The 57,671-nt window shown below is 47.0% G+C and carries 50 protein-coding genes (2 of these 50 running past the window's edge); 21 read left to right on the top strand and 29 right to left on the bottom strand.

Features of this window, described 5'->3' with window-relative positions; translation table 11 throughout:
• Window positions 1-280, top strand: partial view of a recombinase family protein gene (locus HGD79_RS12650; protein WP_000964075.1) — the 3' portion only. The gene continues 278 nt to the left of window position 1, outside the view; 280 of the gene's 558 nt are visible here — the last part of the coding sequence; the start codon falls outside the window, past its left edge; its stop codon occupies window positions 278-280.
• Window positions 281-802: 522 nt separating this feature from the next.
• The gene (locus HGD79_RS12645) at window positions 803-3,319 is read left to right on the top strand and encodes an AAA family ATPase (protein WP_247653378.1); all 2,517 of its coding nucleotides are present in this window, start codon (window positions 803-805) and stop codon (window positions 3,317-3,319) included.
• Window positions 3,320-3,359: 40 nt separating this feature from the next.
• Here HGD79_RS12645 and HGD79_RS12640 read toward each other — a convergent pair whose 3' ends face one another.
• Window positions 3,360-3,857, bottom strand: coding sequence for a hypothetical protein (locus HGD79_RS12640; RefSeq protein ID WP_001371465.1), 498 nt, complete (start codon window positions 3,855-3,857; stop codon window positions 3,360-3,362).
• Between the two features lie 240 nt (window positions 3,858-4,097).
• Between HGD79_RS12640 and HGD79_RS12635 the strand changes: the two genes are divergently transcribed.
• Complete coding sequence (locus HGD79_RS12635; protein ID WP_024175294.1) at window positions 4,098-4,562, top strand: helix-turn-helix transcriptional regulator; 465 nt, start codon at window positions 4,098-4,100, stop codon at window positions 4,560-4,562.
• Between the two features lie 712 nt (window positions 4,563-5,274).
• The gene (locus HGD79_RS12630; protein WP_001218329.1) at window positions 5,275-6,540 is read left to right on the top strand and encodes an integrase arm-type DNA-binding domain-containing protein; all 1,266 of its coding nucleotides are present in this window, start codon (window positions 5,275-5,277) and stop codon (window positions 6,538-6,540) included.
• A 199-nt stretch (window positions 6,541-6,739) separates the two neighbouring features.
• Here HGD79_RS12630 and HGD79_RS12625 read toward each other — a convergent pair whose 3' ends face one another.
• From HGD79_RS12625 to HGD79_RS12565, 13 genes are all read right to left on the bottom strand, one after another.
• On the bottom strand, window positions 6,740-8,209 hold the full coding sequence (locus tag HGD79_RS12625) for a serine/threonine-protein kinase (RefSeq protein ID WP_001022619.1): 1,470 nt from the start codon (window positions 8,207-8,209) through the stop codon (window positions 6,740-6,742).
• Window positions 8,206-8,748: a hypothetical protein gene (locus HGD79_RS12620; protein ID WP_001115385.1), complete on the bottom strand. Its 543-nt coding sequence runs from the start codon at window positions 8,746-8,748 to the stop codon at window positions 8,206-8,208. The genes HGD79_RS12625 and HGD79_RS12620 overlap by 4 nt, the downstream gene beginning before the upstream one ends.
• 7 nt (window positions 8,749-8,755) lie before the next feature.
• Window positions 8,756-10,441 carry an ATP-binding protein gene (locus HGD79_RS12615; protein WP_000323666.1) on the bottom strand — a complete coding sequence of 562 codons (1,686 nt, stop codon included), beginning with the start codon at window positions 10,439-10,441 and terminating at the stop codon, window positions 8,756-8,758.
• Window positions 10,431-11,588, bottom strand: coding sequence for a hypothetical protein (locus HGD79_RS12610; RefSeq protein ID WP_001004904.1), 1,158 nt, complete (start codon window positions 11,586-11,588; stop codon window positions 10,431-10,433). Before HGD79_RS12610 ends, HGD79_RS12615 begins: the two co-directional genes overlap by 11 nt.
• Window positions 11,589-11,590: 2 nt before the next feature.
• Window positions 11,591-12,439 carry a hypothetical protein gene (locus HGD79_RS12605; protein WP_000092642.1) on the bottom strand — a complete coding sequence of 283 codons (849 nt, stop codon included), beginning with the start codon at window positions 12,437-12,439 and terminating at the stop codon, window positions 11,591-11,593.
• A gap of 10 nt (window positions 12,440-12,449) precedes the next feature.
• The gene (locus HGD79_RS12600) at window positions 12,450-16,736 is read right to left on the bottom strand and encodes a hypothetical protein (protein WP_168848410.1); all 4,287 of its coding nucleotides are present in this window, start codon (window positions 16,734-16,736) and stop codon (window positions 12,450-12,452) included.
• Window positions 16,733-18,034, bottom strand: coding sequence for a hypothetical protein (locus HGD79_RS12595; RefSeq protein WP_000450024.1), 1,302 nt, complete (start codon window positions 18,032-18,034; stop codon window positions 16,733-16,735). The genes HGD79_RS12600 and HGD79_RS12595 overlap by 4 nt, the downstream gene beginning before the upstream one ends.
• 2 nt (window positions 18,035-18,036) lie before the next feature.
• Window positions 18,037-19,512, bottom strand: a complete 1,476-nt coding sequence (locus HGD79_RS12590) for a restriction endonuclease subunit S (RefSeq protein ID WP_000190890.1) — start codon at window positions 19,510-19,512, stop codon at window positions 18,037-18,039.
• Entirely contained in the window at window positions 19,512-21,659 is a 2,148-nt protein-coding gene (locus HGD79_RS12585; RefSeq protein WP_001040180.1) for an N-6 DNA methylase, read from the bottom strand. The genes HGD79_RS12590 and HGD79_RS12585 overlap by 1 nt, the downstream gene beginning before the upstream one ends.
• A gap of 50 nt (window positions 21,660-21,709) precedes the next feature.
• Window positions 21,710-22,096 (bottom strand): hypothetical protein, encoded by a 387-nt coding sequence (locus tag HGD79_RS12580; protein ID WP_139496513.1) that lies wholly within the window; start codon window positions 22,094-22,096, stop codon window positions 21,710-21,712.
• Entirely contained in the window at window positions 22,093-23,436 is a 1,344-nt protein-coding gene (locus tag HGD79_RS12575) for an McrC family protein (RefSeq protein ID WP_000504876.1), read from the bottom strand. The genes HGD79_RS12580 and HGD79_RS12575 overlap by 4 nt, the downstream gene beginning before the upstream one ends.
• Window positions 23,429-25,504 (bottom strand): AAA family ATPase, encoded by a 2,076-nt coding sequence (locus tag HGD79_RS12570; protein WP_000177023.1) that lies wholly within the window; start codon window positions 25,502-25,504, stop codon window positions 23,429-23,431. Before HGD79_RS12570 ends, HGD79_RS12575 begins: the two co-directional genes overlap by 8 nt.
• 169 nt (window positions 25,505-25,673) lie before the next feature.
• Window positions 25,674-26,546 carry a phosphorothioated DNA-binding restriction endonuclease gene (locus HGD79_RS12565; RefSeq protein WP_000168569.1) on the bottom strand — a complete coding sequence of 291 codons (873 nt, stop codon included), beginning with the start codon at window positions 26,544-26,546 and terminating at the stop codon, window positions 25,674-25,676.
• A gap of 136 nt (window positions 26,547-26,682) precedes the next feature.
• On the opposite strand from HGD79_RS12565, the gene HGD79_RS12560 reads away from it, so the two are divergent.
• Window positions 26,683-27,333, top strand: coding sequence for an HNH endonuclease (locus HGD79_RS12560; protein ID WP_001037977.1), 651 nt, complete (start codon window positions 26,683-26,685; stop codon window positions 27,331-27,333).
• A gap of 7 nt (window positions 27,334-27,340) precedes the next feature.
• Here the strand turns inward: HGD79_RS12560 and HGD79_RS12555 are convergent, their stop codons facing one another.
• The 3 genes from HGD79_RS12555 to nanC all read right to left on the bottom strand — a co-directional run bounded on the left by HGD79_RS12555 (window position 27,341) and on the right by nanC (window position 30,228).
• Window positions 27,341-28,321: a sialate O-acetylesterase gene (locus HGD79_RS12555; RefSeq protein ID WP_001585302.1), complete on the bottom strand. Its 981-nt coding sequence runs from the start codon at window positions 28,319-28,321 to the stop codon at window positions 27,341-27,343.
• A gap of 64 nt (window positions 28,322-28,385) precedes the next feature.
• On the bottom strand, window positions 28,386-29,492 hold the full coding sequence (nanM, locus tag HGD79_RS12550; RefSeq protein WP_001298927.1) for an N-acetylneuraminate epimerase: 1,107 nt from the start codon (window positions 29,490-29,492) through the stop codon (window positions 28,386-28,388).
• Window positions 29,493-29,511: 19 nt separating this feature from the next.
• A complete protein-coding gene (gene nanC, locus HGD79_RS12545) occupies window positions 29,512-30,228 on the bottom strand; it encodes an N-acetylneuraminic acid outer membrane channel NanC (RefSeq protein WP_001585304.1) in 717 nt (238 codons plus the stop codon).
• 1,454 nt (window positions 30,229-31,682) lie between these two features.
• On the opposite strand from nanC, the gene fimB reads away from it, so the two are divergent.
• The 9 genes from fimB to fimH all read left to right on the top strand — a co-directional run bounded on the left by fimB (window position 31,683) and on the right by fimH (window position 40,435).
• Window positions 31,683-32,285 carry a type 1 fimbria switch DNA invertase FimB gene (gene fimB, locus HGD79_RS12540; RefSeq protein ID WP_000790583.1) on the top strand — a complete coding sequence of 201 codons (603 nt, stop codon included), beginning with the start codon at window positions 31,683-31,685 and terminating at the stop codon, window positions 32,283-32,285.
• 477 nt (window positions 32,286-32,762) lie between these two features.
• Window positions 32,763-33,359 carry a type 1 fimbria switch DNA invertase FimE gene (gene fimE, locus HGD79_RS12535; protein WP_000044711.1) on the top strand — a complete coding sequence of 199 codons (597 nt, stop codon included), beginning with the start codon at window positions 32,763-32,765 and terminating at the stop codon, window positions 33,357-33,359.
• A gap of 479 nt (window positions 33,360-33,838) precedes the next feature.
• On the top strand, window positions 33,839-34,387 hold the full coding sequence (gene fimA / locus HGD79_RS12530) for a type 1 fimbrial major subunit FimA (protein ID WP_000695535.1): 549 nt from the start codon (window positions 33,839-33,841) through the stop codon (window positions 34,385-34,387).
• A 64-nt stretch (window positions 34,388-34,451) separates the two neighbouring features.
• Window positions 34,452-34,991, top strand: a complete 540-nt coding sequence (locus tag HGD79_RS12525; protein WP_000824092.1) for a fimbrial protein — start codon at window positions 34,452-34,454, stop codon at window positions 34,989-34,991.
• A gap of 36 nt (window positions 34,992-35,027) precedes the next feature.
• On the top strand, window positions 35,028-35,753 hold the full coding sequence (gene fimC / locus HGD79_RS12520; RefSeq protein WP_168848409.1) for a type 1 fimbria chaperone FimC: 726 nt from the start codon (window positions 35,028-35,030) through the stop codon (window positions 35,751-35,753).
• A gap of 66 nt (window positions 35,754-35,819) precedes the next feature.
• A complete protein-coding gene (gene fimD / locus HGD79_RS12515; protein WP_137465036.1) occupies window positions 35,820-38,456 on the top strand; it encodes a fimbrial usher FimD in 2,637 nt (878 codons plus the stop codon).
• A gap of 10 nt (window positions 38,457-38,466) precedes the next feature.
• A complete protein-coding gene (gene fimF, locus HGD79_RS12510; protein ID WP_001244838.1) occupies window positions 38,467-38,997 on the top strand; it encodes a type 1 fimbria minor subunit FimF in 531 nt (176 codons plus the stop codon).
• Window positions 38,998-39,009: 12 nt separating this feature from the next.
• Window positions 39,010-39,513, top strand: coding sequence for a type 1 fimbria minor subunit FimG (gene fimG / locus HGD79_RS12505; RefSeq protein WP_000872005.1), 504 nt, complete (start codon window positions 39,010-39,012; stop codon window positions 39,511-39,513).
• A gap of 19 nt (window positions 39,514-39,532) precedes the next feature.
• The gene (fimH, locus tag HGD79_RS12500; RefSeq protein ID WP_000832227.1) at window positions 39,533-40,435 is read left to right on the top strand and encodes a type 1 fimbria D-mannose specific adhesin FimH; all 903 of its coding nucleotides are present in this window, start codon (window positions 39,533-39,535) and stop codon (window positions 40,433-40,435) included.
• A 242-nt stretch (window positions 40,436-40,677) separates the two neighbouring features.
• Here the strand turns inward: fimH and gntP are convergent, their stop codons facing one another.
• A complete protein-coding gene (gntP, locus tag HGD79_RS12495; protein ID WP_114401000.1) occupies window positions 40,678-42,021 on the bottom strand; it encodes a gluconate permease GntP in 1,344 nt (447 codons plus the stop codon).
• A gap of 339 nt (window positions 42,022-42,360) precedes the next feature.
• Between gntP and uxuA the strand changes: the two genes are divergently transcribed.
• The 3 genes from uxuA to uxuR all read left to right on the top strand — a co-directional run bounded on the left by uxuA (window position 42,361) and on the right by uxuR (window position 46,074).
• Window positions 42,361-43,545, top strand: coding sequence for a mannonate dehydratase (gene uxuA, locus HGD79_RS12490; RefSeq protein ID WP_001717218.1), 1,185 nt, complete (start codon window positions 42,361-42,363; stop codon window positions 43,543-43,545).
• Window positions 43,546-43,625: 80 nt separating this feature from the next.
• On the top strand, window positions 43,626-45,086 hold the full coding sequence (locus HGD79_RS12485) for a fructuronate reductase (RefSeq protein ID WP_168848408.1): 1,461 nt from the start codon (window positions 43,626-43,628) through the stop codon (window positions 45,084-45,086).
• A gap of 214 nt (window positions 45,087-45,300) precedes the next feature.
• Window positions 45,301-46,074 carry a Uxu operon transcriptional regulator gene (gene uxuR / locus HGD79_RS12480; protein ID WP_000833686.1) on the top strand — a complete coding sequence of 258 codons (774 nt, stop codon included), beginning with the start codon at window positions 45,301-45,303 and terminating at the stop codon, window positions 46,072-46,074.
• A 140-nt stretch (window positions 46,075-46,214) separates the two neighbouring features.
• Here uxuR and HGD79_RS12475 read toward each other — a convergent pair whose 3' ends face one another.
• A complete protein-coding gene (locus HGD79_RS12475; protein ID WP_000062558.1) occupies window positions 46,215-47,045 on the bottom strand; it encodes a DUF2686 family protein in 831 nt (276 codons plus the stop codon).
• Window positions 47,046-47,378: 333 nt separating this feature from the next.
• On the opposite strand from HGD79_RS12475, the gene ytiD reads away from it, so the two are divergent.
• The 3 genes from ytiD to iraD all read left to right on the top strand — a co-directional run bounded on the left by ytiD (window position 47,379) and on the right by iraD (window position 48,110).
• Window positions 47,379-47,522: a protein YtiD gene (gene ytiD, locus HGD79_RS26865; protein WP_275452586.1), complete on the top strand. Its 144-nt coding sequence runs from the start codon at window positions 47,379-47,381 to the stop codon at window positions 47,520-47,522.
• A gap of 115 nt (window positions 47,523-47,637) precedes the next feature.
• Entirely contained in the window at window positions 47,638-47,721 is an 84-nt protein-coding gene (gene idlP / locus HGD79_RS12470; protein ID WP_120795393.1) for an iraD leader peptide IdlP, read from the top strand.
• On the top strand, window positions 47,718-48,110 hold the full coding sequence (gene iraD / locus HGD79_RS12465) for an anti-adapter protein IraD (protein ID WP_000986208.1): 393 nt from the start codon (window positions 47,718-47,720) through the stop codon (window positions 48,108-48,110). The genes idlP and iraD overlap by 4 nt, the downstream gene beginning before the upstream one ends.
• Here the strand turns inward: iraD and hypT are convergent.
• From hypT to HGD79_RS12445, 4 genes are all read right to left on the bottom strand, one after another.
• Window positions 48,103-49,014 (bottom strand): hypochlorite stress DNA-binding transcriptional regulator HypT, encoded by a 912-nt coding sequence (hypT, locus tag HGD79_RS12460; RefSeq protein WP_000340740.1) that lies wholly within the window; start codon window positions 49,012-49,014, stop codon window positions 48,103-48,105. The two genes, iraD and hypT, sit on opposite strands and share 8 nt — an antisense overlap.
• Before the next feature lie 64 nt (window positions 49,015-49,078).
• The gene (gene iadA, locus HGD79_RS12455) at window positions 49,079-50,251 is read right to left on the bottom strand and encodes a beta-aspartyl-peptidase (protein ID WP_000568417.1); all 1,173 of its coding nucleotides are present in this window, start codon (window positions 50,249-50,251) and stop codon (window positions 49,079-49,081) included.
• Between the two features lie 12 nt (window positions 50,252-50,263).
• Window positions 50,264-50,725: a YjiG family protein gene (locus tag HGD79_RS12450; RefSeq protein ID WP_168848407.1), complete on the bottom strand. Its 462-nt coding sequence runs from the start codon at window positions 50,723-50,725 to the stop codon at window positions 50,264-50,266.
• Entirely contained in the window at window positions 50,722-51,405 is a 684-nt protein-coding gene (locus tag HGD79_RS12445) for a nucleoside recognition domain-containing protein (RefSeq protein ID WP_001341297.1), read from the bottom strand. The genes HGD79_RS12450 and HGD79_RS12445 overlap by 4 nt, the downstream gene beginning before the upstream one ends.
• A gap of 249 nt (window positions 51,406-51,654) precedes the next feature.
• Here HGD79_RS12445 and kptA point away from each other — a divergent pair, with 249 nt between their 5' ends.
• Window positions 51,655-52,209 carry an RNA 2'-phosphotransferase gene (gene kptA, locus HGD79_RS12440; protein WP_001151854.1) on the top strand — a complete coding sequence of 185 codons (555 nt, stop codon included), beginning with the start codon at window positions 51,655-51,657 and terminating at the stop codon, window positions 52,207-52,209.
• Window positions 52,210-52,221: 12 nt separating this feature from the next.
• Here kptA and HGD79_RS12435 read toward each other — a convergent pair whose 3' ends face one another.
• The 6 genes from HGD79_RS12435 to HGD79_RS12410 all read right to left on the bottom strand — a co-directional run.
• Complete coding sequence (locus HGD79_RS12435; RefSeq protein ID WP_001141192.1) at window positions 52,222-53,400, bottom strand: MFS transporter; 1,179 nt, start codon at window positions 53,398-53,400, stop codon at window positions 52,222-52,224.
• A 67-nt stretch (window positions 53,401-53,467) separates the two neighbouring features.
• A complete protein-coding gene (locus HGD79_RS12430) occupies window positions 53,468-54,328 on the bottom strand; it encodes a YjiK family protein (protein ID WP_001298932.1) in 861 nt (286 codons plus the stop codon).
• 64 nt (window positions 54,329-54,392) lie between these two features.
• Entirely contained in the window at window positions 54,393-54,650 is a 258-nt protein-coding gene (locus tag HGD79_RS12425) for a DUF3343 domain-containing protein (protein ID WP_000657676.1), read from the bottom strand.
• Window positions 54,647-55,414 (bottom strand): putative 2-hydroxyacyl-CoA dehydratase activator YjiL, encoded by a 768-nt coding sequence (gene yjiL, locus HGD79_RS12420; protein WP_000222495.1) that lies wholly within the window; start codon window positions 55,412-55,414, stop codon window positions 54,647-54,649. The genes HGD79_RS12425 and yjiL overlap by 4 nt, the downstream gene beginning before the upstream one ends.
• A gap of 9 nt (window positions 55,415-55,423) precedes the next feature.
• The gene (locus tag HGD79_RS12415; protein ID WP_001348031.1) at window positions 55,424-56,575 is read right to left on the bottom strand and encodes a double-cubane-cluster-containing anaerobic reductase; all 1,152 of its coding nucleotides are present in this window, start codon (window positions 56,573-56,575) and stop codon (window positions 55,424-55,426) included.
• A gap of 115 nt (window positions 56,576-56,690) precedes the next feature.
• Window positions 56,691-57,671, bottom strand: the 3' portion of a protein-coding gene (locus tag HGD79_RS12410; RefSeq protein ID WP_001037395.1) for a DUF445 domain-containing protein. 300 nt of this gene lie beyond the right edge of the window; only the last 981 of its 1,281 coding nucleotides appear in the window; the start codon falls outside the window, past its right edge — the gene reads right to left on this strand; its stop codon occupies window positions 56,691-56,693.

Below are 57,671 nucleotides of genomic sequence, written 5' to 3'. Positions count from 1 at the left end.
CGTCCACCAGCTTGGAACAACTGACCTCACTTCTGCTGCCGGTAAGCTTCTATTGTCGATGTTGGCAGCGGTTGCGGAGATGGAGCGTGATCTACTGATTGAACGCACTCAGGCGGGTTTGTCGCGAGCAAAAGCCGAAGGCAAGAAATTGGGTAGACCTTCTAAAATCGCACCAGAAGCCCGTAGAGCGATTATAGAGAAAAAGAGTAGCGGAATCAGTGTCAGTGCGTTAGCGCGTGAATACGGCGTTTCCAGAGCAACTATAGCCGCGTTGCTTTAAACGTTTATTGCTTCTCGAAGCTCTTGGGCGACAACTCGTTGTATAGCGGTTCTAACTTTCAGACCGCAGGGCTTATTTCAGAGAAAGATTGCCAATGCACTTAATCATTTGGGCATAACTACGCCTCATGGTGGAACTTGGCGATTGTCTCAGGTTCATGGAATAATCAGTAGGTTAGAAGAAAATGTGAAAGAAGAGACTCAGTTTAAAATGCTTTCGGTTGCGTTAAATGAATTCTTCACTTAAAACATAACGGTGTCGCATATGTCGATGTTTATGAGAGAGTTAAGTTAAATTGAAGAGCGTGTTCTTCTTTGTTCCAATGTCTTCGGTGGATGCGATACAGTCTAACCTTATGAATTGCTTATGAAATCTTCTATCAACGCTATTATATGAAAGATAGGAGGCAATTCTTATCTATAAAAATAACTGTTAGAGGCTATCATGGATGTCTTACAGGAAATATTGAAATGGTCTAGTTCCGAGCTACCCCTCTGGGCAAGAGACTGCTTAAGGAGACAATTGGCTTCTCCCTCATTGGAGGATAGTGATTATGAAGAATTATTGGAATTGATAAAGATTGAAAATAAAATATTGCCCTCCGATAAATTAGAATCTCTCCCCTTAAATAAGGATCATATTCCGGTTTCAGCGGTTAATGATCAAGTCATTAAGATTAAAGAACTAAGTAGTCTTGTTCACGTGAACAGGATTGCGCCTGACCAAAAAATTGCATTCTGTGATAATGGGATTACCATCATTTATGGTATGAATGGTGCGGGAAAATCAGGATACGGGCGAGTTCTCAAGCATGCATGTAGAGCACGAGATAAAGGTGGTGCGATACTCCCTAATATAAACCTGCCTGGCTATTCATCCAATATACCTAACGGGAAATTTAAAATTTCTCTGAATGGGAAAGAACACGATTTACAATGGTCTTATAATTCACCATCCCCAGAATTGTTGTCCTCAATTAGTGTTTTTGATACTCTTTGTGCATCATCATATCTGAAAGAAGGCGAGGCTGCTTATTTACCTCGCGGTCTCGATATTCTTGAAGGATTTGCAAATATAATAATTCCTAAATTAGCAGAGAAAGTTTTAGCCGAAGCTAAGGCTATAGATGTGAATAAAGAGATAACTCAAATTTTTACAGATGGCACTAGTGTATCTGATATATGTAAAGTATTGGACCATAAAACAGATGTCGTAAAATTAAGAGATTTAGCCACTTTAAGTGATTCCGAGCTAAGTAGAGATAAAGAGCTAGATAGAGTTCTGGCAGAAAAAAATCCTGAGGAAAAGTATAAAGAATTACTAAGAAGTGTATCGCACATAAAAGAGCTTTGCGTTAGGATCAATAATCAAAGTAAGTTTATAAATAACGCGGCCATGATAAAGCTTAAGTCGTTGATCGAAGGCGTTACTAATGCAGAAAAGGCATTAAATGAGTCAGCGCAAAAACTTGCGGCCGGAGATGATTTATTGCCTAACACTGGTGAAGGTATCTGGAGAGATTTGTTTCTGTCTGCTAAAAAATACTCGCTCAGTTGTGCTTACCCAGGCCATGATTTTCCCTCCGTTGGTCGTGATGCAAAATGCGTTTTATGCCAGCAACCTATATCCGAAGCAACTGACAGAATGTTACGCTTCAATGAGTTTATTAATGATGATATATCTAAATTATTAGATGAAAGAAAATCTTCTCTAAAAACAGCTAGAGAAAAAATATATACTGCTACCCTTGATTTTAGTTTTAATGCTGCAATACATATTGAGATTGGCAATGAGCATAGCGAATTAATTGAAAGAGTTAATAAGTATCAAGAAGATATTATCAATACAAAGACTGCGATGCTTTCAATGATTGATAGTAAGAACTTCGCGAATATCGAATTTGATTATAATCCAATTTCAGAGCTAAGACTTCTGGCTGCTAGCAAGTTACGTGAAGCAAGGTTATATAAGCAAGCATCCAAAAAAAGAAAGATTGACGCTCTAATAAAGGAAAGTAAAGAACTCAAAGCACGAATTATGCTTGCGGAAAAATTAGAAGGCTTAATTTCTTTAGTTGGTAGGTTGAAATTATATAACACTCTTAACTCAATTAGCTTTTCAGCATTATCAAAAAAAGTATCAGATAAATCTAAGTTGTTTGCAAATTCAATAATAAGTAATGCTTTAAAAAAAGATTTGGATGAAGAATTTTCTAAATTGGGTGTTTCTCATATAAAAACAGTTCTCAAACCAAGAGTTTCTAAGGGGAAGGTTTTTTATAGTTTGCTTTTGGATATACCTGTATCAAATAAGGTGGATTTAATTTTGAGTGAAGGGGAACAGAGGGCTGTATCGTTAGCATCTTTTTTAGCTGAATTAAAACTTGCCAACCATTCATGTGGGATCATTTTTGATGATCCAGTATCTTCTCTTGATCATCATAGAAGAAGACGGGTAGCAACAAGATTGGTTGAAGAAGCAAAAAATCGGCAGGTAATAATCCTCACGCATGATATCGCTTTTTTGAGCGAGTTAATATTTGCTACCGAGAAAAATAATGTCGATAGCTTAATACATCACCTGCAATGGACTGGGGATTTTTCAGGCTGCGTTTATGATGGTTTACCTTGGGACAAGGTCAGCTATAAAACCAGAGTTGAAAAGTTAAAACAAGAATCTCGGCAATTAGATCCTTGGCCTGTATATCCCAGTGCTGAGCAAGACAACTCGATGCGAAGATTATATAGCCGTATGAGATCAACGGTTGAGAAAATGGTTGAAGATGTGATATTCGCTGGGATTGTGGTTAGATTCAGTGAAATTATAGGCGTTGGCAATTTACATAAATTAAGTGGGCTTGAGCGAGAATGTTGTATTGCGATTTCTGAACTCTGGTCAAAATGCCATCGTATTACTGATGCTCATGATCAACCTGCATACAAACAGACAGCGTTACCAAGCCCTGATGAATTTCGGGCAGATTTAGAACTTATTTTAGATTTAGCAAAAAAAGCAGCAGCGACTCAGATTAAAAAATAGTTAATCTTTAAGCATTCAGGGAAGAATTCCCTGAATGCTTTCATTCAAATGAAGCCGCGATGACTTCCCCAGTGTTGGCGTTAAAAACACAAAAGTATTGCAATGGTATCAGCATATTCATGCTGTTAATGGCCTTAGCCTGTTGTCCAAATGCTTGAATCGTTTTCTTTTGCTCGTTGTGCCAAAGGTAAGTGTCGAAAACTGGCCGCGCTTCACTTTCCTGCCACACATGGCGAAACGCTGCTTTCTTGTCCATTACCTGCTTGCACTCTTTGACGGGGTTGTGGTGCGCTTTTGCATAGCATTCCGGGGCGCTACCTAAGCACAAGGTCTTGTGTTTCGCTGCCGGGTGTTCTGCGCTTACAGCGGAAAATGCACATGCGCCTAGCACCAATGAGAGGGTTCCAAGAATTCCCCATGAAACTGCGCGTAGCGTGCTGATCTGATGTTTTGAAACAATGCGAGCAACAAATCCATAGCTGACGCAACTAAGCGCGACACCCGCCACCATTGGTAATAAAAAACCTGATCCCGCCATGATTCCCTCATTTTCAAAAACACATCACGCCTACTAGCGAATGTTGGGGACGACCAACCGATGACGATCATAATACTTTGTGGATTTAAAATGTCACTATTGATGTTCATTATGAATCATTAAGGGTTGTCATGAGGCAGGCGGCTAATGCGAGTGACTCAGCCCGCTGAAGTTAGGATTGATTCAAAATGTCTCATGTAGAGCGTGGCCTTACAGTGGTCAAAACTGCACATTCAGTGCATGAAAAAGACCTTGAGAATACAGTTTGGCGAGCGGGTAAAAGAACTCCGCATAGCCACCGGATTGAGCCAGGAAGCCTTTGCTGATCGGTGTGGGTTTGCACGTAGCTATATGAGCAGAATTGAACGTGGTGGCTCTAATGCGTCTCTGGACGCGATTGAGGTGCTGGCTAACGCTTTGAGCGTTGAGCCGTGGCAGTTATTAGCGTCTGGCTCATCTGAAGATAACGACCCGGAACTGTTGGTTCCATACGCGGCCGATGGTTCCTGTTTTCACCCCGGTTTGGCGAGCACCCGTGATGGTTCGTTTGGTGTAGGTGATAAAGCGGCTCAGAAGCGTTTTGGCACCTTTTCCGAAGCGCTTGAGTATCTCCGTAGTATGGAGACGGCAAAATGGCGTAGGCCCAATGCCAGTGGCAACTGGGGCATTGTTTCGGCAGTGCGGTGGGACAAACTCAGAAAGTAGTTCAAATGTAAGTTTATGAATTTTTATGCTGTATGGATGAACAGCATTCATTAAATGCTGATAGTCTTATGTTTCATCAGCCCTTTGTTTCTATAAGAGTGAATAAAACAGCAAAATGCGGGTGCGTTACGTAGGCGTTGCAGTGGCGTTTCAATTTGACGCTGAATGGATTAATTCATATCAATAACATTGAGTTAAATGGTTTTTATGAACAAGGCCCGCCGGGTTTAGCTTGTTTCAAAATCCGAACGCAGTGGCGTTTTCTTAACGCCCACTTAGCTGACAAACGTTCTTTCCTCCCGACCCGGCAGACCTCCATAAACATCAAAAGGCAGGTATGGCACGTTGATGTTTTGTGCCCTCACGAACACTCGGTTTGATTCCGTCCACCGGATCAAACTTAAGATGTAGCCCCTAGAACAAAAAGGTCCTACGATTGTTCTTTTAAAGGCTAAAGGGAACGTGATTACAGCAGGTTATGGAGACTTAGGTTCGAGTCCGGCCTTCGGCACCAAAAGTATGTAAATAGACCTCAACTGAGGTCTTTTTTTATGCCTGAAATCCAGTATCCGCAAGGCTTTCCTCGCTTTTTCACTCAACCTAAGTCAACCTGATTCAATCTACATCAACTTACTGATGCGGGTACAACTGCGGGTATTTCCCGGTTCGATTATGTTTGTACCCACACAGGGCCCTTGAAAGGATACTCATCATGGCTCTGAGTGATGTGAAGGTCCGTTCGGCTAAGCCGGAAGCAAAAGCCTATAAACTTACTGACGGTGAAGGCATGGTTTTGTTGGTTCACCCTAATGGCTCCAAATACTGGCGACTTCGTTATCGTTTTGGCGGTAAGGAGAAGATGCTGGCGCTGGGGAAATACCCTGAAGTCTCGCTGGTCGATGCCAGAGGTCGCCGGGATGAAGCCCGTAAGTTGTTAGCTAACGGCGTCGATCCTAGTGAGAACAAGAAAGCTGTTAAGGTAGAGCATGAGCAAGAGGTGATAACATTTGAAGTGGTAGCCAGAGAGTGGCACGCCAGCAATCAGAAGTGGTCTGCATCGCATAGCGCTCGTGTATTGAAAAGCCTCGAAGATAATCTCTTTGCTGCTATCGGTAAGCGGAACATTGCTGATCTGAAGACTCGGGATCTGCTTGTCCCCATCAAAGCGGTGGAGTCGTCTGGGCGTCTCGAAGTCGCTGCTCGTTTGCAGCAGCATACTACCGCGATTATACGCTTTGCTGTACAGAGTGGATTAATCGACTACAACCCCGCTCAAGAGATTGCTGGTGCGGTAGCTACGGCGAAAAGACAGCATCGTGCTGCTCTGGAACTTAACCGCATTCCTGAATTGCTTCAACGCATCTATCACTATTCTGGCAGGCCGTTAACCCGACTGGCGGTTGAACTCACATTGTTAGTTTTCATCCGTTCAAGCGAGTTGCGTTTTGCTCGCTGGTCAGAAGTTGATTTTGATACTGCCATGTGGACGATTCCGGGAGAACGTGAGCCACTGGAGGGAGTTAAGCATTCTCAGCGTGGTTCGAAGATGCGGACTCCACATCTTGTACCCTTATCTCGACAAGCTCTCACCATTCTGGAAAAAATCAAAAGCATGAGTGGAAACCGTGAGCTGATCTTCGTTGGTGATCACGATCCGCGTAAGCCAATGAGTGAGAATACGCTTAACAAGGCCTTGCGAGTGATGGGCTATGACACGAAAACGGAAGTGTGTGGACATGGTTTCAGGACGATGGCGTGTAGTTCTTTGATTGAATCGGGATTGTGGTCGAGGGATGCAGTAGAGCGGCAGATGAGTCATCAGGAACGTAGCTCAGTACGGGCGGCTTATATCCATAAGGCGGAACATCTTGGGGAGCGAATGTTGATGCTGCAGTGGTGGGCTGATTATCTGGATGCGAATAGAATGGCGGCTATCACTCCATTTGACTATGCAAAGATTAATAGTTCTTTTCGATAATTCTAGCTAAGTATATGAATATTAACTTTTTTAATTAAAGGCTTATAACTGAGAAGCCTCCGCCCTAATGGGGAGAGGCTTTTGTCTTAACTCAATCAAGAAGGAAATCGTTATGTAAAACTTTATTTTTTTGTCCGGTATGTGAACGGAAGTGTTAAATATCCACTATGCCTTGTTCGCGCAATGGTCATCCTTTCAATCAAATAACTCCAAGCTTTGCATACAATTCTTTTTTCTCTTTCATGCTGTTATCCAATGGTGCTACTCGCAATGCCGCTTTCAAATAAGCCGCTGCACCAGAGTAATCACGCATTTGCTCGCAAACTAAAATGAGTTGGCTTAACACATGGAACTTCATTGGAGTTGTTTGGTTTACTTTCTCCAATAGTACTCTTGCTTCAGAATATTTCGCTTCAAGGCCAAGGATAGATGATTCTAAATACATGGTGGCCGCGTTTTCTGCTTCAGCTTGCTTTCGTTGCAACAGCCAGAAATTTGCTTGACTGATATTGCGTAACTGTAGGTTTGCCTTAACTATCAACTCGAACAAAGCTGCTGGTTGAGTCAATTTACCCTCAAGTAAGATCGCTTTATTATCTTCTACAACTTTTTCAAAGTCGAATAAGCGATTGGCGCGATACAAGGCAATAAGTTGCTGATGTAAAGCTTGTAGATCTTTACTGCGGCTATACTCCTGCGACGCTAATTGAGCAGCTTTTTGGTAAGATTGATCGGACATTGCTTCAAGTACCGCACTTGACCAGTCCTGAGCAGGTTTAGTTTGAAAAACGGGAGCAATAGCACCAACTTTTAATTGCTTAGTGGCAGCAGAATCAAATGCATGAATTAAGTCGGAAATAGTGGAAAAGCGATCCTCCGCTCGTTTTTGTAAACAAGTAAGAACCACTTGTTCCAGGTCCGTATGAATAGAGCTATTAATCTCTGTCGGAAGCTTGAAAGGTGCGTGGCGCTGAACTTGTGCTGGCGTATCATGGGGCAGCTTTCCTGTCAGCAGCTGGTATAGCAAAACACCTAAGCTATAGATGTCGCCCAATAGTAGCTCTTCCAGGCTGCCTCTACGGCTATCGACGTTGGAGAACTCTGGGGCCGAATACAGCACAGTCCCGCCATTTTCACGGGTACGAACGTAAATTTCTTCTGGTAAAGCTGAGCTGCCAAAGTCCGTCAACTTCACCAGGTCTCGCTCTCCAACCAAAATGTTATGTGGCTTAATATCTCCATGAGATATTGGTACTGGTAATTCGGCCAAATAATGCACAGCACAGAGCACTTGACGATATATTCTGAACAACCGTTCATAGGTCTGGCCAAAATTACGCTGCCTGTCATCGAGCTTTTGCGCCAGGGTTTGGCTGGGAAAATACTCCATTTCAATATAGAACCATTCATTATCTATACGGCCCATATCAAAAATTTGCACAATATTTTCGTGCGGCTCGACGTTTAAAAGCTCTTTACCTTCGGCAAGCTGACGGTCTTCCCGAGTAATATCCTTAGGGATTTTTACTGCGACAATTTTTCCATCTTTCAGGCGTTCCGCCCGCCATACCCAGCCATGGCTGCCATCACCAAGGCATTCAAGTAACAGGTATTTGTCACCAAGGCGTTTATTCGTCCCTGGCAAAAAATGTGCTGATTTTATATTCACATCAACACCTCATAGTGAATTCTGTCCAAAACAATCATGTTCAGGTTTTTGATAAATAAAAAGCGACTAAATACCACCTCAACATCAGGAGCGGCGATTACCTGGGTACCCGTGGACGAAGTAAAACCCATACGGCATATGTCTTTCAGTTTTTGAGTATCAGGTACACCTACTAAGCCCTGGCTCCAGGCACTGAGGACCAGGGTTTTGGGGCAATGATTCCAGCGCTGTGCTGCTTCCAGTAAGTTTTTTAATTTTTCTTCCAGCTTTTGCTGCCCCTTCGCTGAACCATCAAAGCGTTCAAATTCGATTAAACACACAGGCGATGCAGAAGATTTATGAAACCAGCCCGAGTCAGAGCGAATATCAGCACCAAATGTCCCTGGAGCCGGGCATTCCACTACCGCCATAAATGACTGTTCATGCCCGAATGTATTCCAAACGCTACAGCCCAGGCTGTGGACCAATACATCCTGGTCCAATAGCTTACCGCTTGCTAAAAGTGGAAATGTCTCATTTACCCAGGCAACTTCAGGCATAGGCACCTTAGCCACTGAAAGAGCCCCAAACACGCAGTACCTCTGGTGATTCACCACCGTGAATTAATGCCTTACTACCAACTTTAACAAGCAGTGGTGCAGGGATTGAACGACCACACACCAAAGCTTCACCGGTTGATAAACTCGGGAGTTCCTCCAGATCAGCTTTGCTCACCATATCTGATGCTTTAGCTATAAATCGTTGATCGTCAGGGTTCTTTAAGCGCATCGTAATTAGCGTATTGCACTGAGAGGTCACATCTGAATCTAATTTCGATGGACGCTGGCTCACAATGCCAAATCCAACACCAAATTTACGACCTTCACCAGCGATCTTTTTAATAATGCGGTGACTGACTGCGTTGCCGCCGGCCGGGGCAAAATTATGACCCTCTTCGTAAATGATAAAGCATGGGCGCAGCGGGTCCGTTTTGCTCGAGGCTGCTTTTAATATTTCACTAGATAACAGTGCACAAATGACTTGCTTAGCGGTATCACTCAAACCTTGTAAGTCAACAACGACTAAACGCCCCTGTTGATTGCTCGGGCGACCCACCATTTTGTAAATATCAGTTGGCTCAGCCATTGTTGCGCTGTAAAAACTTTTAGCTTCATTAAGCACACGTGAAAGCTTCATCGAGGCGACGGCGGCACTACGGCCTGATAACGCCTTCGCCTCAGCTTCAGAAAGGTCGTCCCACTCTTTTAACTCTTCAATACCATCACCTAATAAGAAGCGTAGGCGGTTAATATCTCGTGGCTCAGTCTTATCTGCATAGCGCCAATAACGAATTGCAACATCGAGTACTCGTTGCTGCGGTTCCGTTAAGCCAGGTAATATTTCAGCAATATCGTCCATTTCAAAATGGTCAAACTGAAGCGCTAATGGCGTATTCTTACTGGCGTATTTATGTTTAAAAGATTCATGCTGCGGCGAGTAAACCTGAATACCTGCACCGGCGGCTTGCAGCTTTTCAAAGGTCTGTTTTATCAGTGGCAGTGCTTCTTGATCACGCTTATCGTCAGTGGCTTCTAAGAAGCTTGAGAATTGCAGATTACCGCCAGCGAGGGCTTTACCGTATTCACCATGTGGGTCAAATACTACTACCGTACCGTTATTAACCGCAACTAAACGCTCAATAATGCGGCCAACTGTATAAGACTTACCTGAACCCGTCATTGCCAGAACAGCCAAATGCTCAGTGACCAACTTGTTCACGTCAATAAAAACAGGAACTGTATTCTCACCTTTGTCGTAGCCTACTAAGTTACCTAAGTGCAAACTGGAGTGTTCATTAAATTCGTAAAAATCACTCAAAAACTGAAAATCGACGGTTTCAACAGCGGTACCCGGGTTAAGCGGGCGACGTGGAATTTTGATTTGACGAGTAACAGGATCGCGGTAACCAACCAGCTCGACCTGAGCAAACATATTCTCACCAGTTACATTCGCACCGGGCAAAAGCTCAAGCTCGGTTACACCATCGCCAAAGCCGGCGTTATAGAGCATATTAGTACGGCTTATCTTGGTCACTCGCCCCAGTACGGCGACTTGCCCCTCATCTTTGCGTTCCTGGTGCATAATGCGTACAAACTCACCACGGCGTACTGAAAACGAGTCTTGTACAACCATAGTTAACTGACTGGCATCACCAGTGTTACCGACTAATTTACCTAAAACTTTATAAGCCATTATTCAATCCCTCATCGAGGCCTGCCAACCACCCTGCCTCAATATCATTATTCTTTAGTGCCTGGTGTAAACCCTGGCGATAAAACGTAGCAAATTTAGGTAAAATACCAAGCTGTTGATAACCAAGTAATTGTGGCAACGGCATTGCATTACCTTTGTTTTGCATATCCAGCACCATCAGGCGAGAGGCAACTAAATCGAGATCAGCACTTTTCCATTCTGGTTCGTCACCCGCTAATTGCACCATTTTTATCTGTCCACCTCGGGCACTACGGAAGTGAAAACCAATTAGACCTTGCTTAGCTTCAATATTGGGTTCAATGCGCTTTTCTTGTTCAGACAAACGAAATGCGATGGTGCGCGAATAGTTGCCTAAAATGCCATTGATAAATCGCAAATCTCCCACGCCAACCAAACTTTCATCCAGTCCTTCCAGATTTTGCATCAACTCTTTAGAAAACCCATCAGATGCTAAAATTTGTTTGCGTCCTTGTTCGGTACGTAAATCTTGTTTGGCGATACTTACAATGGCACTAAAGCGCTCAGCCAAAATGCTCGCAAGTACTACACCATTTTGATTCCAGGGAAAAATTCTGGAGCGATGGTTTTGCCAAAAAGTTTCTATCACTTGTCTGGTTTTTTCGTACTCTTGTTTATGACGGACATTTCTCTCCAGCGGAGCCATATCCCGTGCTAAAAACAACGGCGTATCCAGCAAAATTAAATCGCCAGGCTCATAACCTAAAAGTTTTTTCTCAACTAACTGATAAGCCTGACGAATTTCAATTAAATCAAGCCGTTTACGCTGAGCTTCAAAATCAATATCATCCAGTTCTGATACCGAGTCGCTACCCACCGTGCTGACTTTATTGTCATCTATTAACAAATCTGTGCGCACTGCTGCACTGGCATAAATAAAACCACCCAATACCTTGTCTAAGCACGATTTAGTCGCAATACCGGCTACGCGTAAATTAACAATTGTGGGCTTGGGGACCGCTTTCACTAAGCCAGCATCACGGAATAGCGGCGCCACTTGCTCAATATCACGGACCTGTTTAAGCAAGCGTCCTGCACTTCCCGGTAAGCGAAGCTGGCTATCGATGGCGAGCGATTGCGCTAAATTCATCGTTTTGTTCTCATTCATGCTTATAGCGTTCCTGTGTGTAGCTGCTCGCCAAGTAATGGGGCATAAGCCCAATATTGCGAGGCTTGTAGGCATGTTTTACCGGTAGCTGTTATGCCCGCGTCGTCGATAAAATCGTGCTGCCGCAACATCTCACCCCGCTTGACAATATCAAGGCTATTAACATCAAACATCAGCTTAACCGCATTATGCTCAGACAACGCTTGTAAGTTCATGCCACCGCCAGCGTAGAGTAATAGCAATACAACCAGATCGTGCTTATCTGGCGTGTAGTCAGTTGATGGCGCTTTAGGTTCGATTATTCGTTCAGCAATGCCTGCATGGTCCACAAACCAATTCAACCAGCTCACCAGGAGCTCACTATGATCGAGTAAAGTCAGCGACCACAAAGGTAACGTGGTAAAGGCTAATAGCCCACTGTTGCTGTGTTTTCGTATGTAGCGGGTATGCACTACATCACCGGCCTGGTGCTGGTAGCGATCTGCGCTGCCAGTAAAGCCAGCAATAGCCTGGTCTGTTTCACTGGCTAGCAAAGCGGTTAGCCCCGGTTCCTGCCCCCTCAAGCTCGCTGGTACTAACTGCCAATCCAGTGGATAGGGCAATTGCGCTAATAAGGTAAATTGTTCTGCTTTCAGGTTTATTACCAAAGCGGCACAACCTGCCTGCATAGCCCAGTGATACAGGTGCTGCATAGTATTAGCGTCAGTCAACTCTTCTGCTTGCACTATTAACAAACCGCTGGCTGGCGGCGAGCTAATCCAATCCTTCATTAAGGGGGTAGCCCCCGCAACAGTTTGCAAAAAACGGCCTTTACGATTACTGGCCAGTGCCGCAGATAAATAACGACTCATCGCGTCACCTCTACAAACCAGTGGCAAAGGTAAGGCGCATTTTTACAATGCCTTTGTCTACAAGTCCTTTCTGTTGCTCAGGTGTTAACACGGGTTCCTGATTTTGGCTCAAAGCCTTATAAATCGGTTGCCAATCCGCCAGTGTTAAGCCTGTATCATTTAATATTTGCTCACCTTGACTCTGCCATTTGGCCTGGGTGCTTTCACACACCTGTTGAAGTTCTCTGACACCCAAATTGCTCACATCCTCCAGAGTCAACGCTGCTGGTTCCGCTTGCTTTTGAGAAGCCAATAGCGGTTTTAATAACGGCAGCCAGCTGTTTACCTGTGCGATGGAGTTGCGTCTTACTTGGTTTAGACGCTCTTCAATTTTAAGTAGCTGGCCTTGAATCGGTGTAAGTTGACCGCGTGCCGGTTTTAAAAGCTCTTCTGGTAAATCCCGTAACGATGAAAACTGCCCATTGCGCAAACTGTTTTGCATACTTTGACGCTTGCTCTCTGCATCACTGGGGAGATCGGCAATAGCATCTTCAATGAGCTGTAATTTCATTACCAGTTTTGGTAGCTCTGCAATGTCATCGGCGAACTGATACTCAGCCGTGGCGCTACTAAGCCATTCTTGCAGTTGTTGTGCACGTAGTTTTTGCTCTGTGAGGTTATTAACCAGCTTACTAAATCGTTCTTTGCAGTTGCGGTAGCTGGACAAAATATGCCCCTGAATCTCCGCTATCGGCAACTGTTGATCATTGTGCAGGTTTAAACCCACTTCTTGCGCTAAGGCTGAAAGCTTGTCATGCGCTCTACCTAAATCGAGTTTACGCAGGTAATGCAGTAAGGTATCGCTATCTGCTTGCTGCTCTTTTCGGCCAGTGGCACTGCTGGTATCGTCTTTTAACGCTCCATCTAAAATATGACCTATGGTGCGCAGCGTGTTGGTGTACAGACGTTTCGGAAAATTCGTCAGCGGGGCACACTCTGTTTCAACATCTATGATTAAATCAACGAGTCGGTTGTTGATACGCTCAGCGCTGCACTCAACAAACTCGGCAAATAAACAGGCCTGTTCAATCCGTTGATAAAGCGAGGTCGTTTTGTCTTCTAAGCTGAGAATATGGGCATCTTTTAGCATAGGCCTGGAACTATTAAGCGGTTTAACCTTTGCTACCAGCTCCAGCACTTCAGCGCGTTTGTGGATAAGCCCTGCCAATACTTTCGTGTCGTTGGCCTCGACCATATCAGCCAGTTGTTCTTCTTGCTGTTTGAGCACGTTAAATAGCGATTGTGCTTTTTCCAGCTGCTCTTTAGCTTCCACGGTGACGAAACCCAGCTTATTTTTACCCAGAGGCGCGAACATTTCATTAATGCGTGCATAACCATACACGCGGCTCATGACTCCCACATTGGCTGCATAGCTGCCCATATCGTTACCGCGGAACCAGTTTTGCGCTTCTCTAATGGCATTTTCTAAGCGGGAGCGCGGGTAGTGCTCCCAAATTGCCTGTTTTTCTGTTGGATTGGTTAAAGTGAGTAAGTTCAGCTCTCCACACCACCACATCCAGTCATTAAACACGCCTTTGGCGGTAACACTCGTTTCAGCCACATAGGCGAAATAAAACTGTTGCTTAAACCCTTCGAATTGCCACTTATGCTTTTTATTAGGGTGAGCAATACGGGCTAAAAATAATGGGATCTGCGCCTGGCTTCGCTGCACATTATTAAGTTCAGTAAATAGCCCGGCATGTTCATCGGCCGTGTAGCCTTTGGCAATATAGCTGCCCGGCACCTTAAGTTTATCCAACAAGCTGCTCAGCTCATTCACTGGCACGCCGTGTTGCTGCTGTAAATCGAGAATGCCATTTAACTCAGGGTGAGCAATGGCCAGCTGATACCAGCCTTTAAACAACAGGTCTCGGTCATTCGATGATAATTTACCATCTACCTTTAACGGCCAGGCAATTAAACCGCGCTGCTGCAAACGCTGGCGCCACTTGTGAATGGCGTCCGTGGCAAAGGTTGTCAAGGCATGCAGCTTGTTTTTGAATTTCGCGGTAAAGCTGTCGGCAGTTAAATTCACGCCGTGCAACTGACATGCTGCCAAACTTAAGCCAATACGCTCTAACTGGTCTGCTTCGCTTGGGTTGACATAATGCAGCAGTATCGCATCACGCAACTCATTTCTTTCATCCAGTCGGCTGTATTGCTCCATGAGATGTGCAGAAGCAGTTAACGCTAATACTGGCGTGCGACCATTTTGGTGGCTGTGGTTTGCCGCAAAGGTGTGAAGATTGTTCAGCTCAATTAGGTTGCTGACCCAGGCAAACAAGGCTTTACCTTCTGGGTGAAGCTTAAATCCATCCAGGGTAAGTAAACCACCCTGGCGGCCACGGGGCTCGGTTAAAATGGCCAAAGGTGCATCGTCGCTGCCCGCTTTATTACTCAGCAAGTTTTCATCATAGGTCCAGTTGTTATCAAGTAATCTCACAAAGCCCGTTACACGGGCTAATGCCTTGATGAGCGGCTTCTGGCTACTTTGTTTGCTAAGTTCACTCATTGCCTGTTCATGAGCGTCGCCCATGGCGGGATCTTTAAAAATCAGTGAGTTTTGCTGGGCACTGCGATAGCGCAAATCCAGGCGCAGTAACATCGCCACACTGGGGCCAATATGCGTTGCTTCGCTGGCGTCCAGTTCGGTAGTTTCACCCACTAGCTTGTGCCATAAGGCATCGGCAGCGAATTCAATCGCTGGGTGGTCATACAGCAAGCTGAGTAAGTATTTAAACTCACCTTTTGACAGAGGTAGTAATACCGCGCCTTTATCGCCGCTTGCGGCTTGTTCTTTAATTGAAAAAGTACGCAGGTTATCCAGCAAAGTATCTAAGTTCAGCGCTTGATCTACTGCAGGGTAGTACCATTCATCTTTATCGCGGCGGAATTTGGCTTGCTCCAGGGCTTGTCGGCACTGTAGGCGGTCAATGCTCAGTTTGCGGTAATGAGCGGCTATGGGTTCCAGATCTTCGTTTTTCAGCGCCAGCAATTCTGTGGCATAGGCCATTTCAGCTAAGCGCACGGGTAATTGGCCGTAGAGCAAACTACGACATTCGGTCAATAGTGCCTGGTCGCGAGTTTGAATGCCTTCTATCGCGCCTTTATCCAGCACATGCCTGGCTACGCGGCCAGAGCCTGCCAGCACAGCTTCAAATAAATCGCCCACATCCTTGATACTGCGGCCTGCTTGTTGGTATTGGCTCAGCACTGCATCCACATTAGCCATGACCACGTTAAACCAACCGAAGTTGGCACCACTCATGGCGTATGCAGCTTCCACTAAACCAGCAGGGTAATTAAAACCCAGCTTGCCGTCTTTTAAGAGGCTTGCCACATAGTCTGATACATCGGCAAAGGCATTATGCTCAAGTTCCACTAACTCAAAGCGGCGTGCGACCGATTGAATTTCGCGCAATTGCTGGCCAAGCAGTGGTGAACACAGCGCTACATAGCGCAACCATGGAAGTTTACGGCGAGGGTCTTCCTCTTTAATTGCTTTACCAATCAGGCGAATGGCCTGGCCATCGAGGCGTTTATTTTGTTCATCTTCCAAGCCAAAGGTGGCGGCTTCTGCAACGGTTTCCAGCTCATCCAGCACCACCAACATATACTGCACGCCAAAGCTCTTTAATACTTTATAGGCGGCTTGCACCAAACTGACTACCAGCGTTTGGTCAGTATAGAGGTCTTCTTCGCTGTGGTTGGCGTTCAGCTGTAAGGCATCTGCTAACAGTTCAGATTTAAAGCCAAATGGCATTAAGCGTTCATAGGCTTGTTTGGCAATTTCACTTTGAATCGATCCATCAAAGGTTTGGGTGGCCAGTGGTAATAGCGCCTGATATAAACCAAAAGCAAACCAGTTATCCGAGTTTTGATAATCTGATGCCACTTGCGAGTAGCGAATGTAGAGCGCCAGGTATTTGTCTTGCGTGTCGCGATTAAACAGCTGCTTATCGTGCAGTTGGCCTTGTTCGTCGCGGACAAACCAGCCCCTTGAACAGTCGTTAATTTGTGCGACCAATTCATGGCCTAAACGTGATTTACCCCGACCCCATTCGGCTTCGACGGCAAACACATGGGCAAAGCGATCATCGTCGTGATCCACCGTATGCAAAAAGGTTTGAAAGCGTTTAAAAAAGCGGCTCTGGCCCACTAACGGGTCGCGAGGTGGATAATCTGATACGCCCGTCGCCGCCCAGCGATGTTGTTTTGCCAGGCTATCAACCATCTGTTCGTTTAATTCAAAACTCATAACGACGATCCTTGAAGGTTTATTCTATTGGCGGCGCGTTTTTTATTGGCATAGCAGTTTTGCGCCAGTTGCTTAATGGTCCGTTGTAACGTTTGGCTTTTGTAGCCAAATAGTGGTGCTAACGGCAGGCTATAACAGGCATCGCTGAAGCTTGTATGAATTCGATATTGGCCGGCCTCTCCACGACCCGCCTCGGTAAATTGCCAGATTTTTTTTGCCAACAATTCGGCAATGAATGAGCTCAGGACGCGGTTTAGGCGGTTGATGCTTTCCGTGTTCGCATCGAGTGCCGGGTAGAGGGGTATATTGAGCTCACCGAGCAGAAGCACAAGAAACTCGGCCAAACTACCCAGACTCACCTCATCACCTTCAATGCCCTGTACCGCCACATTTATTTGACCGGGGGCAAAGGCATTTTGCCCGGCAGGTAAGGTGAGCAACAAACCGCCACGTTGCTCGGCAGCCCAGGCATCTTGCACAAAGATAATTAGACTGAGTAAAAATAACCAGGGCTGTTGGGCGAATAGCTCGGTAAGCGGCATGTTGTCATGACCCGAGCGGGACACCAATAACCAATCGGCATTGGGTTTAAGGTTATGTTCATCAAGCAAGGTATTAGGGAGTGCTAACAACCGCCCACTACACCAGTTATTTGTCAGTTGTTTTGCGGTGACATCCACCGCTTGTATAGGTGCCGGTGGTTCATTTTGTTCGCTCACGGTAAACAAGGTATAGCTGGTGCGCAAAATACGACATAGCGCGGGAATGGCAGCATTGTCGTTTAGGCTATGACCGAGCAAATCGCGTTCGGTTTGTGCCAGAGGGCCGGCAATGATTTGCGGCGTGGTGGCAGTGCTTTCCAGCTGGGCTAAGACCCATTCACTGGCATTGCCCAGTTGCTGAATGAGTTTAACCAATACCATTGTGTCACTCATCGTGCCTGCTTCCTGGCAGCGAGCGGCGGCTAAATTGATCCAATGTTGGCGAACATCTGGGTTTAAGCCCAACAACGCTAATTGCCATTCACCTGACTGGCTTAAATCGTTAAAGGCATCAAGCAATGGTGCAGTGAGGCTAAAGGCGCTAACGATATCCGTTTCAGCGTCGTTCTTTTTCGGCTGTATTATTGGTTGTAGCAGTGACCTAAGGGCAGGCACAGCCGCCAATAACAATGCTGCTTTGTTGGCGTTCAAACCACCTTGTTGCCAAAGCTGCAGGCAGAGGTTAAGTGCCGCTTCGCTATTTACGGGGTCGTTATATTGCCTGGTTGTACTGCTGTCCGTGCCCCTTGTCTCCATCTTTACTCTTCAGCCTCCGCTTGCGCCGCCTCTTCCAGCAAACTGTATAACTCATCCACATCGCTAAATAGCGGTGTGGCACCTTCAATGGCATAACCCTCAGCGCTCAGTTTGCTTAAAATCGCTTGATCAAAGCTGCTGTCGCCATCTTCCAGGGCTTGTTGGGCCTGGATTAGTTGTTGCTCAGTCAGTTGGCCTTCGATTAATGACTCAACTAGAGTTTTGGCAGATGCTGTTAACTTTTTTGCATATGCTGCCGTAGTAACGGCTAGTCTCAGCTTACTTCCTATTTCTCTATTCTTCGCTATGTCAATCGGAATCAGAATATTTAACAGGTTTTCTGAAGTCACTTTTGGTACAACGCTGCCAGTAGTCACACCTTTCCAACACGGAAAGTGTTTATCCAGGAACCTACAAATAGACTCAATATCATATTCATCTTTTACCTTTAAAACCCAAACATGGTTGTTTGCCCAAAACTTTCCATCAGCTACATTTGCACAGCCAATAGAGCCATCTTGCGCAATAATCAGATATTTACCGTTGAAATTGAATTCGGTATGAGTATCTATTGGACCTGATGCGCCATAGTAAAAATATGGTCCGGGTACTCTGTCTTCCGATTTAATAGGGTCGCCACATTTGCATTTACTAATGAAATTAGATAGTTTTGATGAATTCCTAAAGGTCATTTGACTATCGGCCGCACGTGCAAACTCAGGAGCTAAAGACACTGCTGATAATACCTGTTGTTTCATTCTTCTAGGTTTCAATGTTAATGAATCAACAAGGTTGAAGTGAAATAAATCTTTAATTTTTCTATCAGCCATTCCTTCAAGTCGTTTCGCCCAAGCGCGTAACTGCTCGGCTTGGCGAACTTTATCCCCGATGTATTTTTGGGCTAGAGGTAAAACTTTAGGAACCGCTAGCGAGCGGACACTTGGGAAGTCAATTGCAGGGCGAGTTGCGCCATATGCTTCCTTCCAGATCGCTACTTGTCCGGTTTTGCTATTCAAATATGCCACCAAGAAATAGGCGTCAACTTTTTTGGGATCGGGCTTGAATCTGACTGAGTGCTGACTAATGTTGGCCGGTAGATGTTTAGCTGACACAACAGCCGATTTACCAAATTTTGCACCAGTAATCGTAAGTAAAACGTCGCCATCCACTAATCGGCTGCGCTTTAATTTTTCATCATCTTCATCGTTAATAAAAACAGCTTCTTCAGCTTGCAAGAACATTTCTTCAACTTCAGAAGTGCGATAAAACTTAACACGGCCTTTTTCTAAATAATTTGCTCCTAAAGGTGTTGCGCCACTAGCCACCCCGCGCTTTGAATCAATTACCGCTTCTAGGGGCAAAGCACCTAGGTTGTCTTTTATCTTATTAATTTGTCTTTCAAATCGCGGTTGATAGTGCCAAGGATCAATCCGCCTTTCAGACAATTGTTCGGGTGTTCTTTTAAAAATAGTTGCCATCACTCACCCCGCTTATAAGCCGATACAATCTTATCCAGATCGTTTGCGACACCGGCGTTATAGTCTTCGATATTGTTTTTCACCACATAACCCAATGTTTCAGCCACTGCCATAAACACGTCGGTTTGTGGCTCGGGCAAAAATTGCTCTGGCTGGTTGGGGTTAGCATGGCGTTTTTGTAAATACAAAATCGAGGTTTTGGCCCCCGTACCGGAGAGTTTAAAACAGTCGCTCGGCAATGAAATTACTGCTTTTACAATAGCTTTACCGCCAACAAACTCGCCGGTTTTTTCGTCTTTTTTCCCCATAATGTACTCACGGACATAACGGTCGCCGGAGTTACATAAAATACCATCAGGCAGCACTATTAACAGGCGGCCACCGGGTTTAAGCAGTTGCAGGCAGCGGTCGATAAAAAGTACTGCTGGGTCAATAGTGGCACCTACCGGTTGCCAGTTGCCCTTGCTATCGGGCTTGCTGCCCAGCGCGAGCCCTGCGGTTGTAGGCTGCAGGCTGTAAAACGGCTTTTTATCAGTCCCGCCCGTTCTGCGCAAATCGGTACGGTAGCCCGCCCATTTAGGCTCGCCGTTTTCATCCAGCTCTAAATCACCGATATCCTGCCACTTCATTTTCACGTGGTCATACCAGGCGTTGTAGCTATCAACGACTTTTTTGGTCGGACGAAAACCACCGAGCACTTGCTCCATATTGGCTTCGTAATTGGCTTTTGAGTTTTGACCATTTTTGCCTTTATCAAATTTAGGCGTACCGAACGGCGGGTTGGTGCAAATCAGGTCAAAGCTATTCGGCTTCAGAGCGTTAGTAGTGAGTGAGTTGTCGGTATAAAAAATCTGCGCTTTGGGGGCACCTTGCAATGCCATATTCACGCGGGCCAGCATTACCATGCGTGGTGCAGCATCGGCACCGGTAAATGCACAGTCGCGTAATTTTTGTTTCAATGATTCTTTTTTATCGTCGGCCAGCACCAGCTTAAAATCGATCCATTTATCAATCTGGCTTAACGCCACCGAGCCAAAACCAAAGGAGCCACAGGTGGGGTCGCAGAAACGAAAATCGCCATTGGCTAAGCGCGATCGCATTTCATCGTCATCGTCGATGTCGTGCATAGCAATTTCTAGCATGGCCTGTTTTACTGGGTTTGGTGTTAAATAAACGCCAAGGCCACCTTTGGATTCAAAGTTAGCGCGTAGGAATACATCAAACACTCTGCCTAGTAAATCTCCTGACACATCAGCCAACGTGCCGTGTTCTTTCGCGATTTTACCGTCGTTGGTTTTTACCGGACCCAGGTTTTGTATTGCTTCCAGCAAATCCTGATAGTTTTTCGCAACAGACAGTCGCAGGTGTGTTTCTTTACTAAAGATGGGGTTACGTGAGCCATCATCTGAGATCACAACGTAGTTTTCGTGGCTTTTAAATTCCTCAAAGGCGGCTTTGATTTGGGCAACGGCTTTATCGCCGTGGCTCTCCACATATTGCCAATCAAAGACATCACGAAAACGCAGGGTATTTCCCTCATCATCTTTAAAGGTAAGGTCTTCATCGTGATGCAGGCGGAAAGTTTCTAAAAACAGAAGCTTAGCTACTTCTTCAATAATGTCGTTCTTGTCGTTTACCTTGTCTTTGGTAACGCGATAAACATTTTCATGGAAGGCATCAAATCGCTGCATTAAGCGTGTATAAACACGCATCGACCAGCGAAAGGTTGGATCACGCTCCATGCGATCAAAGCTACGTAATTCTTCCAGACCAGGCAGGGTATCTGCACCGTGGGTACCGTCAGATCCATCGGCACCGAACAAGGCCAAAATACGTTGGTTCAAGCCATCGTCCACAACGGCATATACTGGCCAGTCACCTTCGATATCACTTAACAGCTGATAGGCTAAATCATCAAACTTTGCAGTGTCAGCGGCGTATTCCCAATGGCCTTCTGTCAGCGCAATCAACATGACTGGTGGCGTTAAGTTGCCTTCAACCAGGCCTTGAATGAGACCAGCCTTGGCGAATTCATGCTCGGGTAATTCGACCAATGGCTGAGTAAACTCGGAGTGCTGTTTGACCAGTTTATTGAACAGTGCTTCTAGCTGCTGTTGCGGGTCTTGTTTTTTTGCTTCTTTTGCCATGATGTTTTCTAAAATCCTTTAATACAGCCAATGGTTACTACAAATGCCGGCTAATTTATCAGTACCAGCAAGGGGCCTTTAATCTCTATCTGCGCGTGCTTCTGTGCCAGTTTGCGTATCTGCTGTTCACTGGTCGTAATACCAGCAGGGAGCTTTTTCAGTACTTGTGCAAGGGGCATGCGCCCACCAGCTTGATGCAACAATGATACCAAATGTGCCGCGATATCAGGTATAACCTGGTACGTTGCCGTTGTGGGCCCTTTTAGATGATTACTTTGAGGCAATGAGGCAAGCCATAGCGAAACTTGAGACTGGCTAAAGCCAAGTGTTTGCCAGAGGGTTTGGTTCTCATTAAATACAACGGCGGCGCTTCTGGGAGTTGCTGTTTGCTGAGTTATTAGTTGTTCCAGGCTTTGTCGCAGGTATTCATGGGTCATCTCATGCCTCCACTATAGGATACTGAAGCAGCCATCCGATCCAGTTTGGGGCTCATTGTACAGGACACGTCATTCGGCCACATCATCCTCTCACCGCGTTTTGCCATTATCCGGTATGGCACAACCCATAATTTTAAAGTCTCCGAGAAAGCAAAATGCTGCGCTATAGGTTGGCTAAAGTCATCATGCGCAGGGTAAATCAGATACATTTCGCCATTCCCACCAAGATATTTTTGTCCGTAGGCAAACATTTGATAGAAGTCAGCTTGTGCCAGTCCATAGAGTGATTTTGTCTGCTGGCTGCTATTCACCAGCTTCCATTTTGTATCCATCACCATTTCGGTTTGAACTGGTTTGTGTGATTGAATCAGCAAGTCGGGGCGAAGCTTAAAGCAATCTTTAAGTCCATGCTTTACCAAAGAATAAGTTGCTGCTTGAGGTAAAACTTTGAGGTGAGGTGGTAACTCGTCGGGTAGGGTCTGTGCCACAAAGGATTCAAATACCGCTTCCATAGGGAACAAAAGTGATATCGCTTTGGTGTTTCCCTGCAAAGCACTCGGGCTCATTCCCCTCAGGATCAATTGCGCCCATGCCATTGGCTCGTTGTAATGAGCCATACCACGCTCGAGGCGTAAGTTGTTTATATCACGTTCAATATCCCGGCTAAGTGGAATACCGTCAAACGCAAAGCGCAGTTCGTAAAGCCAGCGTTGATTCTCTGATGACAGCTTTAGACTAAGAAGCTTATCTAGCGCGGAGTGTAAGAGCCGATTGGCTGCACAATCAGGCATGTAGTCATCATAATCGACAAAAAACTTATGGCGATTCAGCGCGTTATGTCGCAGCTGTGCAGAAAGCATCAGCTTGCCCTTCATAAAAGCCAGATTACCTTGCTTGCTCACATAGTCGGAGCGTAAACCCTGTTTAAGCAATTGGCTGACGCTATGCAAAAACTGGTTAATAAAAATCTCAAGCAAAGGCATACGCTGAGCCTGAAGAGTGGCTTGCTGGGTTTGAATATGTCGAAACCCAGGCAGATGGCTTAGCATCGTCAGCAATGTTTGACGTGCATTAGCCGCTGTGAGGTTTTTACCAACCTTGGGCAGTATCTCAAGCTGGAAACCGTGAGGTGTTGAAAGCATCCCTGCGTAGTTTTGAACCTGAAGCAATTTGAAGCCTGAGCGAGAGGTGAGTTTGAGGAACTGGCTCCCTTGATTACTTGCCAGGCTAAGCGCTTCTAAATAATTAAAGACCTGTGGAGGCACCGGTTTTGCGCCAACTGAAGCCGCTTTTCCACTCCCCAAGAGGTCATATTCAAAAACGGAGATAACTTCACCCATGATTTACTGCCTGCTCATCAAGGGGAGTCTGTTGGGGCTGATAAATTGAACGATAAGCCTGTGGAATATTCCAGATCTCTTGATCGAAATCTTTGAGCTCATAAGCTGTTGATTGCTGATCATGGCGTCGTAAACCATGGTTGTTACCAAAAAGCGTATCGAGATCGTCGGTTTTCTCAATCACGAATTGCAGGTTGTCGTCTTGCTTTTGATTGTCTGCCAGCACCAACCGGATCTTGTTCCAGTCATCGAAAAAGTATTCCTGTAAAAGCGGAATGATCTTTTTCTGGAATGCGATCTTCAATTGTTTAAACGCAGCTTCTTCATCACCGGCATCGAGTGCATTTTTTACCGGCATAAAGAACGCATGCCCCAGCGTATGTTCACGATCGTAAAGAGCCTCGATGCGGCTATTGAGTTTCTCTAACAACGACTCGAGCTCTATGCCTTTCACCTTAGCTTCACTCAGTAAAGAGAGATCAGGCATCATTTCGACAAAGTCAAAGCGACGGCGCAAAGCCGTGTCCATCAGAGCTAAAGAACGGTCCGCTGTATTCATGGCTCCGATGATATCGACATTGCCGGGTACGCTGAAGTGATCACCGCTATAAGCCAGTTGCAGGCTCATCGCATTGGGCATGCCTGCACGCTTGTCTACTTCAATGAGTGAGATTAGTTCACCAAAGATCTTGGATATGTTACCGCGATTGATCTCATCAATGAAAATGGCGTAGCGATGTCCTGGATCGGCATTCGCACGTTGGCAAAGGCGCATAAAGATACCCGGCTCAATGGGATAAGAGATATTGCCACTCTCGTCAGAGCGAGCGCGTATACCTTCAATAAATTCTTCATAGCCGTAAGATTGGTGGAACGTAACCACCGCAAAACGCTGGATGGCTTCGGCAGATTTAGGGCCACGTTTAAGTTCGGCGTAGAGCTCTACCAAATCCTCCACTTGCTCGAGCTGTGAATCAACTAGAAACCATTCGCTGTTATCTGTTTTGTTAAATACGGCAGGCTCACGCCGATTCTTATAATCAACGGTTAACGACTCGGGAACTGTATAGGATTGCAAAGCTGCCCAGGCAGTATTCGATAGATTGCCATTACGACCGTTTAATAATGCCTTACGTTGAAACCACATATGTTCAATAATTTGGCGAACTTTCGCTCGTTTCCCAAGATCGAGCAGCACCAGCGTTATAACCTGCATCCAGTTCAACGATTCAAGGCGAGAATCCAGCCAGGCATCACGATCAGCGGGAACAGCATGAGAAGTGTACTCTTTCATTTTTTGCTGCAACCTGAAGGTCTTGCCAGTGCCAGGGGGGCCAAAGAAGATCACGTTAGTTGGTGAATGTAGGATGATCTTGTTCTCGATGGGCTCACTGCGGGTTATGGATGTAGTGCTAGCTACTTTCTCCTGCTTTTGTTCATTATCGCGTTCACGGAGCAATTCATAGAGATGCCAGATGGCCATATTCACATAATAAGGATCTGTATCAGGAGATTGGGCGTGTATGGCTTGTTTCAATTCATAGTTTTTCTGTAACCAATTTCCGGTCAGTACCAAACCGAGATGGAAGTGCTGATTTAAGAATTCTGCTGCTTTATTAAAAGCATTCTCATCCACAGTACTGGTGTAGTTTTCTGGCGAGAACGCGGCAAAGACGCGATTTCTCAAACTCCAATACATACGCTTGAGAAGTCCGTTTTCTTTAGCTTGTTGAAGTGCATTGCCAACATATTGGTAAGTTTCTTCATCCGGCTGTTGCCGAATTCGTTCAGTTAGTTCTCTAAGCAGTGGCAGGCTTTGCTGATATTCTGCTAAGGATGGAACGCCCTGGCGAATACTTGCAATGCCGTTGTCACGCTCATACCAAAGCTGTTTGACCAGACCATCTGTTGCAGGCTCAGCAAAAGTTGAGGTTTGCTGTAGCAAAGTCGTAAATGCACGGTATCGCTGATACCATCTGGAAGCTGTGTAATTTTTATCTTTCGCCAGGGCATCAATCAATTCACTAATCGTTAGCCTACCTGCTTCGACACTATCTACAAGAGTCATCGTGACTTTTCCTCTGTTGTGACATTACTTATTTTTTAATTAATATGAGGTATTCTAACTATATTGAGTTAATCGTTGTGACAAGTGCCTGTTATATATACAACTATCTGTTAACTCAGCTCTAATTTAAATACAATGTAAGGTTGTAGGGTGAATGCTGTTATCAACCTCACCCCCTAAAAACCTCTTTCCGATGCCACTCCACAAACCCCTCATAAGGGTAATTTCTACGCACCTGCGGCAACGCAATAGTTTTCCCGTCAAAATCCCAGAATAATCTCTCAACGATCCCTCCGCCGTTAACCGCATCCGAGACCAGTACCCGCATATTTTCATCCAGGCCAATCGATCCTTTATCAAAGGCTTTATGGTGAATTGCGCAAAGCGCCAGGCCATTAGGAATTTCACAAGGACCTCCTTGCTGTTTCCATTTTATATGCGCCGCTTCCAACGCTACGGTGGTGTCGTCGTGGCGCATATTAAAGCCACATATCGCGCACTGGTAGTTATAAGCGCGTAATACATTTTTGCGAAATAAAGGGTCGCGCTGTTTACGGATTTGCTGGAGATCAAAACCCAGCTCGTCAGCGATTTCTTCCTGAATACTCTCGGTGAAGTGCGCTTCGAGTATCTGTTGCGCCAGAGTATTGATGAGTTTTTTATTGCCGGTTACCAGGGCGTAGTGCTGTTCATCGAAACCGCCTGCAACGTGGTATTCGTTCAGTTCCTTCACTGGCGGTTGTCGGCTGCTCCCTGCTGTTGAGCAAAGCTCGGCATTGTGTAATTGCCAGAATCCGTCGCCTTGTAATCGCCAGAACGGCATATCAGGTCGGTACTGTGAACGCTGTGGCCCAAAACGTTCCAGTAAACTGTGCAGAGGTTCGTAGATTTCCGATCCATAATCGAAAAGGCGTGGATGTCCATTCAGGTATCCCGCTAATACGTATAGCAATAACAATGGCTTATGCGGCGCGCGCTGTTCACCCTTGTGCCAGATTTTTATGTTGGCAATTGCCTGCTGTAGCGATTTACTGGAAGCCATTGATATCCCTGGCAGTGAAATAATTGCGATCATGCTCGCAAATTTTCTGCTGTTCAAGCCTGCAAGTGAAGATATATTACCTTGATCTCATTTGTTTTTTTGCTGCTTGTTCTGAGAACGTATAAGGACATTCTCCATGAATAAACTCCCCGATCATCTTCCTCGGCGGTATATCATCAAAGCTATTCATTTATGGGATGCGGGAGAAACTCATCAGTTCCAGCCTGCACGGTTGTATGAGATTGAATATCATGGCCGACGTTACCCCTCGAAGGCGATTGCTGGCATCGCAGCGACATTGATGACGGGGACGCAATTTACCCCTGCGGATTTCACCGGCGGAATAAAATCTAAATGCGTCAAGCTACTTATAGATCAGGGATTTCATATTCATCAGGATAAAGCCGCTGCGGCTCCCATAGCCGATGTTCTGTTCCCGGATGAGTTGCCGTCGCAGGGGACCTACGTTGAAGGTGCGGCGATAAAGGTGACGGTAAACCGCTATGAACGAGATAAAAAAGCTCGCGAGAAAGCAGTCGAACATCACGGATGCCAGTGCAACGTATGCGGCGTTGATCTGGTGAAGATCTATGGCGATATCGCTGAGGGTTTTATCCATATGCATCACCTGGTGCCGCTTTCAGCCATTAAAGAGGATTACCAGCTGGATCCAGTTAATGATTTACTTCCTGTGTGCCCTAATTGCCATGCGATGTTGCACCGACGCAAACCACCGTTTACGCCGGAGGAGTTAAAAGCGCTGATGGATGCGAATAAATCAAATTAATGAACGCTCACCTTTCGCGCCAAAACTGCAAAATTGCTTCTACAAACCTGTCAGAAATAATCCCCCGACGGGCTGCCGTGCTGAAATGACTGCTTCGCAGTGCCGTCGTCCAGTTCTCCGGTGACCGGTACGCTGAACCGTAATATCCCGTGCTTAAATCGTCCGGGTCTTCATCAGGCGCGTTCGTCAGTCCTCTTTCACCTTGTTGCTGGAAGTCGACGAAAATAATATTGGCTAAAACATTATTTTGATAATTGCCATAAATAACTTCATACGCATGAGGGAAATTTTCTTTCCAGTACCAGGTGGTATCGCCGCAAAACCATGGTGCGTCAGTAATATTATTAAGCTGAGAATGGTATTGTTTTAGATCCCTACGAAAGGCTTCGACCATATGATTAAAGTGTTGAGGGTGTGACGCGTAGTCACTGGTCATTAAGTCAAATTCGCCTTGCATCCAGCATACGCCGAGGAATTTGTTCTGCGGATTTTTTGCCAGTGCGGCTCGCGTTCTGCTGACTAAATCCTGGTACAGCGGAGTATCCGTTCCCCAACGACAAGCATCATGGCTGGCTCCGTGCCGTTCTGAATATGTCCCTTCGCTGCCCGCGGTAAAAGCCGATCCGCCACGGCAACATGGAACGATGAGAACCCCTGCATTATCAGGAATAAAGGGTAGTAATTTCCGTGCAATATGCAGTGCCTGGCCAACGGTGCCGTACTGTGTTTGATGATTCGTTGCCAGAGGATGGTGATAACCCTGCATATCCTGAACATCGTGTGGGCAGTGAGTCAGTGGAATAATGTCGTTAAAGTGACATGACGGGCCTCCGGGATGCGTATGCGCAAATCTCGCTAATTGTTTAATTCTGGGATGAGGCGCATCTTCCCTGTCCGGTAATGGCAGTCCTTCGCCATACGCCATGGCATTAGACTGACCAGCAACGGTAAGAACATAGTAATAATCGGGCGATATTATTGCGTTCATATAAATTTCGCGTAATTGAAATGACAAATTGATAGCAGGGCCCCTTTACCGGGGCCCTGAAGCGTTAATTTTGTACTGTGACTTTATTATCCTTCACAGAGATCAAAACTGAATCCGTCACCGCTTTGCCGCCTGCAGTTTCACCGCCAATAATCAATAGACTATTATTCCAGGGCAATGATACTCCGTAGGCCCGACCTTGCGATAATTCACCCGATTTATCCCATTTCCCGTTATGCCAAAGATGAATATCAGTGCTATATGATTTTTTTAGGCCTTCATGCGCATAGTTCTTACCGTTCTGGTAATTTTCTCGTGAACCTTTGAATCCGGCCCCTCCGGCAAATATAAGAGAATCATTGCTTATCCCCGCAAAACCGCCAGCGACGCCATCTGGTGATGAGACGGGAGCAAGCTTATTCCATTTTAAATTATTACCGGTGAAATCAAGTTCAAATACGGCATCCGTTCGCAATCCTGGTTTGGCTTCGCCATTAATAAGCCAGGTTTTATCACCTTTATTCACAAGCGCCGCACCAGCCGTTCCGTACCAGGGAGATTCGCCAGCGTAACTCCATTGCTGTGTTGAGGGATCAAAAGACAACAGAAACTTATTGAAGAAATAATCTTCTGCTTTTTTGTCAAAATAATGGGCATTGATCTTGTCTATAGTTGCTGAATCTTTTCCAGCCTCGTTGAGATCTTCAAAATAGCCATTGAATATATTCTGGTTAACACCGCCAGTAACATAAGCCTTGCCGTTGTGTACAAAAGTCACATGACCCGCCATGCCCATCGGTGCATGCGACATCAATTTAACCCAACTATTGGTTTTGGGGTTGTATTTGTGTACGTCATTAAATACCTGAGTCAAGCCCTTGCTATTTTTGCCAATGCCGCCAAACACATACAGATTGCCATCAATAAATGCCGAGGTTGCTTGATCTCTTGGTCCACCAGGGAATGCAGCTAACGCTGTCCATTTTTTATCTTTGGCCTGTGTATCCAGCTTGTACCATGCCGTACCTGCGCTACCTAAACCAATGTAGACAGTGTCGTTATCAATTGCTCCGGTACCACTTTTAAATGGCACAGGAGTTTCAGGTAATACAGACGCGTTTGCGGCAAATGAAGCCATCATGATAGCAAGCGCCGTTATTGTTTTATTCATTGTGACTGTCTCCTGTCTACTACAGTTTAAATGACACACCAATGCGATAACTGTTTTCCGATAAATTATCTCTGCCGTTGTAAACACCCTGACGGTCAAGGTAGTCATATTCTATGTATGGCGTAATATCGGGCGTCATATGGTATTGTAGAACAAATGCATTTTCCGTCGCCCATTTCTTATGGTTTGCATAGCGATAATCGTTCTGTTTGCTGTATAGCGTCGTTTGCCATGCGAAGGTGAAATCACTATTAATATGGTAAGTGACATATCCATCCCAACGATGAACGTTATCACGAGACATATCACCGGATAAGTCTTGTTGTCGGTAAGCTTTCCAGTCGTAACGATAGCGAATGCCAAAATTAAGATCTTTTGTCGCGTCCCAGGACAGTTTTACGTAGGGTCCGTAGCGTGTGCCGTTGCTGCTAAAATGTGTTAACATTCCCGGGCGCATCGTCCATTGATCATCAAGTTTAATTGCGTAATTAACTTCAACCTGAACATCATTGAGTGCGGCATTTTCCTTTTTATTATCATGAATGGTATTCCAGGTATTACTTTCCATGCTTGCCCACCATCCATTTTGCCATCCCTCACTGACTTTGAGTCGAGTCTCATAGGCGTGGCTTCCACTACGATATCCACCACGTACGTCCAGTGTCGCAGCCTGAGAAATTAATGGTGACGAAAAGCACAGTAATAATACGCCAGAAAGTATTTTAGCCTTTTTCATAAATTTCACTCATTTGTAGGATACAGAAAGCAATACAAAGCCCGCATAAACAATTAGCATTTATGTTGTGTAATATTTTTTTTGCCAGGCTTATAGTGTCTTTGGCAACCGGTAGCTGTATTTTATATTTTTTTGTATAAGGTCTCCTGTGAAAAATCTCTTTTCACATTATTTAAATAAACAGAGAGCCAGATTAAATACCTGAGTATAAAATCTCTTCTGATGTTTAATTGATTTGAATGTTCGTAAGCTATAACGCTTACTCAATCCATTTTACCCAGAGTCAAAAAATAGAGTGTCTGTTGATCTCATTTTCATATTCCTTTCAGACTGAAGTGCGTTTTCATCACCCGATGAGAAAGAACTGAAGTGATGTTTGCCATAGATTGCGAGATGCCCTGTCTCATTGATTATCTTGGTGCACCTTTATACCTGTTATACCAGATCAAAAATCACGCAATCCATACAACAAAACCAGATTTGCAATTCGTGTCACAAAATATGTCGATCTTTTTTAAGAGGCAGATGCCATGTGAAGCCAGACGAACACTTGCGGTGGTCTTCAAAAACTAAAGATCTTCTTTTAACTATCTGTTTTATAAATAGTTTATTTAGAATCTAAACAAAGAAAGCTTTGCAAGCTAACTCAGTGAGCTTGGTGAAAATAAGGGTTTACCCGCCATCAGGCTGAGCATAATTCTCATCATGAAATATGTTTCTTGGTTTGTGGCTTGTAACTGGTCACTCCTGATGTCGATCTGGAGAGGCTTGTTGATGTTGGTGTTTTCAGGATGATGTTTCACTTAGTTTGTTTGCCGTATCGCCCGGCGAATAGCTGTGATTGAGGAAGGTTTAAGTCGTAGTGACCAAAGCCATAGTTACCAACGGATGTAGATGAAAAAGCGTCGCCTGCGTTCCCCCATATCTCCAGGATAAAAAGGAATGTAACAATCTCATGGCCTAAACTGACGAACCAGCCAGGAATAATCGCTAGGGACCTAAGAATTAGCTTGATAATAGCCACTAAGAAATTACTGAGCTCCATGAAATAGCCATTTTGTGGCAAATGGAGTTGACTAATAATGTCATATGTGAGACGGCTAGTTGAACGAATATTAAATTTTGCTGAATTTTTTATGTTGATTTTACTTGTTACAGAACATATCACATGATATATAGATAAGATTAGTTGCATTAATGATGAGGGTTATTATTAGATTCGTATCCGATTGATAAATATATAAAGGTACATAGCATGCAAGAGCATGGCGTTTGTATGGCAACGTTATTATAATTAACTGTTGCTACTCTATTTAAGTTCACTCAGAAGAACTGGTCCACTTACGTTAGTTATTAAGCAAACGTTCGCTTTTATAAACATAATCAGGATTAAAATGTTGGATTATTGCTAACCCAGCACAGCTAGTGCGCGTCTGTAATTATAAGGGAAAACGATGAAGAATAAGGCTGATAACAAAAAAAGGAACTTCCTGACCCATAGTGAAATCGAATCACTCCTTAAAGCAGCAAATACCGGGCCTCATGCAGCACGTAATTATTGTCTGACTTTGCTTTGTTTTATTCATGGTTTCCGGGCGAGTGAAATTTGTCGATTGAGGATTTCGGATATTGATCTTAAGGCAAAGTGTATATATATCCATCGATTAAAAAAAGGCTTTTCAACAACGCACCCGCTATTGAACAAAGAAGTTCAGGCTCTAAAAAACTGGTTGAGTATCCGTACTTCGTACCCGCATGCTGAGAGCGAGTGGGTATTTTTATCGCGTAAGGGGAATCCGCTTTCTCGGCAACAGTTTTACCATATTATCTCGACTTCCGGTGGTAATGCCGGGTTGTCACTGGAGATTCATCCGCACATGTTACGCCATTCGTGTGGTTTTGCTTTGGCGAATATGGGAATAGATACGCGACTTATCCAGGATTATCTTGGGCATCGCAATATTCGTCATACTGTCTGGTATACCGCCAGCAATGCAGGGCGTTTTTACGGCATCTGGGATAGAGCAAGAGGACGACAGCGTCACGCTGTTTTATAGAGATAGTTGAGATACCAGGGATGGTGTTAAAAACTACATTATTCTTACGATATATCAAAAATGATTAACCATTTATTAATTGATGTTATTGTAAGTGTGATTCTTAATTATCATAATAAACATTAAGTTAACCATATCCATACAAAATACAATGGTTTATGTTCTTCAAAATAAATAAACAAAATCATTCATAAATTTACACATCACTTAAATTCTCCTGTTTCCGCACTTTTTTCTTTATTTTTTAAGCAACTGGAAGTTAATCCACTGCAATCTATTGTTATATTGAATCAAATCAATGAAAATAGATGTTGTCACATCAGTGATATTTTATTTTTGTATGATATTTAATGTAATTGACTGATAGCCACATCACTTCGTGTGTGGTTATCTTTTTATCTATTGGGCTAATTTTGACCGATTGAGGTTTCCTATAGGTATTCATTCAAATATATCTCAGTTAGGAGCACTACTATTGTGAGTAAACGTCGTTATCTTACCGGTAAAGAAGTTCAGGCCATGATGCAGGCGGTTTGTTACGGGGCAACGGGAGCCAGAGATTATTGTCTTATTCTGTTGGCATATCGGCATGGGATGCGTATTAGTGAACTGCTTGATCTGCATTATCAGGATCTTGACCTTAATGAAGGTCGAATAAATATTCGCCGACTGAAGAACGGATTTTCTACCGTTCACCCGTTACGTTTTGATGAGCGTGAAGCCGTGGAACGCTGGACCCAGGAACGTGCTAACTGGAAAGGCGCTGACCGGACCGACGCTATATTTATTTCTCGCCGCGGGAGTCGGCTTTCTCGCCAGCAGGCCTATCGCATTATTCGCGATGCCGGTATTGAAGCTGGAACCGTAACGCAGACTCATCCTCATATGTTAAGGCATGCTTGTGGTTATGAACTGGCGGAGCGTGGTGCCGATACCCGTTTAATTCAGGATTATCTCGGGCATCGAAATATTCGCCATACTGTACGTTATACCGCCAGTAATGCTGCTCGTTTTGCCGGACTATGGGAAAGAAATAATCTCATAAACGAAAAATTAAAAAGAGAAGAGGTTTGATTTAACTTATTGATAATAAAGTTAAAAAACAAATAAATACAAGACAATTGGGGCCAAACTGTCCATATCATAAATAAGTTACGTATTTTTTCTCAAGCATAAAAATATTAAAAAACGACAAAAAGCATCTAACTGTTTGATATGTAAATTATTTCTCTTGTAAATTAATTTCACATCACCTCCGCTATATGTAAAGCTAACGTTTCTGTGGCTCGACGCATCTTCCTCATTCTTCTCTCCAAAAACCACCTCATGCAATATAAAAATCTATAAATAAAGATAACAATAGAATATTAAGCCAACAAATAAACTGAAAAAGTTTGTGCGCGATGCTTTCCTCTATGAGTCAAAATGGCCCCAAATGTTTCATCTTTTGGGGGAAAACTGTGCAGTGTTGGCAGTCAAACTCGTTGACAAAACAAAGTGTACAGAACGACTGCCCATGTCGATTTAGAAATAGTTTTTTAAAGGAAAGCAGCATGAAAATTAAAACTCTGGCAATCGTTGTTCTGTCGGCTCTGTCCCTCAGTTCCGCAGCGGCTCTGGCCGATACTACGACGGTAAATGGTGGGACCGTTCACTTTAAAGGGGAAGTTGTTAATGCCGCTTGCGCAGTTGATGCAGGCTCTGTTGATCAAACCGTTCAGTTAGGACAGGTTCGTACCGCATCGCTGGCACAAGAAGGAGCAACCAGTTCTGCTGTCGGTTTTAACATTCAACTGAACGATTGTGACACTACTGTTGCAGACAAAGCAGCTATTGCCTTCCTTGGTACCGCAATTGATGGCACTCATCCTAACGTATTAGCTTTGCAGAGTTCAGCTGCGGGTAGCGCAACAAAAGTTGGTGTGCAGATCCTGGACAGAACGGGCGCTGCGCTGGCGCTGGACGGTGCGACATTTAGTGCACAAACAACCCTGAATAACGGAACCAACACCATTCCGTTCCAGGCGCGTTATTTTGCAACCGGTGCCGCAACCCCTGGCGCAGCTAATGCGGATGCGACCTTCAAGGTTCAGTATCAATAACCTACCCAGGTTCAGGGACGTCATTACGGGCAGGGATGCCCACCCTTGTGCGATAAAAATAACGATGAAAAGGAAGAGATTATTTCTATTAGCGTCGTTGCTGCCAATGTTTGCTCTGGCCGGAAATAAATGGAATACCACGCTGCCCGGCGGAAATATGAAATTTCAGGGCGTCATTATTGCGGAAACTTGCCGGATTGAAGCCGGTGATAAACAAATGACGGTCAATATGGGGCAAATCAGCAGTAACCGGTTTCATGCGGTAGGGGAAGATAGCGCACCGGTGCCTTTTGTTATTCATTTACGGGAATGTAGCACGGTGGTGAGTGAACGTGTAGGTGTGGCGTTTCACGGTGTCGCGGATGGTAAAAATCCGGATGTGCTTTCCGTGGGAGAGGGGCCAGGGATAGCCACCAATATTGGCGTAGCGTTGTTTGATGATGAAGGAAACCTCGTACCGATTAATCGTCCTCCAGCAAACTGGAAACGGCTTTACTCAGGCTCTACTTCGCTACATTTCATCGCCAAATATCGTGCTACCGGGCGTCGGGTTACTGGCGGCATCGCCAATGCCCAGGCCTGGTTCTCTTTAACCTATCAGTAATTGTTCAGCAGATAATGTGATAACAGGAACAGGACAGTGAGTAATAAAAACGTCAATGTAAGGAAATCGCAGGAAATAACATTCTGCTTGCTGGCAGGTATCCTGATGTTCATGGCAATGATGGTTGCCGGACGCGCTGAAGCAGGAGTGGCCTTAGGTGCGACTCGCGTAATTTATCCGGCAGGGCAAAAACAAGTGCAACTTGCCGTGACAAATAATGATGAAAATAGTACCTATTTAATTCAATCATGGGTGGAAAATGCCGATGGTGTAAAGGATGGTCGTTTTATCGTGACGCCTCCTCTGTTTGCGATGAAGGGAAAAAAAGAGAATACCTTACGTATTCTTGATGCAACAAATAACCAATTGCCACAGGATCGGGAAAGTTTATTCTGGATGAATGTTAAAGCGATTCCGTCAATGGATAAATCAAAATTGACTGAGAATACGCTACAGCTCGCAATTATCAGCCGCATTAAACTGTACTATCGCCCGGCTAAATTAGCGTTGCCACCCGATCAGGCCGCAGAAAAATTAAGATTTTGTCGTAGCGCGAATTCTCTGACGCTGATTAACCCGACACCCTATTACCTGACGGTAACAGAGTTGAATGCCGGAGCCCGGGTTCTTGAAAATGCCTTGGTGCCTCCAATGGGCGAAAGCACGGTTAAATTGCCTTCTGATGCGGGAAGCAATATTACTTACCGAACAATAAATGATTATGGCGCACTTACCCCCAAAATGACGGGCGTAATGGAATAACGCAGGGGGAATTTTTCGCCTGAATAAAAAGAATTGACTGCCGGGTGATTTTAAACCGGAGGAATAATGTCATATCTGAATTTAAGACTTTACCAGCGAAACACACAATGCTTGCATATTCGTAAGCATCGTTTGGCTGGTTTTTTTGTCCGGCTCGTTGTTGCCTGTGCTTTTGCCGCACAGGCACCTTTGTCATCTGCCGAACTCTATTTTAACCCGCGCTTTTTAGCGGATGATCCCCAGGCTGTGGCTGATTTATCGCGTTTTGAAAATGGGCAAGAATTACCGCCAGGGACGTATCGTGTCGATATCTATTTGAATAATGGTTATATGGCAACGCGTGATGTCACATTTAATACGGGCGACAGCGAACAAGGGATTGTTCCCTGCCTGACACGCGCGCAACTTGCCAGTATGGGGCTGAATACGGCTTCTGTCTCCGGTATGAATCTGCTGGCGGATGATGCCTGCGTGCCATTAACCTCAATAATCCATGACGCTACTGCGCATTTAGATGTTGGTCAGCAGCGACTCAACCTGACGATCCCTCAGGCATTTATGAGTAATCGCGCGCGTGGTTATATTCCTCCTGAGTTATGGGATCCCGGTATTAATGCCGGATTGCTCAATTATAATTTCAGCGGAAATAGTGTACAGAATCGGATTGGGGGTAACAGCCATTATGCATATTTAAACCTACAGAGTGGGTTAAATATTGGTGCGTGGCGTTTACGCGACAATACCACCTGGAGTTATAACAGTAGCGACAGATCATCAGGTAGCAAAAATAAATGGCAGCATATCAATACCTGGCTTGAGCGAGACATAATACCGTTACGTTCCCGGCTGACGCTGGGTGATGGTTATACTCAGGGCGATATTTTCGATGGTATTAACTTTCGCGGCGCACAATTGGCCTCAGATGACAATATGTTACCCGATAGCCAAAGAGGATTTGCCCCGGTGATCCACGGTATTGCTCGTGGTACTGCACAGGTCACTATTAAACAAAATGGGTATGACATTTATAATAGTACGGTGCCACCGGGGCCTTTTACCATCAACGATATCTATGCCGCAGGTAATAGTGGTGACTTGCAGGTAACGATCAAAGAGGCTGACGGCAGCACGCAGATTTTTACCGTACCCTATTCGTCAGTCCCGCTTTTGCAACGTGAAGGGCATACTCGTTATTCCATTACGGCAGGAGAATACCGTAGTGGAAATGCGCAGCAGGAAAAACCCCGCTTTTTCCAGAGTACATTACTCCACGGCCTTCCGGCTGGCTGGACAATATATGGTGGAACGCAACTGGCGGATCGTTATCGTGCTTTTAATTTCGGTATCGGGAAAAACATGGGGGCACTGGGCGCTCTGTCTGTGGATATGACGCAGGCTAATTCCACACTTCCCGATGACAGTCAGCATGACGGACAATCGGTGCGTTTTCTCTATAACAAATCGCTCAATGAGTCAGGCACGAATATTCAGTTAGTGGGTTACCGTTATTCGACCAGCGGATATTTTAATTTCGCTGATACAACATACAGTCGAATGAATGGCTACAACATCGAAACACAGGACGGAGTTATTCAGGTTAAGCCGAAATTCACCGACTATTACAACCTCGCTTATAACAAACGCGGGAAATTACAACTCACCGTTACTCAGCAACTCGGGCGCTCATCAACACTGTATTTGAGTGGTAGCCATCAAACTTATTGGGGAACGAGTAATGTCGATGAGCAATTCCAGGCTGGATTAAATACTGCGTTCGAAGATATCAACTGGACGCTCAGCTATAGCCTGACGAAAAACGCCTGGCAAAAAGGACGTGATCAGATGTTAGCGCTTAACGTCAATATTCCTTTCAGCCACTGGCTGCGTTCTGACAGTAAATCTCAGTGGCGACATGCCAGTGCCAGCTACAGCATGTCACACGATCTCAACGGTCGAATGACCAATCTGGCTGGTGTATACGGTACGTTGCTGGAAGACAACAACCTCAGCTATAGCGTGCAAACCGGCTATGCCGGGGGAGGCGATGGTAATAGCGGAAGCACAGGCTACGCCACGCTGAATTATCGCGGTGGTTACGGCAATGCCAATATCGGTTACAGCCATAGTGATGATATTAAGCAGCTCTATTACGGAGTCAGCGGTGGGGTACTGGCTCATGCCAATGGCGTAACGCTGGGGCAGCCGTTAAACGATACGGTGGTGCTTGTTAAAGCGCCTGGCGCAAAAGATGCAAAAGTCGAAAACCAGACGGGGGTGCGTACCGACTGGCGTGGTTATGCCGTGCTGCCTTATGCCACTGAATATCGGGAAAATAGAGTGGCGCTGGATACCAATACCCTGGCTGATAACGTCGATTTAGATAACGCGGTCGCTAACGTTGTTCCCACTCGTGGGGCGATCGTGCGAGCAGAGTTTAAAGCGCGCGTTGGGATAAAACTGCTCATGACGCTAACCCACAATAATAAGCCGCTGCCGTTTGGGGCGATGGTGACATCAGAGAGTAGCCAGAGTAGCGGCATTGTTGCGGATAATGGTCAGGTTTACCTCAGCGGAATGCCTTTAGCGGGAAAAGTTCAGGTGAAATGGGGAGAAGAGGAAAATGCTCACTGTATCGCCAATTATCAACTGCCACCAGAGAGTCAGCAGCAGTTATTAACCCAGCTATCAGCTGAATGTCGTTAAGGAGGGCGTGATGAGAAACAAACCTTTTTATCTTCTGTGCGCTTTTTTGTGGCTGGCGGTAAGTCGCGTTTTGGCTGCGGATAGCACGATTACTATCCGCGGCTATGTCAGAGATAACGGCTGTAGTGTGGCCGCTGAATCAACCAATTTTACTGTTGATCTGATGGAAAACGCGGCGAAGCAATTTAACAACATTGGCGCAACGACTCCTGTCGTTCCATTTCGTATTTTGCTGTCACCCTGTGGTAACGCCGTTTCTGCCGTAAAGGTTGGGTTTACCGGCGTTGCAGATAGCCACAATGCCAACCTGCTTGCACTTGAAAATACGGTATCAGCGGCTTCGGGACTGGGAATACAGCTTCTGAATGAGCAGCAAAATCAGATACCCCTTAATGCTCCATCGTCCGCGATTTCGTGGACGACCCTGACGCCGGGTAAACCAAATACGTTGAATTTTTACGCCCGGCTAATGGCGACACAGGTGCCTGTCACTGCGGGGCATATCAATGCCACGGCTACCTTCACTCTTGAATATCAGTAACTGGAGATGCTCATGAAATGGCGCAAACGTGGGTATTTATTGGCGGCAATATTGGCGCTCGCAAGTGCGACGATACAGGCAGCCGATGTCACCATCACGGTGAACGGTAAGGTCGTCGCCAAACCGTGCACGGTTTCCACCACCAATGCCACGGTTGATCTCGGCGATCTTTATTCTTTCAGTCTGATGTCTGCCGGGGCGGCATCGGCCTGGCATGATGTTGCGCTTGAGTTGACTAATTGTCCGGTGGGAACGTCGAGGGTCACTGCCAGCTTCAGCGGGGCAGCCGACAGTACCGGATATTATAAAAACCAGGGGACCGCGCAAAACATCCAGTTAGAGCTACAGGATGACAGTGGCAACACATTGAATACTGGCGCAACCAAAACAGTTCAGGTGGATGATTCCTCACAATCAGCGCACTTCCCGTTACAGGTCAGAGCATTGACGGTAAATGGCGGAGCCACTCAGGGAACCATTCAGGCAGTGATTAGCATCACCTATACCTACAGCTGAACCCGAAGAGATAATTGTAATGAAACGAGTTATTACCCTGTTTGCTGTACTGCTGATGGGCTGGTCGGTAAATGCCTGGTCATTCGCCTGTAAAACCGCCAATGGTACCGCTATCCCTATTGGCGGTGGCAGCGCTAATGTTTATGTAAACCTTGCGCCTGCCGTGAATGTGGGGCAAAACCTGGTCGTGGATCTTTCGACGCAAATCTTTTGCCATAACGATTATCCGGAAACCATTACAGACTATGTCACACTGCAACGAGGCTCGGCTTATGGCGGCGTGTTATCTAATTTTTCCGGGACCGTAAAATATAGTGGCAGTAGCTATCCATTTCCGACCACCAGCGAAACGCCGCGGGTTGTTTATAATTCGAGAACGGATAAGCCGTGGCCGGTGGCGCTTTATTTGACGCCTGTGAGCAGTGCGGGCGGGGTGGCGATTAAAGCTGGCTCATTAATTGCCGTGCTTATTTTGCGACAGACCAACAACTATAACAGCGATGATTTCCAGTTTGTGTGGAATATTTACGCCAATAATGATGTGGTGGTGCCTACTGGCGGCTGCGATGTTTCTGCTCGTGATGTCACCGTTACTCTGCCGGACTACCCTGGTTCAGTGCCAATTCCTCTTACCGTTTATTGTGCGAAAAGCCAAAACCTGGGGTATTACCTCTCCGGCACAACCGCAGATGCGGGCAACTCGATTTTCACCAATACCGCGTCGTTTTCACCAGCGCAGGGCGTCGGCGTACAGTTGACGCGCAACGGTACGATTATTCCAGCGAATAACACGGTATCGTTAGGAGCAGTAGGGACTTCGGCGGTAAGTCTGGGATTAACGGCAAATTACGCACGTACCGGAGGGCAGGTGACTGCAGGGAATGTGCAATCGATTATTGGCGTGACTTTTGTTTATCAATAAAGAAATCACAGGGCATTGCTAATGCAGGTACGCAATATTACCTGAAGCTAAAAACCTGCACGTTAGCCCTTTGTAGGCCAGATAAGACGCGTTAGCGTCGCATCTGGCATAAACAAAGCGCACTTTGCTGGTCTTTTCCCCTCACCCTAACCCTCTCCCCAGAGGGGCGAGAGGACTGTCTGGGCACATTTTTAGACTTTGTCATCAGTCAGAGCCTGCCATTGGCAGGCTCTGGTGTCCTTTTACGCTACCATGCTAATAATCAGCACAATAATCAGCCCAACCACGGAGTTGACCAGCTCCAGCAGACCCCAGGTTTTCAACGTGTCTTTTACTGACAGGTCAAAGTAACCTTTGAACAACCAGAAAGATGCATCGTTAATGTGGGTGAGGGTGTTGGAACCCGCAGCCGTCGCCAGTACCAGCAGCGCCGGATTCACGCCAACCAGCTGACCAGTTGCTGGATCTAGGATTGCAGCACTTATAATCCCGGCGGCGGTCATCGCCGAAACGACACCCTGACCCGTCGCCAGACGAATTAGCACAGTGATCAGCCATGCCATGATGTAGGGCGAGATATTGCCGTGGGACATCAACATGCCGATGGTGTCGCCAATGCCGGTGTCGATGATAGTCTGCTTCAGCACGCCACCCGCACCGATGATCAGAATCACCATTGCAATACTCTTCACCGCGCTTTCAAAAGCGTTCATCACCCACTGCATGTCATGACCACGTGCGGTGCCAAAGAGTACGAATGCAACCACCATCGCAATAAACATTGCAATCGGCGAGGAACCGATAAAGTTAACCACTTCCCAGGCAGGGGTATCTTTTACCAGCCAGATATTGGTGATGGTGGTAGAGATCATAATGATCGCCGGGATCAGCGGCACCAGAATCGAAACGCCGAAAGAGGGCAGATTATTCATATCTACCGGTTGATCTGCTTTCAGGAATGATGGCGTTGGGCGCTCAAGATTGCCGAGGAACTTCGGCAGGATCAGACCTGCGCAGATTACACTTGGGATCGTCACCAGTACGCCATAGATATAAACCATCCCCATATCCGCGCCATAAGCATTCACCAGCGCCACCGGACCCGGCTGCGGTGGGAACAGTGAATGTGCGGTAGTGGCAGCTGCTACTGCCGGGATCGCCAGTTTCAGGAACGGAATTTTAGCTTCGGCGGCAATAACAATAACCAGCGGCGCTAACATGATAAAGGCCACTTCATAGAACATCGCCAGACCAAAAATCAAGCCGATGATAATCACCGACAGCTGTACATAGCGCAGACCGAGACGCGCCAGCAGCGTATGCGCTATCTGGTGAGCCGCGCCGGAGTCGACCATCAATTTACCGATGACCGCACCGAACACCACGATGATAGCCAGTTCCCCCAGCGTGTTGCCGAAGCCCGCTTTCATAGTGTGCAGCAGCGACATCAAATCCATGCCCGCCAGCATCCCGACGGACAGCGCCGCCACCAACAAAGCCACCATTGAATTGATTTTGAACTTCAAATTCAGTACCAGCATCAGGCCGATACCGAATACTACCCAGAGAATGTTAAGCACATGCATAACGTTTTACCTTACCTGGTTGAACCGTTGTTATTTTGGGCGACATGTTATGTAAATTGGTCAACCATTGTTGCGATGAATGTCACATCCTCTGATCAATAACCATCGATAACCTTTTGCTGCAATTTGCAGCAACAACCAGGAGAGTGAAATTCTTGTGATGTGGTTAACCAATTTCAGAATTCGGGTTGACATGTCTTACCAAAAGGTAGAACTTATACGCCATCTCATCCGATGCAACGCCACGGCTGCGGTCTGGTTGTTCATCCGGATACCTAAACAACTCCAGGGTTCCGCGTCTCTTTGCTGTGGAACCCACTATGTGAAAGAGGAAAAATCATGGAACAGACCTGGCGCTGGTACGGCCCAAACGATCCGGTTTCTTTAGCTGATGTCCGTCAGGCGGGCGCAACTGGCGTGGTTACCGCGCTGCACCATATCCCGAACGGCGAAGTATGGTCCGTAGAAGAGATCCTCAAACGCAAGGCGATCGTTGAAGACGCAGGCCTGGTGTGGTCTGTCGTAGAAAGCGTACCAATTCACGAAGATATCAAAACCCACACTGGCAACTATGAGCAGTGGATCGCTAACTATCAGCAGACTCTGCGCAACCTGGCGCAGTGTGGCATTCGCACCGTGTGCTACAACTTCATGCCGGTGCTCGACTGGACCCGTACTGACCTCGAATACGTGCTGCCAGACGGCTCCAAAGCTCTGCGCTTCGACCAGATCGAATTCGCTGCATTCGAAATGCATATCCTGAAACGTCCAGGCGCGGAAGCGGATTACACCGAAGAAGAAATTGCTCAGGCTGCTGTTCGCTTCGCCACTATGAGCGATGAAGACAAAGCGCGTCTGACCCGTAACATCATCGCTGGTCTGCCGGGCGCGGAAGAAGGGTACACCCTCGACCAGTTCCGTAAGCACCTGGAGCTGTACAAAGATATCGACAAAGCCAAACTGCGCGAAAACTTTGCCGTCTTCCTGAAAGCGATTATTCCGGTTGCCGAAGAAGTTGGCGTGCGTATGGCTGTTCACCCGGACGATCCGCCGCGCCCGATCCTCGGCCTGCCGCGCATTGTTTCCACCATTGAAGATATGCAGTGGATGGTTGATACCGTAAACAGCATGGCAAACGGTTTTACCATGTGCACCGGTTCCTACGGCGTGCGTGCTGACAACGATCTGGTTGATATGATCAAGCAGTTCGGTCCGCGTATTTACTTCACCCATCTGCGCTCCACCATGCGTGAAGATAACCCGAAAACCTTCCACGAAGCGGCGCACCTGCACGGTGACGTTGATATGTACGAAGTGGTGAAAGCGATTGTTGAAGAAGAACACCGTCGTAAAGCGGAAGGCAAAGAAGACCTGATCCCGATGCGTCCGGACCACGGTCATCAGATGCTGGACGACCTGAAGAAGAAAACCAACCCAGGTTACTCCGCAATTGGTCGTCTGAAAGGCCTGGCCGAAGTTCGCGGTGTCGAACTGGCGATCCAGCGCGCTTTCTTTAGCCGTTAATACCCACCGGCATGGCTGCGCGCCGTGCCGGTTCCTTCTTCCTTGCCGTCACTCTCTGAAGACGGATTCTGGAGTTTACGATGACTACTATTGTTGACAGCAATCTGCCGGTTGCCCGCCCGTCATGGGATCATTCTCGTCTGGAATCACGCATTGTGCATCTCGGTTGCGGGGCGTTTCACCGCGCGCACCAGGCGCTGTATACCCATCATCTGCTGGAAAGCACCGACAGCGACTGGGGTATCTGCGAAGTTAACCTGATGCCAGGCAACGACCGCGTGCTGATCGAAAACCTGAAAAAACAGCAACTGCTGTACACCGTAGCGGAAAAAGGCGCAGAAAGCACCGAGCTGAAAATTATCGGTTCGATGAAAGAAGCGCTGCATCCGGAAATCGACGGTTGCGAAGGTATTCTCAACGCGATGGCGCGTCCGCAGACGGCGATTGTCTCCCTGACGGTCACGGAAAAAGGCTACTGCGCTGATGCGGCAAGCGGTCAGCTGGATCTCAATAACCCACTGATCAAGCACGATCTGGAAAACCCGACTGCGCCGAAGTCCGCGATTGGTTACATCGTCGAAGCCTTGCGTCTGCGTCGTGAAAAAGGGTTGAAAGCGTTTACGGTGATGTCCTGCGATAACGTGCGTGAAAACGGTCATGTGGCGAAGGTCGCGGTACTGGGACTGGCTCAGGCACGCGATCCGCAGCTGGCGGCATGGATTGAAGAGAACGTCACCTTCCCATGCACCATGGTTGACCGCATCGTTCCAGCGGCGACGCCAGAAACCTTACAGGAAATTGCTGACCAGCTGGGTGTTTACGACCCGTGCGCCATTGCCTGCGAACCGTTCCGTCAGTGGGTGATTGAAGATAACTTCGTTAATGGTCGCCCGGACTGGGATAAAGTGGGCGCACAGTTCGTTGCAGACGTTGTGCCGTTCGAAATGATGAAGCTGCGTATGCTGAACGGCAGCCACTCTTTTCTGGCGTACCTCGGTTACCTCGGCGGCTATGAAACCATTGCCGACACCATGACTAACCCGGCTTATCGCAAAGCGGCCTTCTCCCTGATGATGCAGGAACAAGCGCCAACGCTGTCGATGCCGGAAGGTACGGACCTGAACGCCTATGCGACGTTGCTGATCGAGCGTTTCAGCAACCCGTCTCTGCGTCACCGTACCTGGCAGATTGCGATGGACGGCAGCCAGAAGTTACCGCAGCGTCTGCTGGACCCGGTGCGTCTGCACCTGCAAAACGGCGGCAGCTGGCGTCACCTGGCGCTGGGCGTGGCTGGCTGGATGCGTTACACCCAGGGCGTGGATGAGCAGGGTAATGCCATTGACGTGGTCGACCCGATGCTGGCGGAGTTACAGAAGATCAACGCGCAGTATCAGGGCGCAGACCGCGTGAAAGCGCTGCTGGGCCTGAGCGGTATTTTTGCCGATGATCTGCCGCAGAATGCCGACTTTGTTGGCGCAGTGACGGCGGCATATCAGCAGCTGTGCGAACGCGGTGCGCGCGAGTGTGTGGCTGCGCTGTAACTAACTGATTACCCTACAGACTTACTGGTCAATCAAACTGATATTTGGTTGACCAGTTTTCGTTTTTTTGCCCACCTGTACGTGCCAACTTCCAGTGCTAATGGTATAGTTTGAGATTAACGGGGGCCGTAAAATTGCCCGTTGTAGGCCGGATAAGGCGTTCACGCCGCATCCGGCAAAAATTTGATTAACCGCACCTAACGGACACAACACCATGAAATCTGCCACCTCTGCGCAAAGACCTTACCAGGAAGTCGGGGCGATGATCCGCGATCTGATCATAAAGACGCCGTACAACCCTGGCGAACGGCTGCCGCCGGAGCGTGAAATTGCAGAAATGCTTGATGTCACGCGGACGGTGGTACGTGAAGCGCTGATCATGCTGGAGATCAAAGGGCTGGTGGAAGTGCGCCGGGGTGCCGGTATCTATGTTCTTGATAGCTCAGGCAGCCACAACACAGACAGTCCGGATGCCAACGTCTGCAATGATGCGGGTCCTTTTGAGCTGTTACAGGCGCGTCAGTTACTGGAAAGTAACATCGCCGAGTTTGCCGCCCTGCAGGCTACCCGCGAAGATATCGTCAAAATGCGTCAGGCATTGCAACTGGAAGAGCGTGAACTGGCTTCCAGTGCGCCGGGCAGCAGCGAAAGCGGTGACATGCAGTTCCATCTCGCTATTGCCGAAGCAACGCATAACAGCATGCTGGTGGAGCTGTTCCGTCAGTCCTGGCAGTGGCGGGAAAACAACCCAATGTGGATCCAGTTGCACAGCCATCTGGATGACAGCCTGTATCGCAAAGAGTGGTTGGGCGATCACAAACAGATCCTCGCCGCGTTAATCAAAAAAGATGCCCGAGCGGCGAAGCTGGCAATGTGGCAGCATCTGGAAAACGTTAAGCAACGTCTGCTGGAATTCTCGAACGTTGACGATATTTATTTTGACGGCTATCTGTTTGATTCATGGCCGCTGGATAAAGTCGACGCCTGACTTATTATAATAAGCGCAAGGGTAAACGTTCCTTGCGCTTTCTTAAATTAAGAAGTCGCAATGAGTATTACTTTGTAAATTGCAGGGTATTGTTTAAATATCTGTATAACCTGAATATTAGTACTCATTCTTCTCAGTGGCTATTTACCAATATAATTCCATTCACCATTTTTTAATTCAAACAGTTCTGGAAGAGATGACGGTTGCAGAGTCATGCGTTTGAGTGGCGCATCTTCATCACCGGGGATAACGTTATATCCCATTTTTGCATGGATCTCCGCGGTACCGGGATAGGCTTCTATACCAATTATTGGGTCATTTCCCATTCCAATATTAGCATTAAGTAATGCGGCAAGGGCGAATCCGGAAGAATTTGCTACCCCTGAGACAGTTATTATCTGATCAATATAGATATCAATTCTTGGCTGCTCATTGGTCCATCTTTTTGCCTGAGAAACTGGAAGGGTTGAAATATATCCTATCGTGGTTCCGGCGTAACCTGGAACATTGCAACCAGGGCCTAATGTTATTTCATGAACTGTATAGTCCTCAACAGGATCGAAAGGGCTCTTCATAAATAAATTTAGCCGTAAACCTTCTGCTAATTCTGTAGCAGCATGCGCCTTTTTACATATACCACCATATATTTCGTCTAAAGCTGAGGTGATTTTCAAGTTTCGATAGAGCATACGTCCTGTTGTTGTAATACCATCGGATTCTCTGCATGCTTCTGTCACATAATTAAATGGCCAGGACTCTTTACTAATATCAAGTTTTCTAATTTCGACAACGCTTTTTCCATCGTAATTATGGTTATTGCCACGAGCAAGAGGCAGAAGATAGATATTTTCCGTATCCAGGCGAGCTCGTTCATATTTACGTGTTAACTCATTGTCGACTTTTGGGTGATGAAGGAAGTGATTATCTGTAATAATTTGACTCTGAAGGGCATTGCTTAATGGCATAGACATAATAGTTACCTTTTAGGAGTATTTCACTGATGTTTAGAAAAATAGATAAATTTTTCTGTAGTAAAAAGAGAAGTAAACAAATGACATGCATGTTTCTGTTGTAGTGATATCAACTCTACACGGTGATATTAAAGGGTAGGAAACACTCTAAAGTATCAAAAAACGCTCATTTGAAATTATTTTCATGCAATTAAAAAGCATATCTTATTACTAATTGGAATTTGATGTTGCTATATTGATGTCTATATTAATAATGCCTGTGAATGGTATTTTTGATGTATTTGATATGTTATCAATTTATATTATTTACAAACTAATTGTTTCAAATAATACATGACTGATTATGCGGAAATAAATAATTTCCCACCGGAATTAAGTAGCAGCGGTGACAAGTATTTTCATCTACGTAACTATTCGGAATATTCAGAATATACTAGCGGTTTTTTTTTGAGTTTGATGATTTTTATCAAATCATGACTTTTTTCCTGAAAAGTCAGTAGATATTCATAGGCAAGTAAGGTTTTATACTTTGCTGACAGGATTCAGGCCTGTCTCAGACTGACATGGATGTAATGAACAAAAGGGAATGGCTATGGAAAATGAGCATCAATACAGTGGTGCCCGGTGTTCAGGGCAAGCCGCATATGTTGCTAAACGTCAGGAGTGCGCAAAATGATGCGCCAATCACTTCAGGCTGTTTTACCTGAAATTTCAGGCAATAAAACGTCATTGCTGCGTAAATCGGTATGCAGCGATCTCCTCACTCTTTTTAATTCTCCTCATTCGGCATTACCGTCATTACTTGTTTCAGGCATGCCAGAGTGGCAAGTGCATAACCAGAGCGACAAACATCTCCAGAGCTGGTATTGCCGTCAGCTGCGTTCTGCACTGTTATTTCATGAGCCACGGATTGCGGCGTTGCAGGTTAATTTTAAAGAAGCGTACTGCCACACTCTGGCGATCAGCCTTGAGATAATGCTGTACCACGACGGTGAACCGCTAACGTTTGATCTGGTCTGGGATAATGGCGGTTGGTGTAGTGCGATGCTGGAGAATGTCAGCTAAGCACAATCTCCAGCTCGCGCAGTTCACGCCAGAAGCGTTCGGCAACTGGATTCATGCGGGTATTCATTCGGTATGCATAGGCCTGAATCGGGATCACCAGTTCGTCCCGATTCAGTACAACGAGCTTCCCGCTGCGAATTTCTTGTTGGATGGCGTACTCCGGCAGCCAGGCAATCCCACAGCCGTCGAGGGCAACCTGCTTTAAAAGCTCGCTCATCGAAGAGACAAAAAAGGTGCTGAAACTTAACTCACTGTGGCGCGTCAGGGTGCGATTAATCAATCGCCCCATGTAGGAGTTGCGGCTGTAATTCAGTAACGGAAAGTGTGGCTGCGCGAGGTTAAAAAGTGCTTCTCCGTGTTCGTCACTGGCGCAGACAGGGAACAATTGAGATTCAAATAAGCGAATGTGGTCAAACGGCGCTTCCAGCAAATCTTCGTCGTGAAAGGAAAAAATACAGTCACTTTGCCCTTCACGCAGTTTATCGACCGCTTCATCGACATCAATAGCTTCAATTGCCCAGGTAAAGAGCGGCGGCATCTGGCTGATAATGGACGGTAACAGCCCGAGGGAAAGAGAGTGTGCAGCGGCTATCTTGATTTTTCGTTGCGCGTAATCGCTGCCGCCACGCAGCTCTGCCAGATTGCTCTCTAACTGTTGCAACAGATGGCGGATCTGCGAATGGAAGATTTTCCCTTGTTCTGAGAGTTGCAGCGGCGTTACCTGGCGGTTAAACAATTCAACACCAATCGCCTGTTCCAGCGCACGGATGCGGCGGCTGAATGCCGGTTGCGAGACGTTGCGACTGACTGCCGCCTGGGAAAAATTGCGGCATTTTTCCAGGGTCAGAAAATCATAAAGCCATTTGGTTTCAATATTATGCAAAATCGCACCACAGTCATCCATTACGTTTTACTCTGTCAGCCGCCCTTGCGGGCATTCTACGTCCATTCGGGCGGCTGACAACCGTTTAAGCCGTTTCAAACGTTCCTTTCACGCAGGCTTTGCCGTCTTTGACCATCAGTTTGCCGCGAGCGTATACCTGCTCAATGCGCAGTTCTGGCGTCATGACCAGCAAGTCAGCATCATTGCCTGGCAGAATTTCGCCTTTCCCGGTCAGGTTAAGGAAACCGGCTACGCTACTGGTGAGCGGGCGCAGGGCATCGCTGATACTGAAATCATAGTCTTTGACCAGCACCTGCACGGTTTCCAGCAACGTTTCAAAACCGGCAACACCGATATGGGTTAAATTCCCTTCGTCATCGAAGAACGGCTGGCTACCGTTGCCGTCGGAGCTGAGGGTGACGCGTGCCAGCGGAATACCCGCCTGAACGGCGCGGGCAATACCTTCGGCAGGGGCGACCGGTTCGTCAATGCTGCTGGTGATATCGATAGTGCCGCCTTTGCGCGCGAACTCCAGCGCCTGCTCAAACAACGGAACGTTGCGGTTAACGTGGGTCGGCAGCAACTTGCTGATCGGCACATCGCAGTTTTCCAGCAGGTCATAGACAGGCTGTAACGCCTTTTTGCTGTCGCCCATGTGGAACACGGTGACGCCAGGTTTACCGCCGAGCAAACCGCCAACGCGGGATTCCGCCGCCATATTAGCCAGGTGATAAACGTCCGGTGCGGCAGAACGGTGATCAGAGATGGCGCATTTCACGCCAATCACACGATCGATAATCGCCACGTCTTTTTCCACGGAACCTGTAATGGTGCGGGAAGGGACATGATAAGCGCCGGTCAGCATCCAGGCGCTGATGCCTTCTTCATTGAGCGCACGGGTCTTGGCGAGCAGGGATTCCGGGTGGCGAGAGATAGAGTCGGTGCCCAGCAGACCAACCACTGACGTAACGCCCGCTTCCGTCAGGCGACTTAGCGCCACTTCTGGCGTGCGCGTCGTGGGACCTGCTTCGCCGCCACCACCAATCAAATGGACGTGTTGATCAATAAAACCAGGACAGAGGATCTGCCCGCTGAGATCGACAACCGTGCAGTCCGGTACAATGTCAGAAGGGATATTGCTGGCAACGGCGATAATTTTGCCGTTAGCGACGAGGACATCGCAAATTCCCCGATCTTCCGGCGCATACAAATGCGCTCCCTGCAGCAGGGTAAAACCGGCTGCGGTATAATCAATCATGGTAACTCCTTGTTAAACAATAAGCTGCATAACCCAGATCGACAGCAATGCGTTAATCACGCAGACCGTAATGATATGCGGGTAATATTTGGCATTCACTTCGGCTGTCCCCAGGCAGCGACCGACATTTTGCACCGGGTTGCCCATTAAATACATCGCGGGCAGTAAAACGGTGACATCGTGACCGGTTAATGCGCCAGCGGTTGCCAGACTGGCGGCAACACCGACTGCGCCACCCATACTCATTAATGCGGCTAAAAGGACGGTTGCCGATTCACCGGGTAATCCCCACAGCGCCATTACGGGTTCACAGATATGCCCCACCCAGTCGAGCAGGCCGGTAATTTTCAGCGCCTGAATGATGACAAACGCCATCACCACGTTTGGCAGCAGGTTGGTCGTGGCGATAGTAAAGCCACGGCGCGCACCATCGATAAACATATCCATGACGTTTTTGCGGACCTGAGTTGTCATGCTTGCGCTCCTTGCGTTGGGTTGCGACGTTCTTCGAAGTTAAGCCAGACGCGCAAAATGTTGGCTCCGACAAATTTAAACACCAGGATGACGGCTAAAGGTACGATTACGGACGTGCCCAGAAAGGCGAACACCGCGACGCCGGAAGAGAAGTAGTTGGTGATGATGGCGCTACCGCTGGTTTGATATGCGGCGAAAATCACTTTATCGCGTTCGGTAATTTCCCCTTCCTGCGCCAGCTCTTTGGTCATACCGGCGGCGGCATCAGTGTTTTGCAGGTTAGCGATCAGCGCCAGCGAGCAGATCCCTGGAATGCCCAACAACGGTTTTAGCACAGGTGTCATTAACTGCTGCGCGGCGCGTAATCCACCAAGACCATCGGTAATTGAAATAATCCCCAGAGAGAGAATGACTGACGGTGCCAGCTCCAGCGCAAAGAGAAAGCCATCTTTAGCCCCCGCGCCACCCGCCCCGCGAAATGAGGTGGTGGCTCCGTTCGCACCAGGCAGTTGCCCAAACGATCCGTTCAGAACGGAAAAATCAAAAACGCGCCACCAGCTGTCTGTCCCGGAAAAAACACCGGAAAAAAAGATTATGGTGAGAAAAAAAGCCAGATACCCTTTAATGCCCACTTTTTCTGTCGCCAGATCCCCGGCTACAGCATCCCCTTGTTGTGTCATAACAATCCCCATTGTTTTTTTGTGTTTGTGTGTTGCTTGAGCCAGGAAAATTCCTGGAACTGAAAAACCTTATCAGCCATGTGGGTATGGGGAAAATGCAAGTATGTTTCTGGCTATGCGTTTTTTGCATAGGGGAAACATTACGCTGTGTGGAAAAGGTTCTGCGCAGGATTGAGTTGCAGAAAATTCATAAACCCAGTGACAATGACATTGGTAAATAAAAACAGAAAACCCAGGGACGAAAACGCGATGGCAAAGTACAACGAAAAAGAGCTGGCGGATACGAGCAAGTTTTTAAGTTTTGTCCTCCGACACAAACCGGAGGCGATAGGTATCGTACTGGACCGTGAAGGATGGGCGGATATCGATAAGCTCATACTTTGTGCCCAAAAAGCGGGCAAGCGGTTAACCCGTGCATTGCTGGATACCGTGGTCGCTACCAGTGATAAAAAACGTTTTAGTTATTCCAGTGATGGTAGGTGCATCCGCGCGGTTCAGGGGCATTCGACTTCGCAGGTCGCCATTTCCTTTGCCGAAAAAACACCGCCACAGTTTCTCTACCACGGTACGGCAAGCCGTTTCCTTGACGAGATAAAAAAACAGGGGCTGATTGCAGGGGAGCGTCATTACGTACATCTCTCTGCTGATGAAGCAACGGCACGCAAAGTGGGAGCAAGACACGGATCGCCGGTTATCTTAACCGTCAAAGCACAGGAAATGGCGAAACGAGGCATCCCTTTCTGGCAAGCGGAAAACGGGGTCTGGCTGACATCAACGGTTGCTGTTGAGTTTCTTGAGTGGTAAGGGAAACACTCCTCATGAAGTGACCACTTGCAGCTTAAATAATTGTACTGTGCTGATAAGCGCAGCAATAAACAACGCCGCCGCGCCGCAGAGAGTGGCGCCGGCAAGCGCCGATGTTCCATTGCCGAGCATACTGGTCAGCGCCGGGCCGAGGATTTGTCCAATGCCGTAAATGAGCGTCACAAAGCCTAAAAGATTGAGATTTCCCGGAACGCTCAGTTGGCGGGCGATAGTCATCACCAGAGATGTCGTGCCCATAAAGGTACCGCCAAAACCGATACTACTAATGATAAGCAAGAGAGGAGAGTCGCTGGCGAGAGTAAGCAGCACACTGATAGCCTGCACCAGCAAATTCGCCGTCAGGCAAGGCAAAGCCCCCCAACGTTTTGCTGCCCATAGCCAGCCAAAGCAGCCTGGCACAATTGATAAGCCGACTAACGTCCAGAGATGGGCGGTTAACAATGGTGAGCCTGCATCTTTCGCCATGAGCGGCAGGAAAGTCGCGACGATGATATAACCAAATCCCGCCAGGCCGTACAGAATAGCCAGTAACCACCAGTTCATTATCTGTTGCTCCGTTTTTGCCAATGGCATTGGTGCGATGGCGTGTTTTTTCGAGGGCATTAAAAGCGTAAGTGCAATCAGCATCATGCCAGAAAGCGCCCCGGCGCCTTGCCATAACGTTTGCGAGGAGAAGGCAAAATGCAGGCCTGCCAGAACATATTCGTTGCCCAGTGCAATGCCAATGCCAACGCCAGAAAACAAAGCTGCCAGCACAAAAGGATGGCGCGTGTGCTGCATAATCAGCGTCGAACCAAAAATCAGCATACCGGCGCTGGCGACCCCCGCCAGGAAGCGAATCAATAACACCAGAATAAATGGCGGCAACCATGCCATTGCGAGGATCAACAACCCGCTCGCCAGGGCAGAAACCAACAGAAATGGGCGTAGGCGCGACGGCTGGTGAAATGCGCCAAACGAAAATAGCAGACTGCCAGCCAGATACCCCGCATAGTTGCCGCTGGCAATCCACGAGAGCTGGCTAAATGAAAACGCCCCTTCCGCCATCATGACGGGCAACATAGGCGTATAAAGGAAGCGACCTAATCCCATACCTAGGGTCAGAACCAGCATCCCGAAAAGCGCGGTGCTGAAAGAAAAGCGTTCTACGGGATGCGAGGACGAAGGCATGTTTAACCTTGTATGTCATTTTTGTTGTTAACAAGTTAATAACAAAAAGGTGAAATATGCCAGCCTGTTAATGCGATGATTTAGGGGTAAAGCGATAAAAACGATTTGGTTCGCTAACGATATAAATATTACCAGAGGCATCCATCGCAATCCCTTCGGCCTGTTTGATGTTATGCGACAAACCTCGACTACCTTTGGTTAGTGATATTTCACCGATAACCTCGCCAACCAGGGTTACTTCCTGGAGTGCGCGAGATTCATGAGACAGCACCAGAAGCGTATTTTTTTGCTGGTTAAATTCTGCGCCGGACACATCATCTAAAGTAAATTGCCGTTGTAGTGCCTCGTCTTTGCTGATGTGTAATTCATTGCTACTTAACAGCCCGTTAACTTTGTAGACCTCAATCGGATTTTTCTCTTTAAAAAACCAGAAAGTGTGATCCTGGCGAGAATAAGCCAACCCTTCAAAACCGCAATTGGTTGGGGAGTCTTGCAGCGGGATTTTTATTTTTTTGAGGATTTTTACTTCCGAGTTTGGGGTCAGTGAAATCACATAAATGGCGTAATCGCGCTCATCGCTAATGACAAACTGATTATCGCCAATGTATTCGATTGTCTCGAGATCCTTAACAAAATCCAGAGGAATTGTGCGGATAAAATCACCATTGGTGGTCATTTCAACAATGGCGGCAGGTTTGTTGATAGTGCTAAAAAGAGTATTGCTTTGTGCCGACCAGGTCAGCGAAGAGATATTATTCGTTATGCCTGCAATTTCTTTGCCGTCAATGGTGGCGTGGTAATTCTGAAATGATGCTGCATGATTGCTTTTACGGGCGCAAGATTGCACGAAGAAAGTACACACTGCCACAATGGCAAAAAGAATCACAATAACGGAGATGCGTTTACTTAACGAAATACTTTTTGTCACGGTAATCCCTTTAAGGCAAATCAATAAGATATCGAGAAGTATACGTAGCGACCTTAATGAATCCTTAACGCGGAGAAACCCGGTAATGTGCAATGCAGCGCCAGACACCATCCTGCTGACAATAAATTGACTCAGTCAGCCCAGGGATCACCCATTGTATTTCCTCGCCGGGGGGACAGGTCAGCCAAATGCATAACCCGCAGCCGCCGCGTAAATCACGGGGAATATCGCTGACGCGAAAAGTCATGCCCGCTGCCTGCAACGCTTTGCGGGTTTGTATGACGCCGACTGTGGAGTGAAATAAAAATAAAAACTCTTTCATCGGCGTGTCCTCACTCGTTGACCAATTACCGCCGCGCCAATTGCGCCAGCAAATTGCGCATCAGGATGGGTATTTACCGGCATTCCCAGATGAGATTCCAGCATCCGGGCAAACGTCTGGCAATGACTAACGCCACCAGTAAACAGAATCGGCGCTTCACAGGAGAGACGAGCAATGAAATTGGCACTCCTCCGCGCCATCGCGTTAATCACTCCGGCGAGAATCGCTTCTGGCGCGACGCCCGCTGAGCGCAGGCTGATCACTTCTGATTCGGCAAACACTGTGCACATACTCGTGATGGCGTGCGGCGTGACATTTTCGGTAATGCTGTCGAGTTGCTCGACGCTGGTGCCAAGCGTGCGCGAGATCACCTCCAGGAAACGCCCGGTGCCCGCCGCGCATTTGTCATTCATCAGGAAATCGCACAGGTTACCGTCATCATCAAGCTGAATCACTTTGCTGTCCTGACCACCGATGTCGATTACCGCGCGCGTTGCTGGCGCAAGAAACCGTGCGCCCAGCCCATGACAGGAGATTTCCGTCACTTGTTTATCGGCAAAATCCACCAGTTGCCGTCCATAGCCGGTGAGCGTCAGAAACGGCGTTGTCTCTAACCCTTCGCGCAGAGTTTCCCAGGCTTCAGTAATTGCTGTTGCCGGACGAAAGGGTGTTGGAACGAGGAAACGGCGCGTAATCACGCCGTCTGCCAGTAAGATCCCTTTGGTGGCGGTAGAACCAGAATCAATGCCAATCGAATATGTCACTGCCACTCCTTACAGCATCTCAATAAAGGCCGCGACACGGGTACTGAGCTGCCCGACATCTGAGGTGGAGTAGTCTGTTTCAATAGCGATATAAGGAATGTTGTGCTGCTGACGCACATGACGTTTAATCGCCAGCGATTCCACCGCGTAGGTATGGCACGCCTGCAAAATCACATCAACTACGCCATCGACCTGATATTCTTCCACCATCTGGCTGAGCATTTGCAGGCGCTGATCGTTCGGCGAAACACAGGAGCAGCCAATCGCCAGATATTTATCCGCCAGTGCGTCGTAGACATCGCCCGTTTCTGCCACGCATTGCTCGGTCGCTTTCGCCCCGGTGCAGTTTTCATAACCGACAACCCAGCCGCCATTCTCTTCAATCGCGCGCACCACTTTTTCTGCTGCGCCGCCAATCGGGCAGCCGGTGATTAAAATGCGTGGACGCGGGTCCAGTCGCTGGCCTTCTTCCCACTGCTGACGAACGCGGGCTGTCATCGCGTCCAGTTCATTGATCAACGCCTCTTTATCGAACCGGAATGTTGCGCCGTAAACCACTTTCAGAATGTCGCTGCCGCTAAGCGCCGGAGGATTTAACTGCCCAAGATGATAAAAATTAGCCAGTGCGCGACGTTCGCGGTTTTTCAGAGCAATGGCATCGCGCAGAGCATCTTCGCTAATCTCGTGCCCAAAACGTTCTTCTACCGTTTTTTGCAAGCGCAGCATCTCGGCTTTCCATAACGCACGCGAGGTATCGTCCTTAACGCTGTTCGGCAGCTGCATCACATGAACGGGCTTAAACTCCGCCATGTATTCATACATTTTCTTTTTGCCGTCGCAGGTGGTTTCACCGACCACCAGATCAGAAAAGTAGAAGTAGGGGCATTTATCGGTTTTGCCGAAGCCGTAGCTGCTTTTAATCAGCGGGCAGAGGTTGCGCGGCAGATCTTTCTCCGCTTCTTCAATGGTTTCATCAGAGGTGGAACAGAGCGAAACCACAACCGCACCGGCTGCCATCGGGATCTCTTGCGGCATAAAGGTGCAGTAAGTGCCAACCAGCGGAATGCCGCGCTCCTTGAGATCCATGACGGTGAGAAAGCCTTTCTGGCGAGCTTCAGAGAACTGATCGAAAATGGCGGGTAGATCGGTGACAAGTGACATGATTTTCCTTCCCCGTACCACGGGAGATAATGAAAAGAGGCCACATTATTACCATTCTTTTAGTGTGGTTTATTTGATCTCTCTCGCGGTTAGCTACTTAGTTTTTCATGGATTTCTAAAAATTGCCGAGGGGGAACAAGGCCGGGAGCTGCGACAACAAATATAAAATTAGCCCAATACAACCGCCAACCAGCGTACCGTTGACACGGATAAACTGCAGATCTTTGCCGATATTTAACTCTATTTGCCGCGACATATCCCGCGCATCCCAGCTTTTTACCGTATCGCTGATATGGCGCGTCAGGAATGCGGAAAACTCAGGCGCGACGCGGTGCGCGGCTTGTTCCAGATGACCATTTAACGACGCCCGCAAGGCATCATCGGCAATTAACGTTTCGCCAAACCATTGACCCGCCCGCGCGATACGTTCTTTCACACGAGAATCTTCACTGTTGATATCCGCTTTCAGCCATTCCCGTAAATCCCCCCACAATTCACTGAGATAGCGGTTAAAAGCTTCATCTTCTTTCAGATAGCTTTTTACGGCATCAGCTCGCGCTGCCATTTCAGGATCGTTTTTCAACTTGTCGATCAGGGCAAAAGTGGCGCGATCAAACGCATGGCGGATCTGATGCGCACGATCGCGGCTGATATCATCAAGCAAAGAATTCACCGCGTCAGAAACCAACTCCGCGCTATGTTCGCCCAGCCATTCGGTGGGGAGAATTTTGGCTTTTAGTGGATGCTCGCTCTCCAGCCAGCGAACAATTTGCTGGGCGATTAACTTGCGCGATTTATCGCGCTGGAGAAGGGCGATCAACTGTGCGATCAGCGTATCCAGCAGCACCTGATGACGATCGTTTTTGGTCATACTCTCCAGCATCAACGCACTGGTGCCGGAAAGATCTACCTTATCAATCGCCCGATGGACCGCGCGCTTAAGCAGGCGCTGAATACGCGCATCATCGGTCAGTTCAAGAAAACCGCTCATGATCTGCAACAGATGCTGACCAACGCGGCGGGCGTTTTCTGGCTGACTAAACCAGTTGCCAATCAACAACGCCGGTTCGTGACGTCGAATCAATGCCACCAGCGA

Origin of the sequence: Escherichia sp. SCLE84 (assembly GCF_012584495.1) — a bacterium.
Lineage (GTDB): Bacteria > Pseudomonadota > Gammaproteobacteria > Enterobacterales > Enterobacteriaceae > ECMA0423.
The sequence above is the reverse complement of the archived record's forward strand: the minus strand, read 5'-3'. Positions and strand labels throughout refer to the sequence as shown.

Excerpts from the sequence above, each read along its gene's own strand:
- HGD79_RS12600 (WP_168848410.1), bottom strand. The coding sequence starts at position 16,736 with ATGAGTTTTGAATTAAACGAACAGATGGTTGATAGCCTGGCAAAACAA.
- fimA (WP_000695535.1), top strand. The coding sequence starts at position 33,839 with ATGAAAATTAAAACTCTGGCAATCGTTGTTCTGTCGGCTCTGTCCCTC.
- fimH (WP_000832227.1), top strand. The coding sequence starts at position 39,533 with ATGAAACGAGTTATTACCCTGTTTGCTGTACTGCTGATGGGCTGGTCG.
- HGD79_RS12415 (WP_001348031.1), bottom strand. The coding sequence starts at position 56,575 with ATGTCACTTGTCACCGATCTACCCGCCATTTTCGATCAGTTCTCTGAA.
- HGD79_RS12425 (WP_000657676.1), bottom strand. The coding sequence starts at position 54,650 with ATGAAAGAGTTTTTATTTTTATTTCACTCCACAGTCGGCGTCATACAA.
- fimD (WP_137465036.1), top strand. The coding sequence starts at position 35,820 with ATGTCATATCTGAATTTAAGACTTTACCAGCGAAACACACAATGCTTG.
- HGD79_RS12485 (WP_168848408.1), top strand. The coding sequence starts at position 43,626 with ATGACTACTATTGTTGACAGCAATCTGCCGGTTGCCCGCCCGTCATGG.
- iraD (WP_000986208.1), top strand. The coding sequence starts at position 47,718 with ATGATGCGCCAATCACTTCAGGCTGTTTTACCTGAAATTTCAGGCAAT.
- HGD79_RS12590 (WP_000190890.1), bottom strand. The coding sequence starts at position 19,512 with ATGGCAACTATTTTTAAAAGAACACCCGAACAATTGTCTGAAAGGCGG.
- nanM (WP_001298927.1), bottom strand. The coding sequence starts at position 29,492 with ATGAATAAAACAATAACGGCGCTTGCTATCATGATGGCTTCATTTGCC.
- HGD79_RS12525 (WP_000824092.1), top strand. The coding sequence starts at position 34,452 with ATGAAAAGGAAGAGATTATTTCTATTAGCGTCGTTGCTGCCAATGTTT.
- fimG (WP_000872005.1), top strand. The coding sequence starts at position 39,010 with ATGAAATGGCGCAAACGTGGGTATTTATTGGCGGCAATATTGGCGCTC.
- HGD79_RS12575 (WP_000504876.1), bottom strand. The coding sequence starts at position 23,436 with ATGGGTGAAGTTATCTCCGTTTTTGAATATGACCTCTTGGGGAGTGGA.
- fimB (WP_000790583.1), top strand. The coding sequence starts at position 31,683 with ATGAAGAATAAGGCTGATAACAAAAAAAGGAACTTCCTGACCCATAGT.
- HGD79_RS12640 (WP_001371465.1), bottom strand. The coding sequence starts at position 3,857 with ATGGCGGGATCAGGTTTTTTATTACCAATGGTGGCGGGTGTCGCGCTT.
- HGD79_RS12595 (WP_000450024.1), bottom strand. The coding sequence starts at position 18,034 with ATGGAGACAAGGGGCACGGACAGCAGTACAACCAGGCAATATAACGAC.
- HGD79_RS12610 (WP_001004904.1), bottom strand. The coding sequence starts at position 11,588 with ATGAATGAGAACAAAACGATGAATTTAGCGCAATCGCTCGCCATCGAT.
- HGD79_RS12605 (WP_000092642.1), bottom strand. The coding sequence starts at position 12,439 with ATGAGTCGTTATTTATCTGCGGCACTGGCCAGTAATCGTAAAGGCCGT.
- ytiD (WP_275452586.1), top strand. The coding sequence starts at position 47,379 with ATGACTGATTATGCGGAAATAAATAATTTCCCACCGGAATTAAGTAGC.
- gntP (WP_114401000.1), bottom strand. The coding sequence starts at position 42,021 with ATGCATGTGCTTAACATTCTCTGGGTAGTATTCGGTATCGGCCTGATG.
- HGD79_RS12450 (WP_168848407.1), bottom strand. The coding sequence starts at position 50,725 with ATGACAACTCAGGTCCGCAAAAACGTCATGGATATGTTTATCGATGGT.
- hypT (WP_000340740.1), bottom strand. The coding sequence starts at position 49,014 with ATGGATGACTGTGGTGCGATTTTGCATAATATTGAAACCAAATGGCTT.
- HGD79_RS12615 (WP_000323666.1), bottom strand. The coding sequence starts at position 10,441 with ATGGCTTATAAAGTTTTAGGTAAATTAGTCGGTAACACTGGTGATGCC.
- HGD79_RS12435 (WP_001141192.1), bottom strand. The coding sequence starts at position 53,400 with ATGCCTTCGTCCTCGCATCCCGTAGAACGCTTTTCTTTCAGCACCGCG.
- HGD79_RS12565 (WP_000168569.1), bottom strand. The coding sequence starts at position 26,546 with ATGGCTTCCAGTAAATCGCTACAGCAGGCAATTGCCAACATAAAAATC.
- HGD79_RS12580 (WP_139496513.1), bottom strand. The coding sequence starts at position 22,096 with ATGACCCATGAATACCTGCGACAAAGCCTGGAACAACTAATAACTCAG.
- HGD79_RS12475 (WP_000062558.1), bottom strand. The coding sequence starts at position 47,045 with ATGTCTATGCCATTAAGCAATGCCCTTCAGAGTCAAATTATTACAGAT.
- HGD79_RS12630 (WP_001218329.1), top strand. The coding sequence starts at position 5,275 with ATGGCTCTGAGTGATGTGAAGGTCCGTTCGGCTAAGCCGGAAGCAAAA.
- nanC (WP_001585304.1), bottom strand. The coding sequence starts at position 30,228 with ATGAAAAAGGCTAAAATACTTTCTGGCGTATTATTACTGTGCTTTTCG.
- HGD79_RS12620 (WP_001115385.1), bottom strand. The coding sequence starts at position 8,748 with ATGCCTGAAGTTGCCTGGGTAAATGAGACATTTCCACTTTTAGCAAGC.
- idlP (WP_120795393.1), top strand. The coding sequence starts at position 47,638 with ATGGAAAATGAGCATCAATACAGTGGTGCCCGGTGTTCAGGGCAAGCC.
- kptA (WP_001151854.1), top strand. The coding sequence starts at position 51,655 with ATGGCAAAGTACAACGAAAAAGAGCTGGCGGATACGAGCAAGTTTTTA.
- HGD79_RS12560 (WP_001037977.1), top strand. The coding sequence starts at position 26,683 with ATGAATAAACTCCCCGATCATCTTCCTCGGCGGTATATCATCAAAGCT.
- HGD79_RS12555 (WP_001585302.1), bottom strand. The coding sequence starts at position 28,321 with ATGAACGCAATAATATCGCCCGATTATTACTATGTTCTTACCGTTGCT.
- iadA (WP_000568417.1), bottom strand. The coding sequence starts at position 50,251 with ATGATTGATTATACCGCAGCCGGTTTTACCCTGCTGCAGGGAGCGCAT.
- HGD79_RS12445 (WP_001341297.1), bottom strand. The coding sequence starts at position 51,405 with ATGACACAACAAGGGGATGCTGTAGCCGGGGATCTGGCGACAGAAAAA.
- HGD79_RS12570 (WP_000177023.1), bottom strand. The coding sequence starts at position 25,504 with ATGACTCTTGTAGATAGTGTCGAAGCAGGTAGGCTAACGATTAGTGAA.
- fimF (WP_001244838.1), top strand. The coding sequence starts at position 38,467 with ATGAGAAACAAACCTTTTTATCTTCTGTGCGCTTTTTTGTGGCTGGCG.
- uxuA (WP_001717218.1), top strand. The coding sequence starts at position 42,361 with ATGGAACAGACCTGGCGCTGGTACGGCCCAAACGATCCGGTTTCTTTA.
- HGD79_RS12585 (WP_001040180.1), bottom strand. The coding sequence starts at position 21,659 with ATGGCAAAAGAAGCAAAAAAACAAGACCCGCAACAGCAGCTAGAAGCA.
- uxuR (WP_000833686.1), top strand. The coding sequence starts at position 45,301 with ATGAAATCTGCCACCTCTGCGCAAAGACCTTACCAGGAAGTCGGGGCG.
- HGD79_RS12635 (WP_024175294.1), top strand. The coding sequence starts at position 4,098 with ATGAAAAAGACCTTGAGAATACAGTTTGGCGAGCGGGTAAAAGAACTC.